At 66.5% G+C, this 57,671-nt stretch carries 45 protein-coding genes and 1 tRNA gene (2 of these 46 only partly in view); 32 read left to right on the forward strand and 14 right to left on the reverse strand.

The annotated features are described in order from the left end of the window. The 5 genes from KY49_RS30960 to KY49_RS30970 form a co-directional block, all read left to right on the forward strand. Positions 1–1,558 carry the 3' end of a beta strand repeat-containing protein gene (locus KY49_RS30960; RefSeq protein WP_231636562.1) on the forward strand. The gene continues 3,200 nt to the left of window position 1, outside the view, so only the last 1,558 of its 4,758 coding nucleotides appear in the window; its start codon lies beyond the left edge, outside the window; it ends in the stop codon at positions 1,556–1,558. Positions 1,559–1,608: 50 nt separating this feature from the next. Then, positions 1,609–2,565, forward strand: coding sequence for an Ig-like domain-containing protein (locus tag KY49_RS38880; RefSeq protein ID WP_231636564.1), 957 nt, complete (start codon positions 1,609–1,611; stop codon positions 2,563–2,565). A 57-nt stretch (positions 2,566–2,622) separates the two neighbouring features. After that, a complete protein-coding gene (locus KY49_RS38885; protein ID WP_231636672.1) occupies positions 2,623–2,817 on the forward strand; it encodes an Ig-like domain-containing protein in 195 nt (64 codons plus the stop codon). A gap of 50 nt (positions 2,818–2,867) precedes the next feature. Further along, a complete protein-coding gene (locus KY49_RS30965; protein WP_231636567.1) occupies positions 2,868–12,791 on the forward strand; it encodes an Ig-like domain-containing protein in 9,924 nt (3,307 codons plus the stop codon). A gap of 264 nt (positions 12,792–13,055) precedes the next feature. Next, positions 13,056–14,429: a TolC family outer membrane protein gene (locus tag KY49_RS30970; RefSeq protein ID WP_042588123.1), complete on the forward strand. Its 1,374-nt coding sequence runs from the start codon at positions 13,056–13,058 to the stop codon at positions 14,427–14,429. 84 nt (positions 14,430–14,513) lie between these two features. Here KY49_RS30970 and KY49_RS30975 read toward each other — a convergent pair whose 3' ends face one another. Continuing rightward, entirely contained in the window at positions 14,514–15,842 is a 1,329-nt protein-coding gene (locus tag KY49_RS30975) for an NAD(P)/FAD-dependent oxidoreductase (RefSeq protein ID WP_042588124.1), read from the reverse strand. A gap of 289 nt (positions 15,843–16,131) precedes the next feature. Next, positions 16,132–16,638, reverse strand: coding sequence for a hypothetical protein (locus KY49_RS38890; protein ID WP_231636569.1), 507 nt, complete (start codon positions 16,636–16,638; stop codon positions 16,132–16,134). Between the two features lie 236 nt (positions 16,639–16,874). Here KY49_RS38890 and KY49_RS30985 point away from each other — a divergent pair, with 236 nt between their 5' ends. Continuing rightward, complete coding sequence (locus KY49_RS30985) at positions 16,875–17,729, forward strand: helix-turn-helix domain-containing protein (protein WP_042588126.1); 855 nt, start codon at positions 16,875–16,877, stop codon at positions 17,727–17,729. 125 nt (positions 17,730–17,854) lie between these two features. Next, positions 17,855–19,522: an ATP-binding domain-containing protein gene (locus KY49_RS30990; protein ID WP_042588127.1), complete on the forward strand. Its 1,668-nt coding sequence runs from the start codon at positions 17,855–17,857 to the stop codon at positions 19,520–19,522. 40 nt (positions 19,523–19,562) lie between these two features. Here KY49_RS30990 and KY49_RS30995 read toward each other — a convergent pair whose 3' ends face one another. Further along, positions 19,563–21,122, reverse strand: a complete 1,560-nt coding sequence (locus tag KY49_RS30995) for a methyl-accepting chemotaxis protein (protein WP_042588128.1) — start codon at positions 21,120–21,122, stop codon at positions 19,563–19,565. Positions 21,123–21,360: 238 nt separating this feature from the next. Between KY49_RS30995 and KY49_RS31000 the strand changes: the two genes are divergently transcribed. Then, positions 21,361–22,875, forward strand: a complete 1,515-nt coding sequence (locus KY49_RS31000) for an MDR family MFS transporter (RefSeq protein WP_042588129.1) — start codon at positions 21,361–21,363, stop codon at positions 22,873–22,875. 36 nt (positions 22,876–22,911) lie between these two features. Here the strand turns inward: KY49_RS31000 and KY49_RS31005 are convergent, their stop codons facing one another. Continuing rightward, positions 22,912–23,913, reverse strand: coding sequence for a quinone oxidoreductase family protein (locus tag KY49_RS31005; RefSeq protein ID WP_042588130.1), 1,002 nt, complete (start codon positions 23,911–23,913; stop codon positions 22,912–22,914). 125 nt (positions 23,914–24,038) lie between these two features. Here KY49_RS31005 and KY49_RS31010 point away from each other — a divergent pair, with 125 nt between their 5' ends. From KY49_RS31010 to KY49_RS31025, 4 genes are all read left to right on the forward strand, one after another. Then, the gene (locus KY49_RS31010; RefSeq protein ID WP_042588131.1) at positions 24,039–24,923 is read left to right on the forward strand and encodes a LysR family transcriptional regulator; all 885 of its coding nucleotides are present in this window, start codon (positions 24,039–24,041) and stop codon (positions 24,921–24,923) included. A 70-nt stretch (positions 24,924–24,993) separates the two neighbouring features. Beyond that, entirely contained in the window at positions 24,994–25,548 is a 555-nt protein-coding gene (locus KY49_RS31015; RefSeq protein ID WP_042588132.1) for a GNAT family N-acetyltransferase, read from the forward strand. Positions 25,549–25,606: 58 nt separating this feature from the next. Next, positions 25,607–26,446 (forward strand): MerR family transcriptional regulator, encoded by an 840-nt coding sequence (locus KY49_RS31020; protein WP_010089620.1) that lies wholly within the window; start codon positions 25,607–25,609, stop codon positions 26,444–26,446. 126 nt (positions 26,447–26,572) lie between these two features. Continuing rightward, positions 26,573–27,553 (forward strand): sulfonate ABC transporter substrate-binding protein, encoded by a 981-nt coding sequence (locus tag KY49_RS31025; RefSeq protein WP_042588133.1) that lies wholly within the window; start codon positions 26,573–26,575, stop codon positions 27,551–27,553. Between the two features lie 209 nt (positions 27,554–27,762). On the opposite strand, the gene KY49_RS31030 is transcribed toward KY49_RS31025, so the two are convergent. Next, a complete protein-coding gene (locus KY49_RS31030) occupies positions 27,763–28,608 on the reverse strand; it encodes a GNAT family N-acetyltransferase (RefSeq protein ID WP_042588134.1) in 846 nt (281 codons plus the stop codon). Between the two features lie 283 nt (positions 28,609–28,891). Between KY49_RS31030 and KY49_RS31035 the strand changes: the two genes are divergently transcribed. From KY49_RS31035 to KY49_RS31055, 5 genes are all read left to right on the forward strand, one after another. Beyond that, entirely contained in the window at positions 28,892–29,563 is a 672-nt protein-coding gene (locus KY49_RS31035) for a lysoplasmalogenase (protein ID WP_042588135.1), read from the forward strand. 246 nt (positions 29,564–29,809) lie between these two features. Further along, positions 29,810–31,393 (forward strand): flavin-containing monooxygenase, encoded by a 1,584-nt coding sequence (locus tag KY49_RS31040; RefSeq protein ID WP_042588136.1) that lies wholly within the window; start codon positions 29,810–29,812, stop codon positions 31,391–31,393. A 23-nt stretch (positions 31,394–31,416) separates the two neighbouring features. Next, positions 31,417–32,343: an SDR family NAD(P)-dependent oxidoreductase gene (locus KY49_RS31045; protein ID WP_042588137.1), complete on the forward strand. Its 927-nt coding sequence runs from the start codon at positions 31,417–31,419 to the stop codon at positions 32,341–32,343. Beyond that, the gene (locus tag KY49_RS31050; protein ID WP_042588138.1) at positions 32,340–33,245 is read left to right on the forward strand and encodes a metal-dependent hydrolase; all 906 of its coding nucleotides are present in this window, start codon (positions 32,340–32,342) and stop codon (positions 33,243–33,245) included. The genes KY49_RS31045 and KY49_RS31050 overlap by 4 nt, the downstream gene beginning before the upstream one ends. A 4-nt stretch (positions 33,246–33,249) precedes the next feature. After that, positions 33,250–34,149 carry an alpha/beta fold hydrolase gene (locus KY49_RS31055; protein WP_042588139.1) on the forward strand — a complete coding sequence of 300 codons (900 nt, stop codon included), beginning with the start codon at positions 33,250–33,252 and terminating at the stop codon, positions 34,147–34,149. On the opposite strand, the gene KY49_RS31060 is transcribed toward KY49_RS31055, so the two are convergent. Next, positions 34,110–34,664 carry a putative glycolipid-binding domain-containing protein gene (locus KY49_RS31060; protein WP_042588140.1) on the reverse strand — a complete coding sequence of 185 codons (555 nt, stop codon included), beginning with the start codon at positions 34,662–34,664 and terminating at the stop codon, positions 34,110–34,112. The two genes, KY49_RS31055 and KY49_RS31060, sit on opposite strands and share 40 nt — an antisense overlap. 127 nt (positions 34,665–34,791) lie before the next feature. On the opposite strand from KY49_RS31060, the gene KY49_RS31065 reads away from it, so the two are divergent. The 8 genes from KY49_RS31065 (at position 34,792) to KY49_RS31095 (ending at position 47,520) form a co-directional block, all read left to right on the forward strand. Continuing rightward, positions 34,792–35,685, forward strand: a complete 894-nt coding sequence (locus KY49_RS31065) for an urea transporter (RefSeq protein WP_042588141.1) — start codon at positions 34,792–34,794, stop codon at positions 35,683–35,685. Next, the gene (locus tag KY49_RS31070) at positions 35,660–36,436 is read left to right on the forward strand and encodes a class II aldolase/adducin family protein (protein WP_042588142.1); all 777 of its coding nucleotides are present in this window, start codon (positions 35,660–35,662) and stop codon (positions 36,434–36,436) included. Before KY49_RS31065 ends, KY49_RS31070 begins: the two co-directional genes overlap by 26 nt. A gap of 45 nt (positions 36,437–36,481) precedes the next feature. Next, positions 36,482–36,670, forward strand: coding sequence for a 4-oxalocrotonate tautomerase (locus KY49_RS31075; RefSeq protein ID WP_010097369.1), 189 nt, complete (start codon positions 36,482–36,484; stop codon positions 36,668–36,670). 168 nt (positions 36,671–36,838) lie between these two features. After that, on the forward strand, positions 36,839–41,680 hold the full coding sequence (locus KY49_RS31080) for an NAD-glutamate dehydrogenase (RefSeq protein WP_042588143.1): 4,842 nt from the start codon (positions 36,839–36,841) through the stop codon (positions 41,678–41,680). A gap of 481 nt (positions 41,681–42,161) precedes the next feature. After that, positions 42,162–43,544 (forward strand): hypothetical protein, encoded by a 1,383-nt coding sequence (locus KY49_RS37900; protein WP_156162647.1) that lies wholly within the window; start codon positions 42,162–42,164, stop codon positions 43,542–43,544. Positions 43,545–43,637: 93 nt separating this feature from the next. Then, entirely contained in the window at positions 43,638–45,389 is a 1,752-nt protein-coding gene (locus KY49_RS37905; RefSeq protein ID WP_156162648.1) for a hypothetical protein, read from the forward strand. A 74-nt stretch (positions 45,390–45,463) separates the two neighbouring features. Then, positions 45,464–45,898: a hypothetical protein gene (locus tag KY49_RS31090; RefSeq protein ID WP_042588145.1), complete on the forward strand. Its 435-nt coding sequence runs from the start codon at positions 45,464–45,466 to the stop codon at positions 45,896–45,898. Between the two features lie 359 nt (positions 45,899–46,257). Next, positions 46,258–47,520, forward strand: coding sequence for a multidrug effflux MFS transporter (locus tag KY49_RS31095; protein WP_042588146.1), 1,263 nt, complete (start codon positions 46,258–46,260; stop codon positions 47,518–47,520). 141 nt (positions 47,521–47,661) lie between these two features. Here the strand turns inward: KY49_RS31095 and KY49_RS31100 are convergent, their stop codons facing one another. The 3 genes from KY49_RS31100 to KY49_RS31110 all read right to left on the reverse strand — a co-directional run bounded on the left by KY49_RS31100 (position 47,662) and on the right by KY49_RS31110 (position 51,044). Then, positions 47,662–48,543, reverse strand: a complete 882-nt coding sequence (locus KY49_RS31100) for an arylamine N-acetyltransferase family protein (RefSeq protein WP_042588147.1) — start codon at positions 48,541–48,543, stop codon at positions 47,662–47,664. 106 nt (positions 48,544–48,649) lie between these two features. Next, a complete protein-coding gene (locus KY49_RS31105) occupies positions 48,650–49,339 on the reverse strand; it encodes a hypothetical protein (RefSeq protein WP_042588148.1) in 690 nt (229 codons plus the stop codon). A 220-nt stretch (positions 49,340–49,559) separates the two neighbouring features. Beyond that, a complete protein-coding gene (locus KY49_RS31110) occupies positions 49,560–51,044 on the reverse strand; it encodes an amidase (RefSeq protein ID WP_042588149.1) in 1,485 nt (494 codons plus the stop codon). A gap of 360 nt (positions 51,045–51,404) precedes the next feature. Here KY49_RS31110 and KY49_RS31115 point away from each other — a divergent pair, with 360 nt between their 5' ends. Next, the gene (locus KY49_RS31115; protein ID WP_010089634.1) at positions 51,405–51,839 is read left to right on the forward strand and encodes a universal stress protein; all 435 of its coding nucleotides are present in this window, start codon (positions 51,405–51,407) and stop codon (positions 51,837–51,839) included. 17 nt (positions 51,840–51,856) lie between these two features. Here the strand turns inward: KY49_RS31115 and KY49_RS31120 are convergent, their stop codons facing one another. Next, positions 51,857–52,159, reverse strand: a complete 303-nt coding sequence (locus KY49_RS31120) for an acylphosphatase (RefSeq protein ID WP_042588150.1) — start codon at positions 52,157–52,159, stop codon at positions 51,857–51,859. A gap of 119 nt (positions 52,160–52,278) precedes the next feature. Between KY49_RS31120 and KY49_RS36560 the strand changes: the two genes are divergently transcribed. The 4 genes from KY49_RS36560 to KY49_RS31140 all read left to right on the forward strand — a co-directional run bounded on the left by KY49_RS36560 (position 52,279) and on the right by KY49_RS31140 (position 54,378). Continuing rightward, entirely contained in the window at positions 52,279–52,443 is a 165-nt protein-coding gene (locus KY49_RS36560; RefSeq protein ID WP_042588151.1) for an FmdB family zinc ribbon protein, read from the forward strand. A 66-nt stretch (positions 52,444–52,509) separates the two neighbouring features. Then, on the forward strand, positions 52,510–52,797 hold the full coding sequence (locus KY49_RS31130; protein ID WP_042588152.1) for a hypothetical protein: 288 nt from the start codon (positions 52,510–52,512) through the stop codon (positions 52,795–52,797). A 99-nt stretch (positions 52,798–52,896) separates the two neighbouring features. Further along, positions 52,897–52,981 (forward strand) — tRNA-Leu (locus tag KY49_RS31135). A 173-nt stretch (positions 52,982–53,154) separates the two neighbouring features. Then, positions 53,155–54,378, forward strand: a complete 1,224-nt coding sequence (locus KY49_RS31140) for a tyrosine-type recombinase/integrase (RefSeq protein ID WP_042588153.1) — start codon at positions 53,155–53,157, stop codon at positions 54,376–54,378. 331 nt (positions 54,379–54,709) lie between these two features. On the opposite strand, the gene KY49_RS31150 is transcribed toward KY49_RS31140, so the two are convergent. Together KY49_RS31150 and KY49_RS31155 are read right to left on the reverse strand one after the other, a co-directional pair. Further along, entirely contained in the window at positions 54,710–54,967 is a 258-nt protein-coding gene (locus KY49_RS31150; RefSeq protein ID WP_042588155.1) for a hypothetical protein, read from the reverse strand. 49 nt (positions 54,968–55,016) lie between these two features. After that, a complete protein-coding gene (locus KY49_RS31155) occupies positions 55,017–55,268 on the reverse strand; it encodes a hypothetical protein (RefSeq protein WP_042588156.1) in 252 nt (83 codons plus the stop codon). A 174-nt stretch (positions 55,269–55,442) separates the two neighbouring features. On the opposite strand from KY49_RS31155, the gene KY49_RS38895 reads away from it, so the two are divergent. Next, the gene (locus KY49_RS38895; protein ID WP_231636571.1) at positions 55,443–55,778 is read left to right on the forward strand and encodes a helix-turn-helix domain-containing protein; all 336 of its coding nucleotides are present in this window, start codon (positions 55,443–55,445) and stop codon (positions 55,776–55,778) included. Between the two features lie 16 nt (positions 55,779–55,794). Here KY49_RS38895 and KY49_RS38335 read toward each other — a convergent pair whose 3' ends face one another. Continuing rightward, on the reverse strand, positions 55,795–56,274 hold the full coding sequence (locus KY49_RS38335; RefSeq protein WP_197083624.1) for a hypothetical protein: 480 nt from the start codon (positions 56,272–56,274) through the stop codon (positions 55,795–55,797). A gap of 77 nt (positions 56,275–56,351) precedes the next feature. Next, positions 56,352–57,104 carry a hypothetical protein gene (locus tag KY49_RS31170; RefSeq protein ID WP_156162649.1) on the reverse strand — a complete coding sequence of 251 codons (753 nt, stop codon included), beginning with the start codon at positions 57,102–57,104 and terminating at the stop codon, positions 56,352–56,354. Positions 57,105–57,244: 140 nt separating this feature from the next. Here KY49_RS31170 and KY49_RS31180 point away from each other — a divergent pair, with 140 nt between their 5' ends. Continuing rightward, positions 57,245–57,671, forward strand: the beginning of a protein-coding gene (locus tag KY49_RS31180; RefSeq protein WP_042585031.1) for an IS110 family transposase. It continues 593 nt past the right edge of the window; 427 of the gene's 1,020 nt are visible here — the first part of the coding sequence; the start codon lies at positions 57,245–57,247; the stop codon falls past the right edge of the window.

Below are 57,671 nucleotides of genomic sequence, written 5' to 3' on the forward strand. Positions count from 1 at the left end.
CAGCTTCACGCTCGATACCTCGGCCGCCGCGCCCGGCGTCGCCCTGACCACCGACTCCGGCAGCAGCGCATCCGACCACGTCACCAACGTCGGCACGTTGAACCTGACCGGTGTCGAAACCGGCGCCACCGTCGAATACTCGACCGACGGCGGCCATACCTGGAGCACCAGCTTCAATGCCACCGAAGGTCTGAACGACGTGCAGGTCCGTCAGACCGACATCGCCGGCAACACGTCGTCGGCGACCTCGTTCAGCTTCACGCTCGACACGTCGGCCGCCGCCCCTGGCGTCGCCCTGACCACCGATTCGGGCAGCAGCGCCTCCGACCACATCACCAACGTCGGTACGCTGAACCTGACCGGCGTCGAGAATGGCGCGACCGTGCAGTACAGCGTCGATAACGGTGCGCACTGGAGCACCAGCTTCAGCGCCGTCGAAGGCCTGAACGACGTGCAGGTCCGTCAGACCGACATCGCCGGCAACACGTCGTCGGCGACCTCGTTCAGTTTCACGCTCGATACGTCGGCTGCCGCCCCCGGTGTCGCGCTGACCACCGACTCCGGCAGCAGTGCATCCGATCACATCACCAACGTCGGCACGTTGAACCTGACCGGTGTCGAAACCGGCGCCACCGTCGAATACTCGACCGACGGCGGCCATACCTGGAGCACCAGCTTCAATGCCACCGAAGGTCTGAACGACGTGCAGGTCCGTCAGACCGACATCGCCGGCAACACGTCGTCGGCGACCTCGTTCAGCTTCACGCTCGACACGTCGGCCGCCGCGCCCGGTGTCGCGCTGACCACCGACTCCGGCAGCAGTGCTGTTGACCACATCACCAACGTCGGCACGTTGAACCTGACCGGCGTCGAAACCGGCGCCACCGTCGAATATTCGATCGATGGTGGTCACACCTGGAGCACCAGCTTCAGCGCGGTCGAAGGCCTGAACGACATCCAGGTCCGGCAGATCGACGTCGCCGGCAACACGTCGTCGGCGACCTCGTTCAGCTTCACGCTCGACACGTCGGCCGCCGCCCCCGGCGTCGCGCTGACCACCGATTCCGGCAGCAGCGCGTCCGACCACGTCACCAATGTCGGCACGTTGAACCTGACCGGCGTCGAAACCGGCGCCACCGTCGAATATTCGATCGATGGTGGTCACACCTGGAGCACCAGCTTCAGCGCGGTCGAAGGCCTGAACGACATCCAGGTCCGGCAGATCGACGTCGCCGGCAACACGTCGTCGGCGACCTCGTTCAGTTTCACGCTCGACACGTCGGCCGCCGCCCCCGGCGTCGCACTGACCACCGATTCCGGCAGCAGCGCGTCCGACCACGTCACCAATGTCGGCACGCTGAACCTGTCCGGCGTCGAAACCGGCGCCACCGTCGAATATTCGACCGACGGCGGCCATACGTGGAGCACCAGCTTCAATGCCACCGAAGGCCTGAACGACGTGCAGGTCCGGCAGACCGACATCGCCGGCAATACGTCCGACCCGACCTCGTTCAGCTTCACGCTCGACACGTCGGCCGCCGCCCCGGCGTCGCGCTGACCACCGACTCCGGCAGCAGCGCTGTTGACCACATCACCAACGTCGGCACGTTGAACCTGACCGGCGTCGAAACCGGCGCCACCGTCGAATATTCGATCGATGGTGGTCACACCTGGAGCACCAGCTTCAGCGCCGTCGAAGGCCTGAACGACGCGCAGGTCCGGCAGATCGACGTCGCCGGCAACACGTCGTCGGCGACCTCGTTCAGCTTCACGCTCGACACGTCGGCCGCCGCCCCCGGCGTCGCGCTGACCACCGATTCCGGCAGCAGCGCTGTTGACCACATCACCAACGTCGGCACGTTGAACCTGACCGGCGTCGAAACCGGCGCCACCGTCGAATATTCGATCGATGGTGGTCACACCTGGAGCACCAGCTTCAGCGCCGTCGAAGGCCTGAACGACGCGCAGGTCCGGCAGATCGACGTCGCCGGTAACACGTCGTCGGCGACCTCGTTCAGCTTCACGCTCGACACGTCGGCCGCCGCCCCCGGCGTCGCGCTGACCACCGATTCCGGCAGCAGCGCTGTTGACCACATCACCAACGTCGGCACGTTGAACCTGACCGGCGTCGAAACCGGCGCCACCGTCGAATACTCGACCGACGGCGGCCATACGTGGAGCACCAGCTTCAATGCCACCGAAGGCCTGAACGACGTGCAGGTCCGGCAGACCGACATCGCCGGCAATACGTCCGACCCGACCTCGTTCAGCTTCACGCTCGACACGTCGGCTGCCGCCCCCGGTGTCGCGCTGACCACCGACTCCGGCAGCAGTGCATCCGATCACATCACCAACGTCGGTACGCTGAACCTGTCCGGTGTCGAAACCGGCGCCACCGTCGAATACTCGACCGACGGCGGCCATACCTGGAGCACCAGCTTCAGCGCCGTCGAAGGCCTGAACGACATCCAGGTCCGCCAGATCGATGTCGCGGCAACACGTCGTCGGCGACCTCGTTCAGCTTCATGCTCGATACGTCGGCCGCCGCCCCCGGCGTCGCGCTGACCACCGATTCCGGGCAGCAGCGCGTCCGACCACGTCACCAACGTCGGCACGCTGAACCTGTCCGGTGTCGAAAGCGGCGCCACTGTCGAATATTCGATCGATGGTGGTCACACCTGGAGCACCAGCTTCAGCGCCGTCGAAGGCCTGAACGACGTGCAGGTCCGGCAGACCGACATCGCCGGCAATACGTCCGACCCGACCTCGTTCAGCTTCACGCTCGACACGTCGGCCGCCGCCCCGGCGTCGCGCTGACCACCGACTCCGGCAGCAGCGCTGTTGACCACATCACCAACGTCGGCACGTTGAACCTGACCGGCGTCGAAACCGGCGCCACCGTCGAATATTCGATCGATGGTGGTCACACCTGGAGCACCAGCTTCAGCGCCGTCGAAGGCCTGAACGACGCGCAGGTCCGGCAGATCGACGTCGCCGGCAACACGTCGTCGGCGACCTCGTTCAGCTTCACGCTCGACACGTCGGCCGCCGCCCCCGGCGTCGCGCTGACCACCGATTCCGGCAGCAGCGCTGTTGACCACATCACCAACGTCGGCACGTTGAACCTGACCGGCGTCGAAACCGGCGCCACCGTCGAATATTCGATCGATGGTGGTCACACCTGGAGCACCAGCTTCAGCGCCGTCGAAGGCCTGAACGACGCGCAGGTCCGGCAGATCGACGTCGCCGGTAACACGTCGTCGGCGACCTCGTTCAGCTTCACGCTCGACACGTCGGCCGCCGCCCCCGGCGTCGCGCTGACCACCGATTCCGGCAGCAGCGCTGTTGACCACATCACCAACGTCGGCACGTTGAACCTGACCGGCGTCGAAACCGGCGCCACCGTCGAATACTCGACCGACGGCGGCCATACGTGGAGCACCAGCTTCAATGCCACCGAAGGCCTGAACGACGTGCAGGTCCGGCAGACCGACATCGCCGGCAATACGTCCGACCCGACCTCGTTCAGCTTCACGCTCGACACGTCGGCTGCCGCCCCCGGTGTCGCGCTGACCACCGACTCCGGCAGCAGTGCATCCGATCACATCACCAACGTCGGTACGCTGAACCTGTCCGGTGTCGAAACCGGCGCCACCGTCGAATACTCGACCGACGGCGGCCATACCTGGAGCACCAGCTTCAGCGCCGTCGAAGGCCTGAACGACATCCAGGTCCGCCAGATCGATGTCGCGGGCAACACGTCGTCGGCGACCTCGTTCAGCTTCATGCTCGATACGTCGGCCGCCGCCCCCGGCGTCGCGCTGACCACCGATTCCGGCAGCAGCGCGTCCGACCACGTCACCAACGTCGGCACGCTGAACCTGTCCGGTGTCGAAAGCGGCGCCACTGTCGAATATTCGATCGATGGTGGTCACACCTGGAGCACCAGCTTCAGCGCCGTCGAAGGCCTGAACAACGTGCAGGTCCGCCAGACCGACATCGCCGGCAATACGTCCGACCCGACCTCGTTCAGCTTCACGCTCGATACCTCGGCCGCCGCGCCCGGTGTCGCGCTGACCACCGACTCCGGCAGCAGCGCTGTTGACCACATCACCAACGTCGGCACGTTGAACCTGACCGGCGTCGAAACCGGCGCCACCGTCGAATACTCGACCGACGGCGGCCATACGTGGAGCACCAGCTTCAATGCCACCGAAGGCCTGAACGACGTGCAGGTCCGGCAGACCGACATCGCCGGCAATACGTCCGACCCGACCTCGTTCAGCTTCACGCTCGACACGTCGGCCGCCGCCCCCGGCGTCGCACTGACCACCGACTCCGGCAGCAGCGCTGTTGACCACATCACCAACGTCGGCACGTTGAACCTGACCGGCGTCGAAACCGGCGCCACCGTCGAATATTCGATCGATGGTGGTCACACCTGGAGCACCAGCTTCAGCGCCGTCGAAGGCCTGAACGACGCGCAGGTCCGCCAGATCGACGTCGCCGGTAACACGTCGTCGGCGACCTCGTTCAGCTTCACGCTCGACACGTCGGCCGCCGCCCCCGGCGTCGCGCTGACCACCGATTCCGGCAGCAGCGCTGTTGACCACATCACCAACGTCGGCACGTTGAACCTGACCGGCGTCGAAACCGGCGCCACCGTCGAATATTCGATCGATGGTGGTCACACCTGGAGCACCAGCTTCAGCGCCGTCGAAGGCCTGAACGACGCGCAGGTCCGGCAGATCGACGTCGCCGGTAACACGTCGTCGGCGACCTCGTTCAGCTTCACGCTCGACACGTCGGCCGCCGCCCCCGGCGTCGCGCTGACCACCGATTCCGGCAGCAGCGCTGTTGACCACATCACCAACGTCGGCACGTTGAACCTGACCGGCGTCGAAACCGGCGCCACCGTCGAATATTCGATCGATGGTGGTCACACCTGGAGCACCAGCTTCAGCGCCGTCGAAGGCCTGAACGACGCGCAGGTCCGGCAGATCGACGTCGCCGGTAACACGTCGTCGGCGACCTCGTTCAGCTTCACGCTCGACACGTCGGCCGCCGCCCCCGGCGTCGCGCTGACCACCGATTCCGGCAGCAGCGCTGTTGACCACATCACCAACGTCGGCACGTTGAACCTGACCGGCGTCGAAACCGGCGCCACCGTCGAATACTCGACCGACGGCGGCCATACGTGGAGCACCAGCTTCAATGCCACCGAAGGCCTGAACGACGTGCAGGTCCGGCAGACCGACATCGCCGGCAATACGTCCGACCCGACCTCGTTCAGCTTCACGCTCGACACGTCGGCTGCCGCCCCCGGTGTCGCGCTGACCACCGACTCCGGCAGCAGTGCATCCGATCACATCACCAACGTCGGTACGCTGAACCTGTCCGGTGTCGAAACCGGCGCCACCGTCGAATACTCGACCGACGGCGGCCATACCTGGAGCACCAGCTTCAGCGCCGTCGAAGGCCTGAACGACATCCAGGTCCGTCAGACCGACATCGCCGGCAACACGTCGTCGGCGACCTCGTTCAGCTTCACGCTCGACACGTCGGCCGCCGCGCCCGGTGTCGCGCTGACCACCGACTCCGGCAGCAGTGCTGTTGACCACATCACCAACGTCGGCACGCTGAACCTGTCCGGTGTCGAAAGCGGCGCCACTGTCGAATATTCGATCGATGGTGGTCACACCTGGAGCACCAGCTTCAGCGCGGTCGAAGGCCTGAACGACATCCAGGTCCGGCAGATCGACGTCGCCGGCAACACGTCGTCGGCGACCTCGTTCAGCTTCACGCTCGATACGTCGGCTGCCGCGCCCAGTGTCGCGCTCGCCGTCGATTCGGGCAGCAGCGCGTCCGACCACGTCACCAATGTCGGCACGCTGAACCTCACCGGCATCGAAACCGGCGCCACCGTGCAGTACAGCGTCGACAACGGTGCGCACTGGAGCACCAGCTTCAATGCGGTCGAAGGCGTGAACAATGTGCAGGTCCGGCAGATCGATGTCGCGGGCAACACGTCGTCGGCGACCTCGTTCAGCTTCACGCTCGATACGTCGGCTGCCGCGCCCGGCGTCGCCCTGACCACCGACTCCGGCAGCAGTGCTTCCGACCACGTCACCAATGTCGGTACGTTGAACCTGTCCGGCATCGAAACCGGCGCCACCGTGCAGTACAGCGTCGACAACGGCGTCCATTGGAACACCAGCTTCAGCGCGGTCGAAGGCGTGAACAACGTACAGGTGCGCCAGATCGACGTCGCCGGCAACACGTCGTCGGCGACCTCGTTCAGCTTCACGCTCGACACGTCGGCCGCCGCCCCCGGCGTCGCGCTGACCACCGACTCCGGCAGCAGCGCGTCCGATCACATCACCAACGTCGGTACGTTGAACCTGTCCGGCATCGAAACCGGCGCCACCGTGCAGTACAGCGTCGACAACGGCGTCCATTGGAACACCAGCTTCAGCGCGGTCGAAGGCGTGAACAACGTACAGGTGCGCCAGATCGACGTCGCCGGCAACACGTCGTCGGCGACCTCGTTCAGCTTCACGCTCGACACGTCGGCCGCCGCCCCCGGCGTCGCGCTGACCACCGACTCCGGCAGCAGCGCGTCCGATCACATCACCAACGTCGGTACGTTGAACCTGTCCGGCATCGAAACCGGCGCCACCGTGCAGTACAGCGTCGACAACGGCGTCCATTGGAACACCAGCTTCAGCGCGGTCGAAGGCGTGAACAACGTACAGGTGCGCCAGATCGACGTCGCCGGCAACACGTCGTCGGCGACCTCGTTCAGCTTCACGCTCGATACGTCGGCTGCCGCGCCCAGTGTCGCGCTCGCCGTCGATTCGGGCAGCAGCGCGTCCGACCACGTCACCAATGTCGGCACGCTGAACCTCACCGGCATCGAAACCGGCGCCACCGTGCAGTACAGCGTCGACAACGGTGCGCACTGGAGCACCAGCTTCAGTGCGGTCGAAGGCGTGAACAACGTGCAGGTCCGGCAGATCGATGTCGCGGGCAACACGTCGTCGGCGACCTCGTTCAGCTTCACGCTCGATACGTCAGCCGCCGCCCCCGGCGTCGCGCTGACCACCGACTCCGGCAGCAGTGCATCCGACCACATCACCAACGTCGGCACGCTAAGCTTGACCGGCATCGAAACCGGCGCCACCGTGCAGTACAGCATCGACAACGGCGCCCATTGGAACACCAGCTTCAGCGCCGTCGAAGGCGTGAACAACGTACAGGTGCGCCAGATCGACGTCGCCGGCAACACGTCGTCGGCGACCTCGTTCAGCTTCACGCTCGATACCTCGGCCGCCGCCCCCGGCGTCGCCCTGACCACCGACTCCGGCAGCAGCGCATCCGACCACGTCACCAATGTCGGCACGTTGAACCTGACGGGCGTCGAGAATGGCGCGACCGTGCAGTACAGCGTCGACAACGGTGCCCATTGGAACACCAGCTTCAGCGCGGTCGAAGGCGTGAACAACGTGCAGGTCCGCCAGATCGACGTCGCCGGCAACACGTCGTCCGCAACGTCGTTCAGCTTCACGCTCGATACGTCGGCTGCCGCACCCGGTGTCGCGCTGACCACCGATTCCGGCAGCAGCGCGTCCGACCACGTCACCAATGTCGGCACGTTGAACCTGTCCGGTGTCGAAACCGGCGCCACTGTCGAATATTCGATCGATGGCGGCCATACGTGGAGCGCCAGTTTCAATGCCACCGAAGGTCTGAACGACATCCAGGTCCGGCAGACCGATATCGCCGGCAACACGTCGTCGGCAACCTCGTTCAGCTTCACGCTCGATACGTCGGCCGCCGCCCCCGGTGTCGCGCTGACCACCGATTCCGGCAGCAGTGCTGTTGATCATGTCACCAACGTCGGCACGCTGAACCTGTCCGGTGTCGAAACCGGCGCGACCGTCGAATATTCGACCGACGGCGGCCACACGTGGAGCACCAGCTTCAGTGCCGTCGAAGGCCTGAACGATGTGCAGGTCCGGCAGATCGATGTCGCCGGCAACACGTCGTCGGCGACCTCGTTCAGCTTCACGCTCGACACGTCGGCTGCCGCCCCCGGCGTCGTGCTGACCACCGATTCCGGCAGCAGCGCGTCCGACCACGTTACCAACGTCGGCACGTTGAACCTCACCGGCATCGAAACCGGCGCCACCGTGCAGTACAGCGTCGACAACGGTGCGCACTGGAGCACCACCTTCAGTGCGGTCGAAGGCACGAACAATGTGCAGGTCCGGCAGATCGATGTCGCCGGCAATGCGTCGTCGGCGACCTCGTTCAGCTTCACGCTCGATACGTCAGCCGCCGCCCCCGGCGTCGCGCTGACCACCGATTCGGGCAGCAGCGCGTCCGACCACATCACCAACGTCGGCACGCTGAACCTCACCGGAGTCGAGAATGGCGCGACCGTGCAGTACAGCATCGACAACGGCGCCCATTGGAACACCAGCTTCAGCGCCGTCGAAGGCGTGAACAACGTACAGGTGCGCCAGATCGACGTCGCCGGCAACACGTCGTCGGCAACCTCGTTCAGCTTCACGCTCGATACGTCGGCCGCCGCGCCCGGTGTCGCGCTGACCACCGATTCGGGCAGCAGCACCTCCGACCACATCACCAACGTCGGCACGCTGAACCTCACCGGCATCGAAACCGGCGCCACCGTGCAGTACAGCGTCGACAGCGGTGCGCACTGGAGCACCAGCTTCAGCGCCGTCGAAGGCCTGAACAACGTGCAGGTCCGCCAGATCGACGTCGCCGGCAACACGTCGTCGGCGACCTCGTTCAGCTTCACGCTCGATACGTCGGCCGCCGCACCCGGTGTCGCGCTGACCACCGATTCGGGCAGCAGCGCGTCCGACCACATCACCAACGTCGGCACGCTGAACCTCACCGGCATCGAAACCGGCGCCACCGTGCAGTACAGCACCGACAACGGCGCCCATTGGAACACCAGCTTCAGCGCCGTCGAAGGCGTGAACAATGTGCAGGTCCGCCAGATCGACGTCGCCGGCAACACGTCATCGGCAACTTCGTTCAGCTTCACGCTCGATACGTCGGCCGCCGCCCCCGGTGTCGCGCTGACCACCGATTCCGGCAGCAGCGCGTCCGACCACGTCACCAACGTCGGTACGTTGAACCTGTCCGGCATCGAAACCGGCGCCACCGTGCAGTACAGCGTCGACAACGGTGCCCATTGGAGCACCAGCTTCGGTGCCCTAGAAGGCGTGAACAACGTGCAGGTCCGCCAGATCGACGTCGCGGGCAACACGTCATCGGCGACCTCGTTCAGCTTCACGCTCGATACGTCGGCCGCCGCCCCCAGTGTCGCGCTGACCACCGATTCGGGCAGCAGCGCGTCTGATCACATCACCAACGTCGGTACGTTGAATGTGACCGGCGTCGAGAGTGGCGCGACCGTGCAGTACAGCGTCGACAGCGGTGCGCACTGGAGCACCAGCTTCAGCGCGGTCGAAGGCACGAACAACGTCCAGGTCCGCCAGATCGACGTCGCCGGCAACACGTCGTCGGCAACCTCGTTCAGCTTCACGCTCGATACGTCGGCTGCCGCCCCCGGTGTCGCGCTGACCACCGATTCCGGCAGCAGTGCTGTTGATCACATCACCAACGTCGGCACGCTGAATGTGACCGGAGTCGAGAGTGGCGCCACCGTGCAGTACAGCGTCGACAATGGCGCCCATTGGAACACCAGCTTCAGCGCGGTCGAAGGCGTGAACAACGTGCAGGTCCGGCAGATCGACGTCGCCGGCAACACGTCGTCGGCGACCTCGTTCAGCTTCACGCTCGACACGTCGGCTGCCGCCCCCGGCGTCGCGCTGACCACCGACTCCGGCAGCAGCGCGTCCGATCACATCACCAACGTCGGTACGTTGAACCTGTCCGGCATCGAAACCGGCGCCACCGTGCAGTACAGCGTCGACAACGGTGCGCACTGGAGCACCAGCTTCGGTGCCCTAGAAGGCGTGAACAACGTGCAGGTCCGCCAGATCGACGTCGCGGGCAACACGTCATCGGCGACCTCGTTCAGCTTCACGCTCGATACGTCGGCCGCCGCCCCCGGCGTCGCGCTGACCACCGACTCCGGCAGCAGCGCGTCCGACCACGTCACCAACGTCGGCACGCTGAACCTCACCGGCATCGAAACCGGCGCCACCGTGCAGTACAGCGTCGACAACGGTGTGCACTGGAGCACCAGCTTCAATGCGGTCGAAGGCGTGAACAACGTGCAGGTCCGCCAGATCGACGTCGCGGGCAACACGTCGTCGGCGACCTCGTTCAGCTTCACGCTCGATACGTCGGCCGCCGCCCCCGGCGTCGCGCTGACCACCGATTCGGGCAGCAGCGCATCCGACCACATCACCAACGTCGGTACGTTGAACCTCACCGGCATCGAAACCGGCGCCACCGTGCAGTACAGCGTCGACAACGGCGCCCATTGGAACACCAGCTTCAGCGCCGTCGAAGGCGTGAACAACGTGCAGGTCCGCCAGATCGACGTCGCGGGCAACACGTCGTCGGCGACCTCGTTCAGCTTCACGCTCGATACATCGGCCGCCGCCCCCGGCGTCGCCCTGACCACCGATTCGGGCAGCAGCGCTTCCGACCACATCACCAACGTCGGTACGTTGAACCTCACCGGCATCGAAACCGGCGCCACCGTGCAGTACAGCGTCGACAGCGGTGCGCACTGGAGCACCAGCTTCAGCGCGGTCGAAGGCGTGAACAACGTGCAGGTCCGGCAGATCGATGTCGCCGGCAATGCGTCGTCGGCGACCTCGTTCAGCTTCACGCTCGATACGTCGGCCGCCGCCCCCGGCGTCGCCCTGACCACCGATTCCGGCAGCAGTGCATCCGACCACATCACCAACGTCGGCACGCTAAGCTTGACCGGCATCGAAACCGGCGCCACCGTGCAGTACAGCATCGACAACGGCGCCCATTGGAACACCAGCTTCAGCGCCGTCGAAGGCGTGAACAACGTACAGGTGCGCCAGATCGACGTGGCAGGCAACATCTCGAACGCGACCAGTTTCAATTTCACGCTCGATACCACCGCCCCATCGACGCTGTCGTGGCAATACAGCGGACACACGCTGACCGCCACCACCGACACGTCGAACGTCTGGAAAGTGACGGTCCACGACAACATCACCAACGCCGACTACAACGCAACGCAACAAGCCGCCGGAACCTGGACCTTCTCGCAACAGAACCTCAATCTCAAGAGTGACTCCCTCACCGTGACCGAGTGGGACACGGCTGGCAACTCGCGAACCTCGACGCACGTGGCGCCCGCCGGGTTCGCCGGATCCGAGATCAATCTGGCGCTGGCCGATCCGTCTGGCCATGCGTCCGACCTCGCGGTAACGATCGCCGGCATCCCGTCCGGCTGGTCGCTGAACGCCGGCACCGATCTCGGCAACGGCGCATGGCTCGTCCCGACGAACGATCTCGGCGCGCTCACCATCACGCCGCCCGCGTCCTTCACGGGCGCCACGGTGCTCACCGTGAACGAAACCTGGACCGGCGCGGACGGCAGTCACCAAGCCGTCACGGTCGCCGACAATGTCGAAGCGTTTGCGGCCAATGCGCCGATCTTCGCGTGGTCGGGCGACGACCAGCTGACAGGATCCGCCGGTCACGACCTGTTCGTGTTCGCGCAGCCGATCGGCAACGACACGCTGCACAATCTCGACCTCGCCGCCGACAAGATCGACCTCGTCGGCTTCACCGGCATCACGAGCTTCAGCGACGTCCAGGCACACATGACGGACGACGCCAACGGCAACGCGGTGATCGCACTGGGCGACGGCGCGACGATCACGGTGACGGGCGTTCACTCCACCGATCTCACCAGCGACAATTTCGTGTTCGACCAGGAGCCGGTCACGACCAACGCCGGCGTCATGACGGTCAACGACGGCGCAATGCTTCCCGTCGGCGGCACGATCGACAACACCGGCACGATCGCGCTCGGATCGACGGGCGACTTGACCCGGCTCGAGGTCCTGGTCAAGAGCGCGACGCTGGAAGGCGGCGGATACGTGACACTGTCCGACGACAGCCACAACGTCGTCTTCGGCAGCACGCCGGACACGACGCTCGTCAACGTCGACAATACGATCACCGGGGCCGGCCAGATCGGCGCCGGCCAGCTGACGCTCGTCAACGAAGGGACGATCGTCGCCAGCGGCGCCAACGCACTCGTGATCGACACAGGTACCCACGCTGTCGTCAATACGGGCACGCTCGAGGCGACGGGCAGCGGCGGCCTCGTGATCGACAGCGCCGTGGCAAACACGGGCAACCTGTGGGCGAACAACGGCAACCTGACGATCCAAGGCGACGTGACGGGCGCCGGCAGCGCGACGATCAGCGGCGCCGCGACGCTGGAATTCGGCGGCGCGTCCGCGGAAAACACGACGTTCGCCGACGGCGCCGCCGGTACGCTCAAGCTGGATCAGTCCGCCGGCTTCACCGGCACGGTCAGCGGCTTCGGCGCGGGCGATACGCTCGATCTCGCGGATGTCCTGTACAACGACCACACGACGCTCAGCTTCACGGCCAACGACACCGGAACGGGCGGCACGCTGACCGTCAGCGACGGCGCCCACACGGCGCAGGTTGCGCTGCAGGGCAATCTGTCGGCCGGCAGCTTCCAGCTCTCGCACGATCAAGGCAGCGGCACCGTCGTCACTTACGCCCCGCCGCCGCTGCCCCACGTCCAGGAGGTCTAGCCGACCGGAACGCCCCACGAGCGACGCGTGCACGCACGGTGGAATGCAGCATGCCGTCGCTCGCGGTGGATTGTCGACGCATCCTGCGCGGCGCCCCGACGCGAATCTCCTCACGGGAAATTCGCCGAATGGACTAAGCTGCCTGAAGGCGCAGCGTGTTTCCGGCGAGCTGCGCCGGCCGCATGATTCCGAGCATCGCGAAGTATCCGATCGTGCCTGAGCCGTGCTGCACGCTGGCAGCCGTCAGGCGACAGGAAAAAGTCGATGAACAGAAACTGCCCTCTGCTAGCCGTGCTCGCACTCGCGTCGGCGCTTGCCGCCGCCTCGCCGCTCGCCGCCGCGCAAAGCCTCCAGGAAGCGGTCGAGCAAGCGATCAGAACCAATCCCGAAGTCCTTGCCACGACGCATAACCGCGAAGCGGCGGATCAGGGCCTGAAGCAGGCGCGGGCAGGCTACTGGCCGCGCGTGGACGTCGACGCGGCGATCGGCAAGGAGCGGCGCGACGACGTGGAGACACGTCTGCTCGGCCAGAACCGGGCCACGTTCACGCAGCGCAACGCCAACGTGACGTTGTCGCAGATGCTGTTCGACGGGTTCGCGGTCAGGAGCGAAGTGGCGCGTCAGCAGGCGCGCATCGACTCGTCCGCCAATCGCGTCGCCTCCACGTCGGAGGACGTGGCGCTACGCGTGGTGGGCGCCTATCTCGAAGTGCTGCGCCGCCGGGAGACGACGGCCGCCGCCGAGGACAACCTCGATTCCCATCGCCGGATCCACGACCTGATCAAGCTGCGCAGCGACCGCGGCGTCGGCCGCCGCGCCGACCTTTACCAGGCGGAAAGCCGACTGGCGCTGGCCCAGGACAACCTGCGCTCCGAGCAAAGCAGCCTGAAGGATGCCGAGGTGGCTTACGTCCGTCTCGTAGGCACGGCGCCGGATGCGCTCGTCAAGCCGGTGGCGCCGGAAGGCGCGCTGCCGCCGACCGAACGCCTGGCGCTGGACACGGCGCTGGCAAACCACCCGTCGCTCGCCGGCGCCGAGGCGGACGTGGCCCAGGCACGCGCCCGGTACGACGGCGCCAAGGCCGCGCTGTGGCCGCGCCTCGACCTGGAACTCAGCGCGAGCCACGACCGCGACGGCGTGCTCGGCCCGACCAACGACCGCCGCGTGATGCTGCGTCTTCGCTACAACCTGTTCCAGGGCGGCGCCGACAAGGCGCGCATCGGCGAAGCGCACGCGCAGATCCGCGAAGCCGAGGAGGAACGCAACCGTACGCGCCTCGAGATCCAGGAAAGCGTTTCGCATGCGTACAACGCGTACCTCACCGCGCGCGACCGAATGATCGTGCTCAAGCAGTACGTCGATTCCAGTGCAGCGACGCGCGAAGCGTACATGCTGCAGTTCGGCATCGGGCAACGCTCGCTGCTCGATCTGCTCAATGCCGAGAACGAGTATTACAGCGCGCGCATCGATTACATCAGCGGCCAGTATGCGGAAGTCGCGAGCGCCTACCGGGTGTTCGCCGGCATGGGGCAGTTGCTCGACACGCTGCACGTCGGGCGGCCGGCCGAGGCGTGGGGAGCAGGTAGCGCGCGGCCGGCGGTCGCCTTCAATCGCGGCGCCCCGGACACCGGGAAATGACACTCGCTCGGGCGGCGCGGCCGACCGGCCCCGGCGCGTTCATCGGATCAAGGCCTCGGGCATTCGGCCCGCGCGCGCCGCCCGTCAAAGCACGCTGCGCGGCCGCACCATCGTGCCGTCGGCGAAACGCCGCGCGCGGAACGCGGCGAGATCGAGCGACGGCGCTCCGGTGTCGACCCATTCGGCGAGCAGCCGGCCGACGATCGGCCCCATCGCGAACCCGTGGCCGCAGAAGCCGGTCGCGATCGCAAGCCCCGCCGGCGTGCCGGGCGCGTCGATCACCGGAATGCCGTCGGGCAGCACGTCGATCAGGCCGGCCCACGCCTCGACGACCTGCGCGTCCTTCAGCGCCGGAAAGATCGCCTTCAGCTTCGCGAGCGCGCGCGGCGCGTGCGCGGGATTCGGCTGCGGCTGCGGATCGCGCGGCTCGATCGGCCCGGGCCCGCCGTTGACCCGCGCGGCCAGGTCGCGCCACGCGGCGCCGTTCAGGTGGAGCCGGAATTTCTCGCGCTGCGACCAGAACTCCGGCCAGAACAGGCTCAGCCCGCGCAGGTGGCCGAGCGTCAGGTCGACGTCCGCCTGCATATCGTCGGCGAGATTGATCGCGCCGTTGCTGCGCTGGCGGATGCCGAGGCCGTGCCCCCAGAGCGTCGACGCGGACACCGGCGGCAGCACGTTGGTGCGCATGCAGGTGCCGCGCACGGCCTGCTGCGGCAGCCGGATGCCGACGCCGTCGAGCAGCCGGAAGCTCGTCGCGCCGGCCGCGCAGATCACGCGCGACGCGCGGATCGTGCCGCGCTCGGTCGCGACGCCGACGACCGCGCCGCCCGCCGTTTCGATGGCCGTCACGCCGCAGCCTTCGAAGAAGCGCGCACCGGCCTCGGTCGCGCGCGCGGCAAACGCGGCGGCCACGCGCCGCGGCTCGGCCTGGCCATCGCTCGCGGTGTAGAGGCCGCCGAGCGCGGGTGCGGCGAGGCCGCTGACATGCTCGTCGATCTGCCCGCGCGTCAGCGTGCGCGTGTCGAGCCCGTGGTCGCGGGCGACGCTCAGCCACGCCTGGAACGACGCCCAGGCCGTTTCGTTGTCCGCAATATAGAGACAGCCGCCCTGCCGCCACTCGAGATCGAAACCGAGCGCGGCCTCCAGTCCTTCCCAGATCCGCATGCCGGCCATCATCAGCGGCACTTCGGGGGCTTCGCGCCCCTGCTGGCGCACGAAGCCCCATGCGCGCGCGGATTGCTGCCCGGCGAGCCGGGACTTGTCGAGCACGACGGCCTTCAGGCCGCGCAAGCCCAGGTAGTACGCGGCCGCGCAGCCCATGATGCCGGCGCCCGCGATCACCACGTCGGCATCGGTCGGAAATGCCGCGTCGGCGCGGGTCAAGTTGGCGTGCAGCGGGTAAGTCGTCGTCATGGTTTCCCGATCGTCGGTAACGCGCCGGGCGTGCGATGGCGCCCCATAAGGTTACGTCATTCTTCAACGCGACGACGGGCGCGTCATCCGCATTGGTCGACGCTGACTAACCCTCGGCCAATGGCAGGAGCACGAATTGCCGTTGTCGGTGACGTATCACGGCGACGAAGCTCAACAGAAATTTGAAAGTGCAGCAGGCAGATTGAACACGCAATAACGCCGATATTGCAATCCGACCCGACAGCACGGGTTGCTCCGGGTAGCGACGCCAGACCCTGGTTTCTACAGGCTACAGGCCCGTCTCGTCTTGAGACGCCTTGTACCTGGCATACGCTTTCGCAGCACCCATCGCTTCATGATGAGTCGCGAACGTCTCGTCGATTTTGTGCGTCATGCCAGGGATGTGCGTCTGCATCGCGGCGTGGTCACGCTTTCGTTCGAATCGCACCAGTGCACGCCACACGCCCGGAGGCTCCTCGTAAGCCTCACAGAAACACCGATAGCCGTTTTCGTCGACAACCGCATGCTCCGACATCTCAACCTCCGCATCGAATGACAAGCAACCCGCGCATGGCGCGTGGTTCGCACATCCGGCATTCCGATCGGCCCCGCCGGTGCCGGCTGCGTCGCAGACGCCGAGCTCGGCGTTTGCCCCCTTGCGGTTGAGACTAGGCCGTCGCAGCCGATCAAGCAACGAATCGATGTGGCCGGCACGCAAGCACGTCCTGTGCGCGACGGCTGCCAGATTATGTGCCAATTCGAGCGTAATCGAGCCGATACGAGTCAGGATCGGCACCTGACGTTTTGAATGGATTTAAACCGCCGTTGCCCGGCAGGGCCAGGCGCACATCCTGTGTAACGTTGGGAAACACCTTTCACACAATCGCGTGTTTTACTACGGGGAACCGATGCCATTTTGCGGTAAAGTTATCTTTTCCGCGCGTGGCCGGTCGGCTCGCTACTGAACCTCTCCGAGATTGTCCGACGAGTTCCGCCGCAAGGCGTCGTCTTGAACCGATCCGCTCCCGTAGCATGACCACTGAAGCAATAACCACGGATTCCCTCGCGGTCGCCGAGCGCGTGCGCGAGCTGATGACCCGCAACGGCATCGGCAAGCGGCAGCAGACCACCGAGCTGTGCCGTATCCTCGACCTCAGCTTTTCCCAGGGCCACCGCAAACTGCGCGGCAGCAGCCCGTGGACGCTCGCGCAAATCAAGAAAGTCGCCGAAGCCTACGGCGAGCCCGCCGCGCAGTTGTTCGGCGCGCAGACGCTCGACCCCGGCATGGTCGGCGCATATTCGCAGGAAGCCGTGCTGTACGCGGGCGTGGCCGAGATTCCATGCACCGCGTGGATCGGCGCGCCGCTCGAAGCCGGCGCGCGGCCCGAGTTCGTCGCGTACGAACAGAACGGCCACTGGCGCGTGCTGCGTCATAGCGGCGTGCTCTATCAGAACGCGTACGACGTGCACAAGATCGAAATCTATCCGCGCCGCGCAGAGAGCGACAAGCTGCTCGTCGCCGTGATCGACCCCGATCGCGTCAGCGCGACCGAACTGTGCCGCTATCTCGAACGGCAAGGCTTCGCGACGGCCACGTTCGACGGCCTCACCGCATTCGTCGATGCGCTGCAGGGCCAGGCGTTCGACGCGGTCGTCACCGAATGGCTGTTCGACGACTGCACGGCGGCGACCGGGATCAAGGCGGTGCGCACGTCCGACAACCCCGGCGCGCCGATTTTCGTGCTGACGGGCGACCTGCTCACCGGCCGCGCGAGCGAGGCGGACATCAGCGAAGTGATCCGCGCATTCGACGTGGTCTGCTACGAAAAACCCGCGCGCATGGCGATCCTCAGCGCGGATCTCGCGAAACGGCTCGTGCGGAGCTGAGCGCCCCGCCCGCCCCCATCGGCCGGATGGCCAGCGCACGCGCCGCACCGCGGCCGCGAGCGGGTTCCTCAGTACAATAGCCGCACCCGTTCACGCCCACGCCGGCAAGCGCCGCGTCCGACCTCATGGCCCGCCTCATCCCCGACGACTGGAAAAGCCTCGCCGCGACCGGCGCGGCGGAACGCGAGCGCGAGACGCTCGCCGCGCTCGAACACACGCTGCCGGACAGCTACACCGTGTACCACGGCGTGCACTGGACCCGCGCCGAACAGGGCTTCTCGGTGTTCGGCGAAGCGGCGTTCGTCGTCGTCAGCCCGGCCGGGCGTGTCCTGCTGATCGAGCAGAAGGCGGGCTTCTTGCGCGAGACGCCGAAGGGGCTCGTCAAGGTCTACCTGCAAACCGAGCGCAACGTGCCGATCCAGCTCGCGCGCACGCAGGAGACGCTGCACCGCCGCCTGACCGCCGCGCTCGGCGCGGGCGTCTACGGCGTGGAGGCGTTGCTCTACTGCCCCGACTACACGATCCGGCAGGCCGCGATCGCGGGCGTCCCGTCCGAGCGCATCGTCGACGCGACGCGCAAGGCGCAGCTCGCGCAGGTCATTCAGCAGATCCTGCCCGCCGACGAGCCGCGCGTCGCGAACGCGCCGAAGATCCATCACTTCCTTGCCGACGAGCTGGCGCTCACGCCCGATACGAGCGCGCTCGTCGGGCAGGCCGGCACGCTCGTCACGCGGCTGTCCGGCGGCCTCGCCTCGTGGGCGCGCCAGCTCGAGTTCACGCCGTTCCGGCTGCGCGTCATCGGCACCGCGGGCTCGGGCAAGACGCAGCTCGCGGTGCAGGCGATGCGCGACGCGATCGCCGCGGGCCGGCGCGTGCTCTACGTCTGCTTCAACCGGCCGCTCGCCGACTACATCGCGCGCATCGCGCCGCCCGGCGCGAAGATCGCGAACTACCACCAGCTGTGCGACTGGGTCGCGCGCGACGGCGGCTACACGCCGGATTTCGGCGCGCCCGACGCGTTCGGGCGGCTCGAGGCCCGCTTCGCGCAAACGCCGGTGCCCGAGCGCTGGCGCTTCGACGTGCTGATCGTCGACGAGGGGCAGGATTTCCATCCGTCATGGGCGAGCGCGCTGGAGCGGCTGCTCGCGCCGGACGGCGCGTGGTGGTGGCTCGAGGATCCATTGCAGAACCTCTACATGCGCGAGCCGGTCGCGCTGCCGGGCTGGGTCTCGCTGAAGGCGCTCACCAACTACCGCAGCCCGCGCGACCTGCTCGATTTCGTGCGCGACGTCGTCGGCCGCGTCGAGCCGCTGGCGGCCGAGCTGCGCTCGGGCAGCCCGTTCGACGGCTCCGATCTCGTCGTGTCCGCCTACGGCGATGCGAACGCGTCGCCCGCCGCGCTGGCCGACGCGTGCATCGACGCGACCAAGCGCGCGATCACGCAGGCGCTGTCGCTCGGGTTCCGCAAGCAGGACATCGCGGTACTGTCATACCGCGGGCGCGAAGGCTCGGCGCTCGCGGCGCTCGACCAGCTCGGGCCGCACCAGGTCAAGCGCTTCACCGGCAAGTACGACCTGTTCGGCAACCCCGAATACCATGACGGCGACGTGCTGCTCGATTCGATCTATCGCTTCAAGGGACAGTCGGCGCCGTGCGTGATCCTCACCGAGATCGACTTCGACACGCTCGACGCGCGCGCGGCCCGCAAGCTGTTCGTCGGCGCAACCCGCGCGACGATGAAGCTGCTGCTCGTCGCATCGGCGCGCGCGGCTGCGCAGCTCACGGGGGTGTAAGGGGGTCGGGTGGTTGCCCGGACCGGGCCGGCGAACCCGCTTACGCGACCCGGAACGCGCCGACCGCACGGCGCAGGCCATCGGCCTGCTCTTCAAGCGACGCGGCCGCCGCCGCCGCCTCTTCGACGAGCGCGGCGTTCTGCTGCGACACCTGATCCATCTGCGACACCGCGAGGTTCACCTGCTCGATCCCGTCGCGCTGCTCGTTCGACGCCGCCGCGATCTCGGACATGATGCTGGTCACGCGCGCGATCGCCTGCTGGATGTCCTGCATCGTCGCGCCGGCCACGCCGACGAGCCGCGAGCCGTTCGCGACGCGCTCGACCGATTCGCCGATCAGCGTGCGGATTTCCTTCGCCGCGGTGGCCGAGCGCTGCGCGAGCGTGCGCACCTCGCCCGCGACCACCGCGAAGCCGCGGCCCTGCTCGCCCGCGCGCGCCGCTTCCACGGCGGCATTCAGCGCGAGGATGTTGGTCTGGAACGCAATCCCTTCGATCGTGCCGATGATGTCGGCGACCTTCTGCGAGCTCTGGTCGATCTCGTTCATCGTGCCGATCACCTCGCCGACGACCGTCGCCCCCTTCGCCGCGATCTCGGACGCGCTGTCCGCGCACGCCTGCGCCTCGGCCGCGTTGTCGGCGTTCTGCTTCACCGTCGCCGTCAGCTGCTCCATGCTCGCGGCCGTCTCCTCGAGCGCGGCGGCCTGCTCCTCGGTGCGCTGCGACAGGTCGGTGTTGCCGGCGGCAATCTGGTGCGTCGCGGTGACGATCGCCTCGGAACCCCGCGTGACCTGGCGCACGGTGTCGGCCAGGCTGGACTGCATGCCCTGCACGCCCTTGACCAGTTCGGCCATCTCGTCACGCGACGCCCAGCGCACCTCCGAGGTCAGGTCGCCGTCCGACAGGCGGCGGAAGTGCGCCAGCAGCCGCGCGAGCGGCTGCGAGATCGCGAAATGCAGGCCGATCGCGCAGCCGAGGCATGCGGCGAGGCCGAACGCGATGCCGGCGACCGCGCCCATGCGCAGCCATTCGTAGTACGTCTGCGCGGTGTCGAACACCTCCTTGCCGCGCGCCACCTGGAATGCGTCGAGCGCATCGGTCGCCTGCGTGAGCGCGACCGACAGCGGCGGCGCGACCGTCATCAGCAGCCGGTCGGCCTCGTCGCGGCGGCCGGCCCGGATCGCGTCGGACATCGGCTTGAGCGCCTGCCCGATCAGCGCCTGGCGCGCGGCGTCCATGCGGCCGGCAAGCGCGCTCTCGTCGCCGTCGTGCGGCATCGCCGCGTAGGTGCGCCACGCGGCGTCGGCCTTCGCCAGGTAGTTGTCCGCCTTCGTCAGCAGATCCGGCACTTCGGGCGCCTCGGGATGCAGCATCGCGCGGTCGAGCGTCGTGCGCACGATCGTCAGGTTCAGGGTCGCCGCGGACAGCGCCGTCTTCGAGGCCAGCTGGCCGGAATACGCCTCTTCGAGCGCGCGGTTCGAGCTTTGCATGCCGGCAAGGCCGATCAGCCCGGAAATGACGAGCAGGCCCGCAACCAGGCCAAGCGTGGAGAAGATCCGGGTCCGGATCGTGAATCGGGAAAACAGGGCGTTCAGGTTCATGACGGAACGTGGGCGGTAAAAAAAGTCTCGCGGCGATCGGTGCGCAGCATTTTGTATTACGGATTGCCTGCAGAAAACTTGAATCCGGCCCCCTTTCGTTCCGTGATTTACGTCAAATTCGGCGCCCCGCATCGTCTTCCTGTTACGCCTGAAACAATTAAGGGATGAGCAGAAATTGACCAGGCAATCTTTAGCTTCTATATTCCCGAACAATTCACTGCCATGGCAGATATCGCCCATGCAAACCGAAACCGTCCCGCACGCGGCGGCCGCCGACGCAGCCCGCCGCGACACGCCCGTCGGGCTGATCATCGCCGCGCTGCTGCTCGTGATGCTGCTGTCCGCGCTCGACCAGACCATCGTGTCCACCGCGCTGCCGACGATCGTCGGCGAGCTCGGCGGGCTCGACCAGCTGTCGTGGGTCGTGACCGCGTACCTGCTGTCGTCCACCGTCGTGCTGCCGCTGTACGGCAAGCTCGGCGACCTGTACGGCCGCAAGATCGTGCTCCAGGCGGCGATCGTGCTGTTCCTCGCCGGCTCGGTGCTCTGCGGCGTCGCGCAGGACATGACGCAGCTGATCCTGCTGCGCGCGCTGCAGGGGCTCGGCGGCGGCGGCCTGATGGTCGTCACGATGGCCGCGATCGGCGACCTGATCCCGCCCGACGAGCGCGGCCGCTACCAGGGGATGTTCGGCGGCGTGTACGGCCTCGCGACGATCATCGGGCCGCTGCTCGGCGGCTTCCTCGTCGAGCACCTGTCGTGGCGCTGGATCTTCTACATCAACCTGCCGCTCGGCTTCGTCGCGCTCGCGGTGATCGGCGTCGCGTTCAAGCCGCACGCCGCTCACGTGAAGCACCGGATCGACTACCTGGGCGCCGCGTTCCTCGCGACCGCCCTCACCTGCATCATCCTGTTCACGACCGAAGGCGGCTCGCTGCTGCCGTGGTCGTCGCCACAGCTGTGGATGACGCTCGTGCTCGGCATCGTCGCGATCGGCGGGTTCGTCTACGAGGAGCGGCTCGCCGCGGAGCCGATCATGCCGCTCGCGCTGTTCCGCCACCGCACTTTCGTGCTGTGCAGCCTGATCGGCTTCGTCGTCGGCATCGCGCTGTTTGGCTCGGTCACGTTCATTCCGCTGTACCTGCAGGTCGTGAAAGGCTCGACGCCGTCGCAGGCCGGGATGCAACTGCTGCCGATGATGGGCGGGATGCTCGCGATGTCGGTGGCGAGCGGCCGCCTGATCTCGCGGTTCGGCCGGTACCGCGCGTTTCCGATCGCGGGGACGCTGGTCGGCGGCGTCGCGATGGCGCTGCTGTCCACGCTGTCGCTCGCCACGCCGCTGAGTACGATGTACGGCTACATGGCGCTGCTCGGCATCGGGCTCGGGATGGTGATGCCGGTGCTCGTGCTCGCGGTGCAGAACACGATCGATTTCCGCCACATGGGCGTCGCGACGTCGGGCGTCACGCTGTTCCGCTCGATCGGCGGCTCGCTCGGCGTCGCGGCATTCGGCGCGCTGTTCTCGAACGGGCTGCAGACGCGGCTCGCGACGACGCTGCCGGCCGGCGCCGAGCTGCCGCCGTCGCTTGGCCCGGCCGCCGTGCACCGGTTGCCGGACGCGGTGCGCGACGCGTACCTGCACGCGTTCGCGGGGTCGCTGCACGTCGTGTATCTCGCGGCGGCGGCCGTGATCGCGATCGCGTTCGTGCTCGCGTGGTTCGTCGAGGATGCGCCGCTGCGCAAGCGCGCGTGAACGGGCGGAGCAGACCGGCGGCCGGCCCATGCCCCGTCACGGCACCAGCACCACCGCGCCCGTCGTCGCCCGCGCTTCCAGCATCCGGTGCGCATCGGCCGCCTGCCCGAGCGGCAGCCGCGCGCCGATCTCGACGTGCATCCCGCCCGCCAGCCGCTCGAGCGTCACGCGCGCGGCTTCCCGGTAGCCGGCGACGTCGCGCGCGATGAATCCGAGCACGCTCGGCCGTGCCAGCGCGATCGAGCGCGCCGGCCCGAGTTCGTCGAGATCGATCGTCTGGCGCGCACCGACCGCGGCAACCTGCCCGATGCTCGCGACCATCCCGAACGGCCTGACCGCGCCGAGCGTACGGGTCAGCACGTCGCCGCCGATCCCGTCGATCGCGTAGTCGACGCCGGCGCCGCCGCCGAACGCGCGCGCCGCCGCGACGAAATCGTCGTCGCGATACGCCACCACCGCTTCCGCGCCACATGCACGCACGAGCGCGGCCTTGGCCGCCGATCCGACCGTGCCGATCACGCGCGCGCCGAGCGCGCTCGCCCACTGCGTGACCAGCAGCCCGACGCCGCCGGCCGCCGCGTGGACGAGCACGCTGTCGCCGGCGCCTACCGTCCGCACCTTGTGGAGCAGCATGTACGCGGTGATCCCTTTCAGCAGCCCGGCCGCGGCCGCATCGTCGCCCACGCCGTCCGGAATCGGCAACACGCGCGCGGCCGGCAGCGTCCGCGCCGTCGCGTAGCTGCCGGTCGGCAAGCCTGCGTACGCGACGCGCTGGCGGGGTTCGAGGCCGGTCACGCCGGGGCCGACCGCGTCGATCACGCCCGCCGCCTCGACACCCAGCACGCCCGGCAACGCCGGCAGCGGATGCGCGCCGCTGCGGAAATAGATATCGACGAAATTCACGCCGACCGCGGTCTGGCGAATCCGCACCTCGCCCGGGCCGGGCGGCGCAACGGGCGCCTCCACGCGACGCAGCACGCCGGCGTCGCCATGGCGGTCGATCCCGATCTGACAAGCGGTGATGACATTCACCTTCATGGTGTTCCTCGCAATCGAATGAAGTGACGCGATGATCCCATCGTGCATAATCGAGCGGAATTCACGAATCGCAAGCAGCTACTGTGCAAAATTCGACAGATGATGCGGCGGCTTCGCCGCCCGGGATGAGCTGGGACGACATCCGCTACTTCCTCGCGGTGATGCGCGGCGGCAGCCTGTCGGCCGCCGCGCGGGCGCTGCGGGTCCAGCATTCGACGGTCGCGCGGCGCATCGACGCGCTGGAGCACGCGCTCGGCATCCGGCTGTTCGATCGGCTGCCGCGCGGCTGGCCGCCGACCGACGAAGGCCTGCATCTGGCCGAGCACGCCGCGCGCCTCGAAGCGGACGCGCATGCGTTCGCGCGCGCGGCGCAGGGCGTGGCGGACCTGGACGGCATCGTGCGCGTGTCGGCGTCGCCGGTCTTCGCGAGCCACTTCCTCGCGCCGCGGCTCGCGCGGGCGCAGCGCGCGTGGCCCCGGCTGCGGATCGACCTGATCGGCGAGATGCACGCGGCCAACCTGTACGCGCGCGAAGCCGATCTCGCGGTGCGCCTGTCGCGTCCGCAGGAGCCGGGGCTCGCCGCGCGCAGGCTCGGCACGATGCGCTTCGCGCTGTGCGCGACGCCCGATTGGGCCGCCGCCCCGCCCGACACGTGGCAGTTTCTCGGCTACGACGACGCGCTCGCGCAGACGCCCCAGCAGCAATGGCTCGAACGATTCGCGGCCGGACGCCGCTTCGCGTTCGTGTCGAACGATCTGGCGACGCTGCACCGCGCGTGCCTGGCGAGCGCGGGCATTGCGCTGCTGCCGCGCTTTCTCGTCGATGGCTCGCTTGAGTCGACTGCCTCGCCCCCGCCCGCGTCGCTCGTCGAGCTGACGTCGGCGCCCCGCTGCGACATCGAGCGCGAGATCTGGCTCGTCGTGCACCCGGACGTGCGCCGCTCGTCGCGCGTGCAGACCGTCGCGGACGCGATCGCCGACGCGATCCGCGCGGCCGACGGCGGGCTGTAGCGCCCGGGCCCGCTTTACCCGGTTGGCCGACCGGCCGCATAGTAGAAACCTCACGCCCCACCACACCGCCATGCCCGCCACTCCCGACACCGCTTCATCCATCGTCCGCGACTCGACCGACGGCGACCTCGACGCGATTCACGCGATCTACGCGCACCACGTGCTCCACAGTGTCGCGTCGTTCGAAGAGACCCCGCCCGACGTCGCCGAGCTGCGCGCACGCCGCGACACGGTGCTGCGCCACGGCCTGCCATACCTCGTCGCCGAGCACGGCGGCCGGGTCGCCGGCTACGCGTACGCGACGCCGTACCGTGCGCGCAGCGCCTACCGCTACACGATCGAGGACTCGATCTACATCGACGACGCCCAGCGCGGGCGCGGCATCGGGCGGGCGTTGCTCGCGGCGTTGATCGCGCGCTGCGAAGCCGGCCCCTGGCGGCAGATGGTCGCGGTGATCGCCGATGGCGGCGCCGGCGGCTCGACGTCGCTGCATCGCGCGTTCGGCTTCGAGCCGATCGGCACGCTGAAGGCGGTCGGCTTCAAGCACGGCCGCTGGATCGACACCGCGCTGCTGCAGCGGCCGCTCGGCGAAGGCGCGCACGACGCGCCCCGCCCCCGCCCGTGAGCGGCCCCGCGCCGGCCCGTCATCGCCGGAGCACACCCCGTCGCGCTAGAATGGCCGCATGCCAAAACCGACTCACACCACACCTGACGAGGCCGCTGCGGAGACCCGCAACGAGTACACGGTCGACGAGCTCGCGCGCGTGTCCGACACCACCGTGCGCAACGTCCGCGCGTACCAGGATCGCGGCCTGCTCGCGCCGCCCGAGAAGCGCGGCCGCGTCGGCATCTACGACGACACGCACGTCGCCCGCCTGAAGGTCATCAATCATCTGCTGGCGCGCGGCTACACGCTGTCGAACATCCAGGACCTGATCATGGCGATCGACGAGGGCCACGACCTGCGCTCGATCCTCGGCCTGGAAAACGCGATCGGCGGCCGCTGGTCGCACGAGCGGCCGAAGACGTACTCGCTCGCCGCGCTCGCACAGATGTTCGGCCCGCAAACGCCCGCGCAGCTCGCGCGCGTGACCGAGCTCGGCCTGCTCGAGCGGCACGGCCTGTCGTTCGTCGCGAAGAGCCCCGCGCTGCTCGAAGCGGCGGCCGCGATGGCGAAGGAAGGCATTCCGCCGCGCGAGCTGCTCGACATGATCAGCGTCGCGCGCCCGCATTTCGACGCGATCGCGCGGCTGCTGGTGGACCTCGTCGTGAAGCGGCTCGACCGCTACGACGCCGGCGCGCTGCCGCCGCCGACCGACGTGCCCGCGCTCGTCGACGCGATCTGGCGCCTGCGCCCGCTCGCGGCCGTGTTCGTCGAAGGCGAGATGAACCGCGCGCTCGAAACCGCGGCGAGCGCGTACCTCGGCGGCCGCGTCGCGACCATCCTCGACAGGAAGCTCAGCGACGAGGCCGCGCGGCAGGCCGGCGCGCCCGATCTGCAAGGCGACGGCGACAAAGCATAGGCGCGCCGGCGTCATATTGATATCGGCAATGCTTCGTTGGTCGCCGATATCGCCCATGCGACGATTCTTCCAACCGAGCGGCGCGCCCGCCGCTCGCCCGAAGACGTTTCGCATGGAGTCCGCAAGATGATTCGTTTCACCCGCTGGATCACCCGCACCGCCGCCGCGACGCTCGTCGCGGTTTGCTCGGCATCGGCGTTCGCGCAAGGCGGCGCCGACCAGGTCGTGCGCATCGGCTACCAGAAGGCCGGGCTGCTGTCGGTCGTCAAGGCGCAAGGCGCGCTCGAGACGCGGCTCAAGCCGCTCGGCTACCGCGTCCAGTGGTTCGAATTCCCGGCGGGCCCGCAACTGCTCGAAGCACTCAACGCGAACAGCATCGACTTCGGCTATACCGGCGCGCCGCCGCCCGTGTTCGCGCAGGCGGCCGGCGTGCGCTTCGTGTACGTGGGCGCGGAACCGCCGGCGCCGCACAACGAGGCGGTGGTCGTGAAGCCCGATTCGCCGATCAAGTCGGTGGCCGACTTGCGCGGCAAGAAAGTCGCGCTGCAGAAGGGCTCCAGCGCGAACTACCTGCTGCTGAAGGCGCTGCAGAAGGCCGGCGTGCGCTACGACGAGATCCGCCCGGTCTACCTGCCGCCCGCCGACGCGCGCGCCGCGTTCGAAAGCGGCAACGTCGATGCGTGGGCGATCTGGGATCCTTATTACGCGGCCGCGCAGGACACGCTGAAGGTCCGCACGCTGTCCGATTACACGGGCCTCACGCCGACCAACAACTTCTACGAGGCGACGCGGGATTTCGCGCAGCGCAGTCCGGAGATCGTCGCCGCGATCCTGCAGCAGGCGCGCGCGACCGGCCTGTGGGTCAACGGGCATCCGGCCGAGACCGCCGCGCTGCTCGCGCCGAAGGTCGGCCTGCCCGAGCCGCTCGTCGAAGCGTGGATCAAGCGCGTGCCGTTCGGCGCGGTGCCGATCGACGAACGGATCGTCGCGACCCAGCAGGGCGTCGCGGATGCGTTTCATGACGCGAAGCTGATTCCGCAGAAGCTCGTCGTCGGCGACAACGCGTGGACGGACAAGCGCGTGGCGACCGCGCTCGCGGCGAAGTAACGCGCGGCGCGGCGCGCCCGCATTTCAAAAAAGGCCGACGGGCGCCCTGCCCGTCGGCCTTTTTTTCTTCAAACGGCTTTCACTGATACCGATAAGTGCGTTGCTGGCGGGCTGCCCACCCATGACCGCGCCAAATTGAGTGATTCACGGGGTATGTTCAGCAACTTGGGCTTTGGCAACCGAGCGGTAACGCTCAGCCCCGCCCCCCATCACCCCAGCTCAAACGACGTCACCCCAAACACGCGATCGATCGCGATCGCAGGCGCGTCTTTCGTGTACATCCGCGCGGTTTCGAAGACGCTCGTCATGCCGTGCCGTTCCGCCAGCGCGACGGCCGCAGGGTTCGTTTCGGGCACGTCGAGCACGATGACCTCGCCGGGCATGCTCGCCGCCAGCGCGCGAAACAGCCCGGTGGCAACGCCTGCGTCATCGGCGAAGAGCGGGCCGATCTTGCAGCCCGCGTTGCAGCGGCGCACGACGCCGTATCCCGCGACACGGCCGGCGTCGACCGTAGCGAGCGCAACGGCATCCGGCTGCGCAATCCAGGCGGACACGAAACGCTCGCGCGCCGCGGGAAAACACTGGCGATCGTAGGCAAGCAACTGCTCGAACGGCACATCGGCCGCTGCCGCTACCTGCGCGCACCCGATGCCTTCCACGCGCCCCTGATAGCGGATGTTGCGGTACGCGAGCCGGAACCCCGATTTCCGGTAGTTCGCCTGCTGGGCGACGACACCATCGAGGCCGACGTTGCGGTCTCCAAGATAGCGCATGCCGTGCTGCCAGATTCGCATGCCGAAGCCTTTGCCGCGAAACCCGGGTTTCACGATGTAGAGACCGATGAAGCCAAAGCGTTCGTCATAGGCGACGGCGGCGAGACACGCGACCGGTTCACCGCGCCAAACGCCGACGAAAAAACCGGCCGGGTCCGCTTCCCTGAAACATCGCGGGTCATGCCGGCCGGGGTTCCACCCTTCTGCAGCCGCCCATTCGACCGACATGGCCACCTCGCCGGCCGACATGGTGCGCACGATAAAGTCTTCGCTTTGATCCATGGTTCGTCCCAGTCGCGGCTCTCAGGACTGCCGCCTCGTACTACGGTAAGTGCATCGGGAAGCGCCGGCAAGCGGGTACCGGCCAACTGACAGAGCGGACCGTCCAACCGTGCCCTGAGCCAGGGCTGCCGCGCACGGCGAACCGGATGCGCGGCGGACGGCCCGCACCGCGACTAGAGGAGTTCGCCGGTTTTCGCGCGGCCTTTCTTCTCCATAATGACCGGCGGCCGCCCCCGCGCGCCCGACCATGACAACGACAACAAGACTCCCGGAGACGCCCGCCGTGACCGCCACGCTTCCCGCCGCCTATCGCCGCCTCTGGCCGCTCGCCGTCGCCGCCGCGCTCGCGTACGGCCTGTCGCTCGCCGCCGCACCCTATCCCGGCCAAGCCGCCGCGAAGGCCGCGATGGGCGTGCTGCTGCTCGCGACGGCCTGGGCGTGCGACGCGCCGCGCGAACGCGCGTGGCTGTGCGCGGCGCTCGCGGCCGCCGTGCTCGGCGACGTGCTGCTCGCGCTACCCGGCTGGCCGCCATCGTTCGTCGGCGGGCTCGGCGCGTTCCTGCTCACGCATCTGGGCTATTGCGCGATTTTTCTGCGCTGGCGCGCACGCCCACACGGCTGGCGCGTCGCCGCACTGGTCGGGCTGTGGCTTGCGGCCCCGGCCTTCTACGCCGCGTTCTTCCCGCATCTCGGCGAGCTGGCCGCGCCGGTCGCCGTCTACATGCTCGTGCTGTGCGCGATGGCGAGCTTCGCGCTCGCCGCGCGCACCCGCGGCCCGCTCGTCGCGCTCGGCAGCCTGATCTTCGTCGGCTCCGACACGCTGATCGGCGTCGGCCGCTTCCTCGGCGGATTCGCCGGCATCGACTACCTGATCTGGGCGCTGTACGCGCTCGCGCAGGTCACGATCGTCGCCGGGGTTTTCCATGAGACGGCCGGCCGTTCGATCCGCCCCTGATTCGATTTCAAACAGACCGTCGCGCGCCGGCGGTCTGAGCCGCCCCCGCCAACCCGCGTTCCACGGGCCTCGCTGCCCCGCCAACGGCCTCTCCGCCGTACCGTTCCAAACCCGCCTCCGCCTTTTCCCACAAGGCTTCCGGCCATTAGAGCCCACCGTCTAGCCCCTTGCGGTTTCCAGGTTCACCCACTATCGTTACATCAAGCAATGTAACATTCAAAAATGAGCCATAACGGAGACACCCGGATGAATGCTCGCACGTTGCCTTTCGGCGCCCCTGGTCACGACGGCCCCGACGAAACCGTCGACATCGCCATCATCGGCACCGGCTTTGCCGGTCTCGGGATGGCCATTCGCCTGCGGCAGACGGGCGTGACCGATTTCGTCGTGCTCGAGAAGGCGGCGTCGGTCGGCGGCACGTGGCGCGACAACCATTACCCCGGGTGTGCATGCGACGTGCAATCGCACGTCTACTCGTTCTCGTTCGCGCCGAACCCGCGCTGGACGCGCATGTTCGCGCCGCAGCCGGAAATCCGCGCGTATCTCGAAGACTGCGTGCAGCGCTTCGGGATCGGCGCGCACCTGCGCCTGAACCACGAACTGCAGCGCGCCGAGTACGACGAGACCGCGCAGCGCTGGCGCCTCGCGTTCGCGAGCGGCAAGCGGCTGTCTGCCCGCGTGCTGGTGTCGGGGATGGGCGGCCTGTCGCGCGCGGCGCTGCCGGCGATCCCCGGCATCGAGACCTTCAAGGGCCGCGCGTTCCACTCGCAGCAGTGGGACCACGACTACTCGCTCGACGGCAAGCGCGTCGCGGTGATCGGCACCGGCGCGAGCGCGATCCAGTTCGTCCCGCAGATCGCGCCGCGCGTGAAGGCGCTCGCGCTGTTCCAGCGCACGCCGCCGTGGATCATGCCGAAGCCGGACCGCAACGTGACGAAGCTCGAGCAGTGGCTGTTCCGCACGCTGCCGTTCACGCAGAAGGCCGTGAGGAGCGGCATCTACTGGATGCTCGAGTCGCGCGTGCTCGGCTTCGCGATCCATCCGTCGCTGATGAGGAACGTGCAGAAGCTCGCGCTGCGCCATATCAGGAAGCAGATTCCCGATCCGGACCTGCGCCGCGCCGTGACGCCGGACTACACGCTCGGCTGCAAGCGCGTGCTGATCTCGAACGACTACTATCCGGCGCTGTCGCGCAAGAACGTCGACGTGATCACGACCGGCATCGAGCGGATCGAAGAAAACGCGGTCGTCACGACCGACGGCAAGCGCCACGAAGTCGACTGCCTGATCTACGGCACCGGCTTCCAGGTTGCCGATCCGTTTCCGCGCGGCGCGATCGTCGGCCGCGGCGGCCTCGACATCGTCGATGCGTGGCGCGACGGCGCACATGCGTATCTCGGCACGACGCTGCCCGGCTATCCGAACTTCTTCATGCTCGTCGGCCCGAACACCGGCCTCGGCCACAGCTCGATGGTGTTCATGATCGAGTCGCAGATCGAGTACATCCTCGGCGCGCTGCAGGCGATGCGCCGCGAGCGCGCGGACGCGATCGAGGTGCGCCCGCTCGTCGAGGCGCGGTTCAACCACGACCTGCAGGGCCGGCTGAAGAAGGCGATCTGGTCGACGGGCGGCTGCAAGAGCTGGTATCTCGACCCGCGCACCGGCAAGAACACGACGCTGTGGCCGGGCTTCACGTGGCGCTTCCGGCAGGCGACCGCGCGCTTCTCGATGGCCGACTATCACGCGTACGGCGTCCCGCAACACGACACGGCCGCGCGGCCGACCGCCGCGCCCGCCTCCGCCGCTTCCGCTTCCGCCGAAGCGGCCTGAGCCTCGAACAGGAGCCAACAGACATGAGAGATTTCGCCAACAAGGTCGCCGCGATCACCGGCGCGGGCTCGGGCATGGGCCGCGCGCTCGCGGTGCAGCTCGCGCAGGCCGGCTGCCACGTGGCGCTCGCCGACAAGAACGCGGTCGGCCTCGCCGAAACCGAACGGATCGTCCGCACGGTCGCGCCGGGCGTGCGTGTGACGACGCGCGTGCTGGACGTCGGCGAGCGCGCCGCGATGTTCGCGTGGGCCGACGACACCGCGCAGGAACACGGCAAGGTCAACCTGATCTTCAACAACGCGGGCGTCGCGCTGTCGAGCACGATCGACGGGATGGAATACAGCGATCTCGAATGGATCGTGAACATCAACTTCTGGGGCGTCGTGCACGGCACGAAGGCGTTCCTGCCGCACCTGAAGGCGTCCGGCGACGGTCACGTGATCAACACGTCGAGCATCTTCGGGATCTTCGCGCAACCGGGCATGAGCGGGTACAACGCGACCAAGTACGCGGTGCGCGGCTTCACCGAATCGCTGCGCCAGGAGCTCGACATGATGAACTGCGGCGTGTCGGCGACCTGTGTGCACCCGGGCGGCATCCGCACCAACATCGCGCAGTCGAGCCGCGTCGCGAAGAACATGGTCGGCTTCATGGTCGAGAGCGAGCAACAGGGCAAGGACGCGTTCGAGAAATTCTTCATCACGACCGCCGACGACGCGGCGCGAGCGATCCTCGCCGGCGTGCGCCGCAACAAGCGCCGCGTGCTGATCGGGCGCGACGCGCGCGGCGCCGACTGGCTCGCGCGCATCCTGCCGGCCGCGTATCAGGCACTGGTTGTGTTCGCAACCAGGCACGAGGCCGCGAAAGCGCGCCGCCGCGCCGCGCGCGCGCCCGCACCGGCCCACGCAACGTACAACAACGCTGGCAATCAGGGAGGAGAACAATCATGACGACACCGCAGATGATGCCCGTGCGGCGCGACATCCGTTTCGCGCTGCCCCCGGCGCACGCGCGCGACTGGCATGTCCAGGGCGTGCCCGTCACCCACTTCATGAACGCGTTGTCGCTGCTGTTCCCGGCCGGCGAACGGTTCTTCATGGACTCGGTGCGCAACTACCGCGACCGGATCGACGACCCGGAACTGAAGAAGCAGGTGATGGGCTTCATCGGCCAGGAGGCGATGCACACGCGCGAGCACATCGAGTACAACGACCTGCTGCAGGCGTCGGGGCTGCCCGCGCACAAGCTCGACAAGCGCCTGTGGGCGATCCTCGGCTGGTTCAAGAAGGTGCTGCCGCATTCGATGCAGCTCGCGATCACGATCGCGCTCGAGCACTACACGGCGATTCTCGCGAACCAGCTGCTGTCGGGCCACGAGCACCGCATCGACGGCTCCGTCGAGGGCTACCAGCAGATGTGGATGTGGCACGCGATGGAAGAGACCGAGCACAAGGCGGTGTCGTACGACGTGTGGAACGCCGTGATGAAGCCGGGCCTCGGCAGCTACCTGCTGCGCACCGGCACGATGCTGACGACGACCTTGATGTTCTGGACGATCGTGTTCGACTTCCACGTGCGCCTGATGCTCGCGCATCGGCGCCGTCACGGGAAATTCGGCGGCATGTGGCGGCTCGTGAAGTACCTGTACAGCCCGAAGCATGGCGTGTTCCCGAGCATCGCGCGAGAATGGCTCGACTATTTCCGGCCGGGCTTCCATCCGTGGGACCACGACAACCACCAGTACCTGCAAGGGCTCGACACGCTGCTCGCGAACATCGACGCGACCAACGCGCGCTACGCCGCGCAGGCCGCGCCGCGCCGCGTGCCGCTGCATCCGGTCCCGCAGGCGTGACGCGATGGCGCGCGCAAGCGAGATGCTGACCGTCCAGTCCGGCGACGTGAAGCTCGCCGTCTACGCGAGCGGCTCGCGCCGCGCGCCGCCGGTGATCCTCGTGCACGGCTACCCCGATTCGGCGCGGGTGTGGGAGCCGATCCGCGCGCGGCTCGCGAAACGCTACCGCGTGATCGCGTACGACGTGCGCGGCGCGGGCGCCTCCGACGCGCCGCGCCGCCGCGCCGACTACACGCTCGCACGGCTCGCCGACGACCTGAAGGCCGTCGCCGACGCCACCTGCGGCGGCCGGCCGTTCCACCTCGTCGGCCACGACTGGGGGTCGATCCAGTGCTGGGAAGCCGTGACCGATCCGGCGTTGCGCGGGCGCATCGCGTCGTACACGTCGATCTCCGGGCCGTGCCTCGACCATGTGTTCCGCGCGAGGATGCGGCTCCGGCAGAGCCTGAGGTCGTGGTACATCGCGTTCTTCCACCTGCCGCTCGTGCCGTCGCTGGTGTGGCGGCTCGGCGGCGCGGCGCTGTGGCCGCGCTGGCTGCAGCTCACCGAACGGGTTCGCCCCGAGCGCGACCCCGCGCAACTGAAGAACGCGCTGAACGGCATGCAGATGTACCGCGCGAACTTCATCGCGCGGGCCCGGCGGCCGCGCGAGCGTCACGCACAGGCGCCGGTGCAGATCCTCGTGCCGGTGCGCGACCGCTACGTGACGCCGGAGATGTCGGCCGGCCTCGACCGCTGGCTCGGCGAGCACGTGCGCGAGGAAATCGACGGCGCGCACTGGATCGTGTTGCGCGACCCCGACCTGATCGCGGCGCGGATCGACCGCTTCGCGGCCGCCCACGAGACGAAGACGGCCGCGCCCGTTCAGCGGATTGCCGGCAAGCGCCTGAACAACGTCTCGTAGTCGATCACGAGGCCGTCGTCGTCGATGTCCATCTCGGCGGTGAAATCCCGGAAGATGCCTTCGTAGCGGTAGCGCCGGCCCGGCTCGATGCACGCGTATGCCTGCTGGACCCGGGTCGCCTTCAGGTCCGGCGTCGACACGTAGACGACGTCGATCGGCTGCCGCTCGCCGCGCGCAAGCCCGAGGCGGCCGATCGGCAGCGAGTTCGTGTACGGCGTCGCCGCGATGTCGATGTCGATGCAGCCGTCCAGTTCCGGCAGCGCCCGCCCGGAGCCGTCGCGCCAATGGCCGAGGCCGTCGCCGTGCAGCTCGAGCGTGCCGCCGCCCATCACCTTGAGCACCGCGTAGGTCGCCCGCCATCGCGCGTCGCAGACCACCCGGTACGCGAGCCCGTAGGACTTGCCGTACCGCTGGCCGACCACCACGCTTTCCACGACGATCCCGCCGTCGCTGCGGTCGAACGCCAGATGTTCGATCCCGTCGCCTTCGAGCGACGCCCAACGCACTTCACGCATCGTCCTGCCTCCTTGCTCGTTGTCGAATGCCGGGCATCGTCGCACAAATTCCCGGTATCCACGATTCCCTATTCCGGTGCATGCCGATCTGCCCTATCCTCGCGGCTCATCCTGCACTGCCGCCGTCATGTCCACTGCCCAGCCCGCCTCGCCGTCGATCGACCTGCGCATCCTGCTGCGCAGCCTCGGGCAGATCGTGCTGCAAGCGAACGCGCTGACGGGCGCACTGCTGCTCGCCGCGCTGGCGCTCACCGACGCGCGGCTCGCGTGCGCGGCGCTGCTCGGCGCGGCGGCGGCCAACATGGTCGCCGTGCTGACCGGCGCCGCGCGCGGCGACGTCGAAGCGGGGCTGCACGGCTTCAACGGCGCGCTCGCCGCGCTGGCCGCCGTCACGTTCGCGCCGCAGCCGCTCGCGGCCGTCGCGCTCGCGCCGCTCGCCGCGGCGGGTGCGGCGCTCGTGCAGCGCGCGCTGCGCCGGCCGCTCGAGACATGGCGCCAGTGCCCGTATTCGAGCCCGTGCCTCGCCGTCACCGCGCTGTGGCTGCCGTTTGTCGCGACGCAGCATGCGGGCGCGAGCGCAGCCGGCGTATCGTTGACGCTGCCGGCGTTCGCACCGGCGCTGCTCGCCGGCGTCGCGCAGGCCGCCTTCGCGCAAGGCGCATGGGCCGGCGCGCTGATCGTCGCCGGGCTCGCGGCCGCGTCGCGCCGCGCGGCCGCGTTCGCGCTCGGCGGCGCGGCCGTGTCGTCCGCGCTGCTGATCGCGCTCGGCGCCGGCGCCGCGACGCTCGCGGACGGTCTGCCAGGCTTCAATGGCGCGCTGGCCGCGCTTGCGCTGATGCCGCGCGGCGCGCGCGCCGCGTTGGCGGCCGCGGTGCTCGCCGCGCTGCTGCAGGCGCTCGCGATGCGCGCGGGCGTCACCGCCCTCACCGCGCCGTTCGTGCTGGCGTCGTGGCTCACCGTATGGGTCGTGCGCCGCTTCACCCTGGGAGAAGCCGATGTCGTCATTCGCTCACCGTCCTGACGCCGTCACGCCCGGCGGCCCGATCTCGGACGCCGAACGCCGGCTGCGCGTCGATCTCGCCGCCGCGTACCGGCTCGTCGCGCTGAACGGCTGGGACGACCTGATCTACACGCATCTTTCCGCGGCCGTGCCGGGCGAGCCCGGCCGCTTCCTGATCAATCCGTTCGGGCTGACGTTCGACGAGGTGCGCGCGTCGAACCTCGTGAAGATCGACCTCGCCGGCAACCGGATCGGCGACGGCGAGCACCCGGTCAACGTGACCGGCTTCGCGCTGCACGCGGCCGTGCATGCGGCGCGTCCCGACGCGGTGTGCGTGATGCACCTGCACAATACGGCCGGCATCGCGGTGTCGATCCAGCGCGACGGGCTGCTGCCCGCATCGCAGCATGCGCTGCGCTTTTACGGCGATCTCGCGTATCACGACTACGAGGCGCTGGCGTTCTCGCCGGCCGAGGGCGCGCGGCTGACCGCGAGCCTCGGCGCGAAATCCGCGATGCTGCTGCGCAACCACGGCACGCTGACGGTCGGCCGCACGGTCGCCGAGGCCTACGTGCGGATGGATACGCTGATCAAGGCGTGCGACATCCAGGTGCGCGCGCAGGCAGGCGGCGGGCCGCTCGTGCTGCCCGAGCCGGCCGTCGCCGCGCGCACCGCCGAGCAGTTGCGCGACGGCGGCGCGATCGAAGGCGAACTGGAGTGGCCCGCGCTGCTGCGCCGCGTCGACCGGATCGATCCGTCGTATCGCGATTGAATTGTTCCGAACTTTCCGACCTTCCCGACCTGACAGGAGAAACCCATGCCGACATTCAACATCCAGCTGTTCGAAGGCCGCACCGTCGAGCAGAAGCGCCGGTTCGTCGAGGCGATCACGCGCGTCACCTGCGAGACGCTCGGCTGCGAGCCGGGCTCGGTCGACATCATCCTGACCGACGTGAAGAAGGAGAACTGGGCGACGGGCGGCAAGCTGTGGAGCGACGAGGGTTGAGCGCTTCGCGGCGGCCTTTCCGCTGACGTAAGCACGTCTTACCGTTTCTCCGGCGCCGCCGTCCGTGTCTTCCCGGTGATGTGCACCCGCACATGGCGTTGTCGCGCATTCGGCGCATAATGGCCCACTGACGAAGCAGTCGATGGCCACCCGAGAGGAGAACGCGCCATGGAAGCGAAGAACGAAGAAGTCGTCGCACACCTGCTCTCCGACGTCGTCGAATTCGCGCGCGAGCGCCTGCCCGAGGCGACGTTCCGGATCGTCGAACCCTTCCTTCGCCATTACTACGACTTCGTCGACGCCGACGACCTGCAATGCCGCGGCATCGCCGACCTGTACGGCGCCGCGATGGCGCACTGGCAAACCGCCCAGAAATTCGTGCCCGGCAGCGAGCGGCTGCGCGTGTACAACCCGATCCTCGAACAGCACGGCTGGCACTCCGACCACACGGTGATCGAGATCGTCAACGACGACATGCCGTTCCTCGTCGATTCGGTGTCGATGGCCGTCAACCGCCTCGGCCTTGCGCTGCACTCGGCGATGCACCCCGTGTTCCGGATCTGGCGCGGCAAGAACGGCAATATCGAGCGCGCGGACGTGGGCGGCCTCGCGACCGACGACGGGCACTCGCAGCTCGCGTCGTTCATTCATTTCGAGGTCGACCGCTGCGGCGACGCGGCGAAGCTCGACTCGCTGCGCAACGACATCGCGCGCGTGCTCGGCGACGTGCGCGCGTCGGTCGAGGACTGGCCGAAGATCGTCGACATCGCGCGCAGCACGATCAAGGAGATGAAGGCGCGCGAGACGAGCGCCGAAGACATCGAGGCGCGCGCGTTCCTCGAATGGATGGTGGCCGACCATTTCACGTTCCTCGGGCAGCGCGACTACGCGCTCGTGTCCCACGGCGCCGGCTTCGCGCTGCGCGGCGTCGAAGGCTCGGGCTTCGGCATCCTGCGCGAAGCGCTGCGCACGCCCGGCACGCCGGACCTGACGCCGCTGCCGCCCGCCGCGGCGGAAATCATCCACGGCGCCTGGCCGATCTTCCTCACCAAGGCGAACTCGCGCGCGACCGTGCACCGCCCCGGCTATCTCGACTACGTCGGCGTCAAGCTGATCGGCCCCGACGGCAAGGTTTGCGGCGAGCGGCGCTTCATCGGGCTCTACACGTCGACCGCGTACATGGTGTCCAGCTCGGAAATCCCGATCGTGCGGCGCAAGTGCGCGAACATCGTGCGGCGCGCGGGCTTTTTGCCGAAAGGCCATCTCGGCAAGACGCTCGTGACGGTGCTCGAAACCTATCCGCGCGACGAGCTGTTCCAGGCCGACGAAGACCAGCTTTACGACATCGCGCTCGGCGTGCTGCGGCTGCAGGAGCATCAGCGCACGCGCCTGTTCGTGCGGCGCGACCGCTTCGACCGCTTCGTGTCGTGCCTCGTGTACGTGCCGCGCGACAAGTACACCACCGACCTGCGCCGGCGCATCGCGCGGCTGCTCGTCGACGCGTTCAAGGGCATCAACGTCGAATTCACGCCGCTGCTGTCGGAATCCGCGATCGCGCGGATCCACTTCGTCGTGCATGCGGAGCCGGGCACGATGCCCGACGTCGACACACGCGAGCTCGAGACGCGCCTCATCCAGGTCACGCGCCGCTGGCAGGACGACCTGTCGGACGCGCTGCTCGACGCGTTCGGCGAGGAGCAAGGCAACCGCCTGCTGCAGCGCTATGCCGATTCGTTCCCGGCCGGCTACCGCGACGACTATCCGGCGCGCACCGCGGTGCGCGACATCGAACTGATCGAGCGCGTGAACGGCACCGGGCGCCTCGCGATGAACCTTTACCGGCCGATCGAGGCCGAAGCGCGCGCGTTCCGCTTCAAGGTCTACCGCTCCGGCGAGCCGATCGCGCTGTCGCGCAGCCTGCCGATGCTCGAACACCTCGGCGTGCGCGTCGACGAGGAACGGCCGTACCGGATCCAGGCGCAGGACGGCGCGCCCGCATGGGTGCACGATTTCGGCCTCGAAATGGCGGACGACACCGAGTTCGACATCGAGCGCGTGAAGGGGCTGTTCGAGGACGCGTTCGACCGGATCTGGAGCGGCCGGATCGAGAACGACGATTTCAACCGGCTCGTGCTGCGCGCACACCTCAGCGCGCGCGAAGTCACGATCCTGCGCGCGTATGCGAAGTACCTGCGGCAGGTCGGCTCGACGTTCAGCGATGCGTACATCGAGCGCGCGCTGACCGGCAATCCGGCGATCGCGCGGCAGCTCGTCGAGCTGTTCGTCGTGCGTTTCGATCCGCGCATCGGCAGCCCGCGCGACGCACAGGCCGAGCGGCTGCTGAAGGCGATCGAGACCGCGCTCGACCAGGTGCCGAATCTCGACGAGGACCGGATCCTGCGCCAGTTCCTCGGCGTGATCAACGCGACCGAGCGCACCAACTACTTCCGGCACGACGCTGACGGCGAGCCCAAGCCGTACCTGTCGTTCAAGTTCGATCCCGCGAAAGTGCCCGGCCTGCCCGAGCCGAAGCCGATGTTCGAGATCTGGGTGTATTCGCCGCGCGTCGAGGGCGTGCACCTGCGCGGCGGGCGCGTCGCGCGCGGCGGCCTGCGCTGGTCCGACCGCCGCGAGGATTTCCGCACCGAGGTGCTCGGCCTGATGAAGGCGCAGATGGTGAAGAACGTCGTGATCGTGCCGGTCGGCTCGAAAGGCGGCTTCGTCGTGAAGAACCCGCCGCCGCCGAGCGACCGCGACGCGTGGATGCGCGAAGGCGTCGCGTGCTACCAGACGTTCCTGCGCGGCCTGCTCGACCTGACCGACAACCTCGCCGGCAATGCGGTCGAGCCGCCGCCCGACGTCGTGCGGCACGATCCCGACGATCCGTATCTCGTCGTCGCGGCCGACAAGGGCACGGCCACCTTCTCCGACTACGCGAACGCGATCTCGCACGAATACGGCTTCTGGCTCGACGACGCGTTCGCGTCGGGCGGCTCGGTCGGCTACGACCACAAGAAGATGGCGATCACCGCGCGCGGCGCGTGGGAGTCGGTCAAGCGGCATTTCCGCGAGATGGGCGTCGATACGCAGACGACCGACTTCACGGTGGTCGGCATCGGCGACATGTCGGGCGACGTGTTCGGCAACGGCATGCTGCTGTCGCCGCACATCCGGCTCGTCGCGGCGTTCGACCACCGGCACGTGTTCCTCGACCCGAACCCCGATCCGGCCGCGAGCTTCGCGGAGCGCGCGCGGCTGTTCGCGCTCGAGCGGTCGAGCTGGGCCGACTACGATTCGGCAGCGATCTCCACGGGCGGCGGCGTCTATCCGCGCACCGCGAAGACGATCCCGCTGTCTGCCGCGGTGCAGGCCGCGCTCGGCATCGACGCGGCCGCGCTCGCGCCGAACGAGCTGATCCGCGCGATCCTGCAGGCGCCGGTCGACCTGCTGTACAACGGCGGGATCGGCACCTACGTGAAAGCGGCCCGCGAGACCAACGCACAGGTCGGCGATCGCGCGAACGACGCGGTGCGCGTGAACGGCGCGGACCTGCGCTGCAAAGTCGTCGGCGAAGGCGGCAACCTCGGCTTCACGCAGTTCGGGCGCATCGAGTTCGCGCAGCGCGGCGGACGCGTCAACACCGACGCGATCGACAACTCGGCCGGCGTCGACTGTTCGGACCACGAAGTCAACATCAAGATCCTGCTCGGGCTGGTCGTCACCGACGGCGAGATGACCGAGAAGCAGCGCAACGCGCTGCTCGCCGAAATGACCGACGAGGTCGGGCTGCTCGTGCTGCGCGACAACTACTACCAGACCCAGGCGCTGTCGATCGCAGGCCGCTACACGGTCGAGCTGCTCGACGCCGAGGCGCGCCTGATGCACTGGCTCGAACGTGCGGGGCGGCTGAACCGCGTGATCGAGTTCCTGCCGACCGACGACGACGTCGCCGAGCGCCAGGCCGCGAAGCTCGGCCTCACGTCGCCGGAGCGCGCGGTGCTGCTCGCATACAGCAAGATGTGGCTGTACGACGCGCTGCTCGAATCCGACGTGCCGGAAGACCCGCTCGTGGCCGGCATGCTGGTCGACTATTTCCCGAAGCCGCTGCAGCAGCGCTTCAGCGAGCCGATGCGCCGCCATCCGCTGCGCCGCGAGATCCTCGCGACCCACCTGACGAACGCGCTCGTCAACCGGGTCGGCTGCGCGTTCGTGCACCGGCTGATGGAGGAAACCGACGCGCAACCCGGCGATATCGTGCGCGCGTGCATCATGGCGCGCGACGTGTTCGATCTCGACGCGGTCTGGCGCGACATCGATGCACTCGACAACCGCGTCGCCGACGACGTGCAGGCGCGCATGTTCGTCGACGTCGCGCGGCTGCTCGAACGCGCGGCGCTGTGGTTCCTGCGGCACCTGCAGGCCGGTGCGATCGGCGACGGCGGCGTCGGCGAACTGCTCGCGCGCTGCCGCGACGCCGCCGAGCGGCTCGCGCCGCAACTGCCGGCGCTGCTGCCGGCCGCCGATCTCGACGCGCTGTCCGAGCGGCAGCGCGTGCTGGTCGACGCGGGCGTCGACAGCGCGCTCGCGGTGCGCGTCGCGAGCGGCGACATCTCGGCCGCGCTGCTCGACATCGCCGAGGTGGCCGCGACCTGCAACCGCAGCCTGGAGCTCGTCGCGGGCGTGTACTTCGCGCTCGGCACGCAGCTCAATTACGGCTGGATCAGCGAGCGCGCGGCGGCGCTGCCGACGCCCACGCACTGGGACATGATGGCGCGCGCGGCGGCGCTCGCGGACGTCGCGCGCCTCAAGCGCGCGCTGACGACGAGCGCGCTCGGCGAAGCCGCCGAAACGGCGACGCCGGAGGCGATCGTCGACGCGTGGCGCGCACGGCGCGAGGCCGCGCTCGAGCGCTATGCACATCTGCTCGCCGACCTGCGCGCGACGGGCGGCGCGAGCCTCGCCGTGCTGCTCGTGATCGTGAGGGAGATGGCGGTGCTGGAGCGGGCGTGACCGCAGCCGGCGTTCACCGGTCCGCCCTGATCGACGGATGAGTGCCGTGCTTGGCCGATGAGATCTCGACGACGCGCCGGTCGGCCCGACACCGCGTGCCGGCGGCGGTCAATGCCTTGCCGTCCGGTCGTTCCAACCCACCATATGGGTTCCCTCGCATCATGCGGTTGCCTGCGCGACTGGCCGTAAGACGCTCGCATTTCGCTGACGGCCATATATAAACACTCCGGATTCCGACGCTTCACGAATCGCTGCCATCTCTCGATCAGCGGCCGACGCGCTTTCATCAAAAATGACAGTTGTAAAGGGCACATACGCGAACTAGTCTGTATGGGGCATACCTGAATTCTACGAAAATCGAGTTTTTCGTTTTGTGAAAATGTTCCGTCATTCGTTGACGCGATCACACGGGATATTGCAACTCCCGTCGATTCATTACGTTTGCCGTTAGAAGATCAAACAATACAGATCCGGAGTCCCTATGAACGTCAGCAATATCTCGAGTTCAGGTCGGCGTCTTTCCCGGTGGGCGGCAGCGGCGCTTTATGCGGGCGCTTTCATATCCGCGGCTGGTGCCGCCTTTCCCGCCAACGCAAAAGGCATTGGCAACGACTGCGATACGCCGACAACGCCATTCTGCGATGCATTGATGAACCCATTGCCCGGGTGGCCCGGTCACGTTTTCAAGCTATCGCAGGACTACCCCGACCACGCGCCGAAAGATTACCAACCGTGGCGCAAATACGATCCGATTAGCGATCCCAAACGCTACATCCTTTCGGCTCTCACGTATTTCTATGACGGGAACATCCGGGCGACCCCCGCAGACTACGAATACAATTTCGATCCAGCGCGCAATTCGAGGCGCAAGTGGTATCACGCCCCTTGGCAAGATTACGGCAAGGAAGGGCGTGAGTTCATCCATGGATTGACGCGGGAGCGCGTGTCGCAGCCCGGCGAGCTCGCCAAACAACAGACGTCGTATTGGAATAACTACGCGGTCGGTTTTTATAACGCGCCGGGCGGCGTCACGTTCGGGAAGGTCTGGAAAGATCATGGGAAACCGGATCCCACTGCGGGAATCTTTCCTGAAGGAACCGTTTCGGGAAAATTGCTTTTTACGACAGCGACTCCGAATGAGGTTCCCTTTCTCGCAGGCGCGCCCGAATGGAAGGCCTACGTTTATTGCGACGTGCACGACCAAAACCCGACGCTGAATAGCAAGCGTTGTGTAACGACGGTTCGCTTGCTGCAAATCGACATTGCGGTGAAGGACGAACGCGCCAAGGAAACGGGTTGGGTATTCGGCACATTCGTCTACGGCGGCGGCCCCGACTTCAAGCCACCGAAAAGAAGAGTGAACCCATTGAGGAACTGGGAGCAGGTTTATCCCGTCGGCGTCATGTGGGGCAATGATCCCGACAAGCTTACGCCGCCCGTCAAGCTGACTCAGACATGGCTCAACCCGGATGTGAAGATGCTCCATTACGGTTATCAGCCCCCTCGCCCTGCCAGCCGCCTTAATGGCCCCGTCGACAATCCCCGATCGGCCTGCATGTCATGTCACTCGACTTCGCAATGGCCGCTGAGTGCGGGAATGGTCCCGCCCAAGGACGCGCCCCCGGAAATCATTGGATGGTGGTTCCGCAACATTCCTTCAGGGACGCCGTTCGGACCGGGGACGCCGCTCCAGAACGACAATGTGAAACGTGTATCCCTCGATTATTCGCTTCAGCTTTCAGGCGGCATCAGAAACTTCTTTGAAGCCAATCCGCAGCTCATCAATAAAATGTTTCCCAACGCTTCTGCTGGCGATGTCAAGGCGTATCTTGGCAATCCGGTCAGCCGATCCGGCGACGAATAGTAGCTGGGACAGGCACGGGTAGATATTCCCCGTGCTTGCGGCCCCCGGAAAACTGCTACCAGGATCAGGAATCTTCGATCGGGAGAGGATAATATGTTGCAGCCTGGAAAATACCGTACCCGCATGCTGCTCGCTGCGACGCTGATTGCAGGGGGCGTATCGCTTGCACTTTACCCGACCATCGGAATGAGCAGCTCCCCTGATGGTGATGATACGAAAAATCCAATCAAGATCAGCTATTCGCTGCCTGACGATCTCAATAATTCCGATGCGCCGCATGCAACGCTGCAACAGGCTGCAGCTTTTGCCTGGAACCAGTTTATTGCACTGAACTGGCCTGCGCTCGCCAATAACACCAACAAGCAACCTCGAGACAAACCTGACCCGAATCAACCGTTCGGCGACCCTCAATACAAAGACCCTCTCGTCTGGCACACTTTTCGCGGAAAGGTTGAAATATTTCCAGAAGACAATCGCGCGGGGCTTGAAAAAGGAGCCGCCAGCGATTACGGCTATGACGACGCGCCGAGCTACAAGTATGCGGAGGCAGATGTTACCACCCCTTCCGGGCCGACCCCCTGGATCAACCTCGATGAAAACAGTCAAATTGGCCTGAATAAGATTTATGCCGGCGTCGTATCAAGTGAGTCGAGAGACAAATACTCGCAAATCCTCTTCATGGCAAAAGCCAATAGAAACGAGTACAAGTACATCACGGAAAACAGCTGGTGGGATCCGCGTAAACTTCAAATATTCAAGAGGACGGCCGATTTCGTCAACCTTACCAAACGCGATCCGATTGCCGGGTCCACCGATTGCGACGGCACGAGGGATCAAAAATATCCCGGAGTAAAATGCGTAAGCCTCCCCATCGACACCATTGAAATCAAGGCGGCATGGAGAAGATTGACTCCAGATGAAATGAAGTCAGGCCGGTTTTACACCACCCTGGCTCGCCACTACACGAGCCAGGACGACGGGACTCACATCAAGGCCGTAGATGAAGTCATGGGACTCGTCGGGTTGCACATCATCAGAAAAACCAAATCCGCCCCCTATTTCATTTATACGACATTCGAGCAGGCGGATAATATAACGGATGCCAACGGAAATGCGATCGAGGATGAGGACGGAAATTACAGGAGCGTGCTGAAGAACGTAACACCGATGACGCCGAACGTAATCTCCAACAATGCCGGACCCGGCACGACCCAGACTTTCGCGCCCCCCAAAAGCTATCCGGCCGGCCCGAACAAACAGCTTTACTATCAAAACATCCAATCCCAAAATGCCCCGGACAAAAATCACGGACTGCTTGACGGAGGGATAATTCTCGTCAACAAAAGAATAAACGACATACCAGATGAAATAATATACGCCAACAAGCAGGCTCACGATGCAATTCGGTCGTATGCGGCGCCCAGGAATTTCAAGTCACCGCCCGTCTGGCTGTACTACAAGCTCATCAACGTTCAGCACGTACCGCTTGGAGACAAAATTTCCGGAATCGACAGATTCCCGCGATCGACCTACTACCAGGCCAACAGCGTTATTGAAACCGACTACAATCTTCAGCGATTCAGCGGAGAGTTTGACGATTTTCGAGCTAAAAAATTCACCATTTCCGACTTTACCAAAAATGGAAACGACTTGAAAAATGTTTCGCACAGCGGGAAAAGTGTCAACATGGGTGGCTGCATGGGTTGTCATGGCAATGCCCAGGCCGCAGGATCCGGGTTTAGCTTTATCTTTCTTGATGCGCCTGTGAAGGCTCCGGAATGGGACACCAAGTCCTTGAACAGCAGCAAGTTCAGCCGATTCATCAACTACCCGGCACGCCCATAAAGACATTCTTTATCATCACCAGACCCAAACAATCAGCCCGACGACCAACCCATCTTCTTTTTTGAGAGACGACCATGGCGACCATTAACATACTCGTTGCAGTTAATGTGGCTAATGCAGTGACCGAATCGACGAACAACGGACAAAACGTCGCAAACTACGTATACATGATGGACGATGTCATCGTCGACGACATCAACAAACCCAACACCACCGAAGGCACCGACGAATTGCTCACGTACTGCAATAGTGGAGATACGCTCAGGTGGACTGTTTATTCCATTGACCCGGATCAGCACGTCAAAATTACGGGGATTACCGGCGAAATCTTGAAAAAGCTGAATTTCGAACCCAGCGCAGATAACAACGCTCAAACCGTTTGGTCCGGGACTGTTCAAGGGATAGGAGACAAGGTTCAATATTCATTGCAGCTGCTCCTGAATAATCACACCCCCGGATGCTTCGACCCGCACGTCACGTCGACATACGGTACGTCCGCCAAGCGCTAGTTTGGCAAGACGGGGCGACCGAGCTGGTCTACAGGTTTTTGCCGGCCCTTCGCCCCTAACCTTGCCCCGTCCCGGCACCTCGCACTGCAAGGCGAACTCGCACGCGATCGGCACGCCGACGACGCAGAACACCGCGCGGCCCGGCGCAAGGGCTCGGCTCCGAATTGGTCGTTACGTCTGACCGCCGCGGCTCCCGACACCGCGTGTCGGCGGCACTCAACCTTGCCCGCGCCATGGGAATCCCGTCGATCTGCGCGGCAGCAGGCACAATACGGGGCATTAGTGCCGACGACGCACCAGCGTTCGACATCCGAACCGCGTGACGGCGCGCTGCCGGAATCCGCTCCTTCCCTGCCGTCATGCCCCACTCAAGCCTCGACCGCGCCGCCGCGCCCGCGCGCGCAACGAATTCACCGCGTTTCCTGTTGCTGCTGATCTGCCTGTTCGCGTCCGCCGGACAGCTCGCGATCGACATCTACGTGCCCGCGCTGCCCGCGATGGCCCGCTATTTCGCGACGTCGCCGCAGGCGATCCAGTCGAGCGTGTCCGGCTACCTGGCCGCCTACGCGTTCAGCCAGCTCGTATTCGGGCCGGTCGCCGACGCCTTCGGGCGCAAGCGCGTGCTCGCGTTCGGGCTCGTCGTCTATACGATCGGCTGCCTGCTGTCGCTCGGCGCGACGAACCTGGAAACGTTCCTCCTCGCCCGCTGTCTGCAGGGCTTCGGCATCGCGACCACCAACCTGCTCGCGAAGGCGATCATCACCGATTCGTTCACCGGGCAGGCGCTGATGCATGCGTTCACCTACATGTCGATCGCGTGGGGGCTCGCGCCGATCGTCGCGCCGGTGATCGGCGCGCACCTGCAGACATGGTTCGGCTGGCAGGCCTGCCTGGTGTTCCTGCTCGCGTACTCGCTCGTGATGTGGGCGCTGCTGTGGGGCTATCGCGAGACGCTGCCGCGCCCCGTGCCCCTCGCGCCGCGCACGCTGATGGCGAACGCCGGCAAGGTGCTGTCGAGCCCGGTGTTCCATAGCTGCTTCCTCGCGCAGGGGCTGTGCTACAGCATCCTGCTCGTGTTCAACATCGTCGGGCCGTTCATGGTGCAGACCACGCTGCACGAGCCGCCGACCTTTTTCGGCTATCTCGCGCTCGGCATCGGGATGATGTACTTCCTCGGCGGGCTGTCGAACCGCGTGCACGGCCCGCGCCTGCCGAGCGCCGAGCGGCGGCTGCAGCTCGGCGCGCGCGTGATGGCCGGCGCCGCGATCGCGATGCTCGCGCTGGCGCTGACCGTCGGCCTGCGCGTGTGGACGCTCGCGACGCCCGCGCTCGTGATGGGGTTTTGCGCCGGCGCGATGTATCCGACGCTGATGGCGAAGGGCAATGCGCTGTTCCCGCACATCGCGGGCCTGACGAGCGCGATCCTCGGCTGCGCGCTGCTGCTCGTGTCGTCGGCGATGATGGGGCTCGCCGGCTTCGTGTCGGTGCAGGTGCTGACGCCGCTCGCGGTGTTCTTCGTGATCCTCGCGCTCACGGTGGTCGCGATGGTCGCGAAGCTGCTGCGTCATCTCGCGCAGATGCAGCCCGCGGCGGTCGTGCGCGGCGGCGGCGAGGTGGCCTGAGCGTTCGGTCCATGTCGATGCGTCCACCCGTTTCCGCATTTCGCCGCCGGGGCATGGCGCCGTTCCGGCGGCTGATCGGCCGTTCGTGACGGCCTTGTGATCCTCTCGGGGACGGCTGCCGTGCAATCGTCCCCGTTGCGGTCAGCGCTCGACAGCCCGCCCGTTCGTCACCGGACCGCGTGCGCCCGGCGACGCCGCGCTGCGCGCCGCCGCGTGCGCGAACAGCGCGTCGAGATCGAAGCCCGTCGTGTCGATCCCGATCGCATCGCGCAGGCACGCGCTCCACGCAGCCGCGTCGTCGAAGGTAGCGGTCGCCGTCACCGCGCCGGTCGCGTCGCGCTGCGTGAACACCGCGTTGAGCATCGACACGCGCCCCTCGGGCAGCACGCGGCACGCGATCAGGTCGTTGACGAACAGCGAATCGGGATACGTCGACGTGAACCAGCTCGCGCTCTCGTAATCGATCCATTCGGCCCGCTTCAGCGAGAACCTGTAGGTCGTCTGCCAGCCGTCCGGCGTCTCGCACTGCATGTCGAGCTCGCCCGCGACCGGCGCGTCGACGACGCGGAACGCGCCGTGCGGCGTCAACTGGCGCTCGCCCGGCAGATGACGCAGCGGCGCGGTCAGCGTCGCCGTGCCGAAGCCGATGTCCGCGAACCACGCGGCATCGTCGAGATCGACGCGCAGCAGCATGTGCGTCTGCGCGGTGACGTCTTCCGGCGCCTGCATCCAGCGCACGCGCGCAATCAGCGGCGTGACGCGAAAGCCGATGTGCGTGAGCGCGGCGTAGAACAGCTTGTTCAGCTCGAAGCAGTAGCCGCCGCGCCGCCGCTCGACCAGCTTGTCGACGATTGCGGGCAGGTCGAGCGCGACGCGCGCGCCGGTCAGCGGATTGAGGTTTTCGAACGGGATCGCCTGCGGATGCAGCAGGTGGACGCGGCGCAGCACGTCGAGGGTCGGCGCGACGGGGCCGTCGTAACCGATGCGGGCGAAATAGCGTGAGAGGTCGAACGAGTCAGTCATGAGCCGGCACCGTGAGCGAGGACGCCACACGATAGCACCGGCTGAAATCCCCATGCAGCGCAAGGTCATCGTAAGCGACGACCCTGCACCCGGGCGGGCGACGGCGTTACGGCAGCAGCTTCAGCGCCGACGTCGCGACCGACGGCACCGAGATGCCCTGGCTCGTCGCGAACTGGACGGCCTGGCTCAGCGTCGCCGCGAGCGACTGCAGCTGGCCGGGTGCGCTTTGCGCGATATACGACGCGGCCTGTGCGTTCTGCGGATTCAGGCCCGCCTGCAGCAGCTCGGCCGGGTTCGTCGAGCCGAGGCCGCCGAGCCCCGACTGCAGCTGCGAATACTGCGTGAGGCCCTGGCCGAGCGACGCGAGGCCGTTGCTGAACGCCTGCTTGTCGACCGGGCCGCGCGCGGCGCCGCCGGTCGCGAACGCCTGGCCCAGCGCCTGCGACACCGATTGCTGCGCGCCGCCCATCTGCGACAGCGTGGCCGGCGTGAGCACGTTGCCGCCGCTGCCCAGCAGGCTCGCCGCCTGCTGGGCCTGGCCGGCCGCGCCGGTGAGCCCCATCGCCGACGCGAGCGACGACTGTCCCGCCAGCACCTGCTGATTCGCACCGACATACGCCTGCAGCAGTTGCCCGATCGCGCCCTGCGCCGGCGCCGCCTGCTGCTGCCCGCCGCCGAGCAGCGATGCGCCCAGCGATTGAAGGTCGAGCTGCGCGTGCGCGGCGCCGCTCAGCAGCGCGCCGCAAACGGCGCCTGCCCACGCCAGACGCTTGCCCGTCGCGCGAATCCTGTTCATGTCCTGTTCTCCCGTGCCGGAATGATGAGGCGGATATTTTCGAAGCCCGCTACGCGACGCCGCAACGATTGATACACATCGATACGAAATCGCGGGTGACGGGTGTGCGCATTCGCGCGCATCCGCTGCGCGACATCACGGCCGCTGCGGCATTCGTTCCTTTTGCGCAGCAATATCCGGCCGGTCGGCGGCGGGGCCTGCCCTTGCGCCCGATCGCCGCCTACGCGGCCATCCAGCCCGGCTGCCGTCGGCCGACCCAGTCGGCCGCCTGCTCGTAGCCGCGCGCGAGCTGCAGCACCGCCAGGTCCGCGCGCGGCCGGCCGATCAGCTGCATCCCCATCGGCAGCCCGGCCGCGTTGAAGCCGACCGGCACGCTGATCGCCGGGCAGCCCGCGAGCGTCCACGGCATGACCGTTTCCATCCAGCGGTGATAGGTGTCCATCGCGCGGCCCGCGATCTGCTGCGGCCAGCGTGCGTCCACGTCGAACGGAAACACCTGCGCGGTCGGCGCGGCGATGAAGTCGTAGCGCTCGAAGAAGCCGAGCAGCGTCTGGTGCCACGCGGTGCGCTCGACGCTCGCGTCGAAGATCGCCTGCGCCGGCAGCGCGAGCAAGCCCTCGACCTCGTAGACCGCCTCCGGCTTCAGCAGCGCGCGGCGCGCCGGATCGCGGTAGTGCGCGAGCAGCCCGCCGCCGGACAGGAGGTGCCGGTGCGCGAGCCAGATCCGCCAGAGCCGTTCCGGCGCGAACGCCGGCAGCGCGGCGTCGACGTCGCAGCCGATCTCGCGCAGCGTCGCGAGCCCCGTTTCGCACTGCGCGAGCACGCCCGGCTCGGTCGCCAGATAGCCGTTCCAGTCGCCGACCCACGCGACGCGCTTGCCGCGCAGGTCCGTGTCGAGCGGCTGCGCGAACACGGCCGGGTCCTCGGCGAGCGACAGCGGATCGTGCGGGTCGTAGCCGGCCTGGATCGCGAGCAGGTTCGCGACGTCGCCGACCGTGCGCCCCATCGGCCCCTCGGTCCCGAGCTGCTGCACGAACACGTCGACGCCCGGCCAGCGCGGCACGCGGCCCTGCGACGGCCGGAAGCCGTAGACGTTGCAGAACGCCGCCGGATTGCGCAGCGAGCCGCCGAAATCGCTGCCGTCCGCGACCGGCAGCATCCGCGCCGCGAGCGCGGCCGCCGTGCCGCCGCTGCTGCCGCCGGCGCTCTTCGTCAGGTCATACGGATTGCGCGTCGCGCCGTAGACGTCGTTGAACGTATGCGAGCCGAGACCGAATTCCGGCGTATTGGTCTTGCCGATGAAGATCGCGCCGGCCGCGCGCATCCGCGCGACGCCGACGGAATCCGCCTGCGGAACGTGGTTGCGGAAGATCGGCGAACCGAACGTCGTCACGATGCCCTTCGTCATCGCGATATCCTTCGGCGCCTGCGGAATCCCGTGCAGCCAGCCGTGATGCTCGCCGCGCGCGAGCGCCGCATCCTTCTGCGCGGCCTCGGCGACAAGCGCGTCCCGGTCGCGCAGCGCGACGATCGCGTTGAGCGCGCCGTTCACGCGCGCGATGTGGTCGAGGTACGCGTTCATCGTCTCGACGCACGACACGTCCTTGCGGCGGATCGCCGACGCGAGCGCGCTCGCGGACAAGCGCACGATCGGATCGACGGGAATGGAGGCGGGAGCGAGAAGCGACGGGGCGCCGTGCGGCATGCGAGGTCTCCTGGAAAACGGACACGGATGGCAGGCGGCGCGGACGGCCGCCGCGCAAAGCCCGCGCGGGGCCGGATGCGTCGCGCCGCCGCCGACGCTCTACTCTACGCAACGCCGCGCCGGTAACTTCCGATATTTTCCGTGCGGATTCGTTGCGATTTCGACTGAATCGCCGCGGCACGGGCGCCGGGGCCGGTGAAAACGTTTATGCGCATAAACTTAAATTTCTTATATTTCTAATTAGCAGAACACGGTCGCCGGGCGTGTTAACAACATTTTTACGTCGCCGCCCGATCTCTTTAGATCGCTCCGGCCGGCCGCGCGCTACGCTGCAAGCATCTCATTCGTCGGACGTCACTCATGCTCAAGCTGCTGGTTCCGGTCGGCCACTCGTCCCGCTCGCTGCAGGCGGTGCGCCATGCGACCTTCCTCTACCGGGAACGGTGCGCATCGGAAATCGTGTTGCTCAACGTCCAGCCTCCGCTGGAATCGACCCGGCTCGAGGCCTACCATCCGCTGTCGCGGCTGCGCGAGATCGAGCAGCATTTCTCGGAAGGCGAGTTGGCGAAGGCCGAGCGGATCCTGAAGGATGCCGGCGTCGCATATCGGGTCGTCATGAAGGTCGGCCCGGTCGCCGATACGATCGCCGCCGTGGCCGCCGAGCACGGCTGCGATGAAATCGTCGTCGTCGCGCCGCGCCACGATCCGCTTCATAGCGTGATGTCGCTGTTCCGGCGCAGCGTGCTCGACCGGCTCGTGCGGATTTCGAATATTCCGGTGACGGCGGTTCAGTAGGCGGGGCGTTCGTCCCCTCACAGCGTAGGCAGCCGGTCGAAGCCTTCGAGGCGCGCAACCGGCGGTCGCACCTCGGCTACGTCGATTCCGTCGACGAGCGCGGCGGGCATCCCCTCGCTCATCCATGCGCACATCTCGTCGAGCTGCTTCGGCGAGCCTTGCAGCATCGCCTCCACCGATCCGTCCATGCGATTCCTCACCCAGCCGGTCACGCCGATCCCCGTCGCATGCCGCACGCACGCTTCGCGGTAGCCGATCCCCTGCACCACGCCGCGCACGCGCACCAGCCGGGTTTCGAGCCCAAGGTCGTCAGATTCCATGCGTGGTCCTCCCGGTCGAGCCCCTCAATCGAATCCATGCGGGTTCATTGCAATATCGAGTTGGCATTTCTACGAACCATACTAGTGGTTGCACGCCGTTCCGCTACCGGAGGATTGCCATGCCGACGTACCAATATCGTTGCGAAAAGTGCGGCAAAACGTTCGAGAGCGTCGAGCATCTCGCCGACCATCAAACGGCTCATCCGCGCTGCCCCGATTGTGGAAGCGAACAGATTCAGCACGTGCCTACGACATTCGTTCCGAAGACGTCGAGAAAGAGCTGATCGCGCGATGAACGTCGATCTGTCACCGACGGATGCGCAGGCCGTCGCACCAACCCGAGGCTGGATATGGGCCAAACGAAACTGACTGCTCACCTGCCGTCCGTCGACGTCGAGATCACGCGGCACGAATTCCCGGAACGGAACGCGGAAGCCATGACCATCCACATCACCGCGACGCCGTCGTTCGACGCCGCGGCGCAATGGCTGCTGCAGACGGGCCTGTTTCCGCTCGCACCGTCGTTTGCGCTGTGGGCCGACTTCATGCAGCGCTGGCAGCGTGCGTGGTATCCCGCCTGGCAGCCGTGGCTGTCGATCGATTCCCCGCCGGCCCGATCGCTCGAGGAGCCGGAATGACTTCCCTCGCCACGACGCAACCGCCGTTGGCGCTCAGTCAGCTTCCCGACACAAAGTATTCACAAAAGATCATTTACCCGTTACAATCCGTCCCCTCTTGCTCAGGTGGCGGAATTGGTAGACGCACTATCTTGAGGGGGTAGCGCCGCGAGGCGTGCGGGTTCGAGTCCCGCCCTGAGCACCAAGAATTATTCCGGACAGTTCCGGCGACGTTCAAAAACCCGCGACAGCTCAAGGCTTCGCGGGTTTTTTCATTCCACGGTGTTCCGGGTTAGTTCGTAGACAACCGGTGGTATGAGGTGGTATTTTGGGTGGCATCGGCTCGTTTCCAAGCCAGTCCGGCCCGGAGATACCACCATGCCGCTCACCGACGCGCAAGTCAGAAATGCCCGTTACAACCCCGACGGAACCGGCAACCGGCTATCCGACGGCGGCCGCATGTACCTCCAGCTCGACAAGTCCGGGGCAAAGTATTGGCGGATGAACTACCGGTTCGCCGGCAAGGACAAGACGCTGGCGCTCGGTGTCTATCCTGATGTATCGCTCGCGGCAGCGCGCAAAAAGCGCGACGCAGCTCGGGAGAAGCTGGCGGCCGGCATCGACCCCAATGAAGCGAAGCGCCTCGAGAAGCGCGCCGCCCGCCTTGCCGCGGCCAACTCGTTCGAAGCCGTCGCGCGCGGGTGGATGGATGAGCGGAAAGCGATCATTGAGCCCGCTCAGCAGGCAAAAACGCTCTCCCGCATGGAACATGACGTGTTTCCGTGGATGGGCAAGCGGCCGATCGCCGAGATCGATGCACCAGAGATTCTGGTCGTCCTCAAGCGCATTGATAGCCGCGGCGCCCGATTCACTGCTCACCGCATCCGCAGCGAAATCAGTCGAATATTCCGATATGGGATCAAGGAGGGGCATTGTAAGGCCGACCCGGCGCGGGATCTGATCAATGCCATCCCTCCTGCGCAGACGACCCACTTCGCCTCAATCACCGATCCCGCCAAGGTCGGCGAGATGCTGCGCTCATTCGATGGCTTTGCCGGCACCTTCCCTGTGCTCTGCGCACTCAAGCTGGCTCCCCTCACGTTTGTACGACCTGGCGAACTGCGAAAGGCGGAATGGGCGCAATTCGATCTCGACAAGGGCGAGTGGCGCTACCTCGTCTCGAAGACAAAGACTGAGCATCTGGTTCCGCTTTCCACGCAAGCGATTGCGATCCTACGTGAGTTGCATGCCCTTACCGGTGCCGGCCTCTATGTATTCCCAGGCGCGCGCGATCATAAGAAGCCAATGAGTGATGCTGCGGTAAATGGAGCACTGCGCCGGCTCGGCTACGATACGCGCACCGAGATTACCGGACACGGGTTCCGCGCGATGGCGCGGACGATCCTGCATGAGGAGCTTGAGCAAAAGCCAGAAGTGATCGAGCATCAGCTCGCCCACGCGGTGCCGGACAACCTCGGATCCGCCTATAACCGGACGAAGTTCATCAAGGAACGCCGAGCGATGATGCAAAAATGGGCCGACTATCTAGACCAGCTCAAGGAAGGCGTGCAAATGACGCCCATCATCGCGAACGCTGAATAAGGGGACTCGTAATGGCGATGACCGTATGCAAGGAGTGCGGGGGCGAAATCAGCACAACCGCCAAGGCATGCCCCAAATGTGGTGCAATCACGCCGCGGCCGAAGATGTGGCCATGGCTCATCGGCATACCGATCGCTTTGCTGGGAGCGTTTCTCCTGTTCGGGGCCAGCATTCCCGAATACGTGACAAGGGCACGACAAGTCCGGGAGGCTTGCGAACAGATCGCGGCTCTATCGCAGCGATACATCTGCGATCAGCAGTACGACGACGCGATCGCGAAGGGACGGGCCGAGGCTAATCATTAGTGCCGTCGGGTTCGCTCAGCGGTGAATCATTGGTCCGTCGGCTCTTGCGTAACCGACATGAACTGCTTGATGTCTGGCTGTCCGAGCGCGATGAGATTGAGCATGACCACACCGAGGCGTCGCGCGAATTCGTCGTCGAGCTTGTAGTCGAACTCGTCCAGCAAGATCGGTATCGCGAGCGAGTCGGCAATGGAGGCCGCAATCTTCTCCTTCTCAACGGCCCGCACGTCGAAACTGTCTCCCGTGAAGGAGAGTATGACGGAATACGGCGGATGGTTTGCCATCTATCGTCCTCTGGGTCAAGTTTTCGCGGCCCACTTTATCATCAGACCGTTACGGTCGGAAATCCGCAGGGAGATGTGACCACCGCGACTCAAGCGCCCGCATCTTCCGTACGATCTCGAGCTGCATCATCGCCAGGTTTCGCAGGAGGTCGGGGCAATCGTCCGCATTTGCGTTCACGATCCATTTGACCAACACACCATCCTGAACCTCGATGCAGATGGAGGAGGTGGCCACCTCGGCATCAGGCATGCCGGCCGGCCGCGCGCCGCTCCGCGACGTCTCATTGCCCTGATCATCCATGATCCGCCCGCCGGAAGTCCTTGGAATATCGGCATCCTGCTGCCAAAATCACTCGGCATCAATAAAAATTCATAACATTGACCGATTGGTCATAAAAGTTCGCCGTTTTCGTGATCGGCAGAGTGAATTTATGACTTATAGGTCATTTGAGCATGTTAATTGCCAGGGTGAGACGTGAAAACAGATCGGGATCTTGCAATCAATTTTGACGAATGGCTGCGCCTAAGACTAGCCGAGCTGAAGCTGACCAATCAAGGCCCACGGCCAAAAATTGGGGGCGAATACCAAGAAATTGACGAAGCTGATGCGCTACGAATCGCAATGCGCGCAGTTCGACTTTATGACGAATCGCACCCTAGGCCGCTGCAGGTGACACAAAAGCAAGCAGCCGAGATTCTTGGTCTGAGCCGGACCACCCTTGGCAAGATGGTGCGCACCGGGCAACTACGGCTAAACAAATGCGGGATGATCCCGATAAGTCAGATCGACCGCGCGCTCGCCGGCGATTGATAGCGCACCGCGGCCGCTATTTTTCGCGATTGCTGACGACGAGCCGCGGGGGCGCCGAAGGCGCGAACCTACTGGCCACCTTCTTTGCGGCATCGGCCTTTGCGTCCTTCTTTCCGCCTTCACCCATCTTGTGATGCGTGTACTGGACGGCCGCGATTGCAGCCCGAACCTGCAGCGCGGTGGCTTCGACGCGCCCGAGCGCGACGTCCTGTAGCAGCTCGAGCATGTCGCGACTTTCCAGCGGCACGGCCCTGCTCTTCGAGCGCTTCAGCGCACCGCCATGCGCCTGCGGTTCCAGAGTCGTCTTAACCGACTTCTGGTTTGCTGATTTCGGTTCGGCCTTTGATTTCCGTCCGGCACCTGGCCTAGCCCCGCCGGCATTGGCTCGCGGGCCGCCGCTGCATCCTTTTTTACCGGCCATTTGCTGATTTTCCTTTTTCAAAAAGGGGATATTTTCTGCGCCTGCGAGGATGCGCGGTGTCCCGCGCCGCAGCATGCAGAGATTCGACCGCCCCTACCCTTACGAATGCGAATCGCTCTCGTTTGAATGGTGGAGGCGGTCGCCGCGCGATGTCACAGTCCATACAGGCGGAATATGGTTCCAGAGCCGAACTGGTCCGATGATGCCAGTGAGAGGACCATTGACGTAATCGCGGACGTGCTGTTGTAGGCCACGCCGCCGCCGATGTTGGCCTTCGTGCCAGACGCCGAGTTGAAGGTGGAGAACGTGCAGCGTGTCGCGCCCTCCTTGCAGAACGTTGTCGAGGCGTACTCGTCCATCGTCAGTTCGATCATCGCAGCCAGCCCAGCTCCATTGCCGTTCTGAGTCAAGTCGCCGATGTATGCCGAACTGGCGTTCGAGGACGCGCCGAATGTATTCGATGAGGGACTACCGTTGATCTGCGTGGCCACGGAGTTGTGGTTCGCCGTGTCGCCGTTGAACTGGACGTTGCACGCCGTGGAGCTCGTCCCGGATGACGTCGTGCGGCCGTAGACCTTCAGCATGAGCCTATTGTACGTCTGCGGGATCGAGCTGAACGTGACGGTGCTCGCTGCCGAAGACAGTACCTGACTGCTGATCAGCGTCATGCCGCCGGAACTCGACGAACCCGCGCCACGCCGGGTGAACCAGTTCGTACCGTCGGTGAACGCGCGGACGCCGCCGAACTGGCTCAGCGCGATGGTGCCATTGGTCACGCCGTCGAGCTGCGCGCCGCTGGGCACGGCCACGGTGGTCGTACCCGTGCCGATGCTGGTCAGGTCGCAGAACCAGCCGTTCGGGAAGTTGCCGCTGCTGCCGGTGGCAGCCGGCAGCGTCTGCGTCACCGCGCTCGAGGAGAATTGAAATGAACGCGTCCCACCCGAGGCAGTGAAAGCAGAGGAAGTGGGTGGATCCTCACGGGCCGACGGCATCGAAGTGCCCAGGTGGAAAATGCAAGCATTTCCCGGCAACCGGAGGATCCACGATGAACAGTATGGCCGTAGGCGTAGATATCGCCAAGCAGGTTTTCCAGGTGCATTACGTCGATCAGGAAAGCGGAGAGATCGTGAACAAGCCGATCAAGCGGGCAAAGTTTCTGGAGCACTTCGCCAACCGTGCGCGGTGCCTGATCGGAATGGAGGCGTGTGGTGGCGCGCACCACTGGGCCCGTCAATTGACGAAGCTGGGTCACGAGGTGAGGCTGATGCCGGCGCAGTTCGTGAAAGCGTTCAACATTCGCAACAAGAACGATGCGGCGGACGCGCGGGCGATTTGGCTGGCGGTGCAGCAGCCGGGCAAGCCGGTGGCGGTGAAGAGCGAGATGCAGCAGGCGATGTTGGCGCTGCACCGCATGCGTGAGCAGTTGGTGAAGTTCCGCACGATGCAGAGCAACGGACTGCGCGGTTTGCTGA

Origin of the sequence: Burkholderia sp. MSHR3999, assembly GCF_000833595.1 — a bacterium.
Lineage (GTDB): Bacteria > Pseudomonadota > Gammaproteobacteria > Burkholderiales > Burkholderiaceae > Burkholderia > Burkholderia ubonensis.

What these genes read in the sequence shown, in the direction of transcription:
- KY49_RS30970 (WP_042588123.1), top strand. Translation starts at nt 13,056, where the DNA reads ATGAACAGAAACTGCCCTCTGCTAGCCGTGCTCGCACTCGCGTCGGCG.
- KY49_RS30975 (WP_042588124.1), bottom strand. Translation starts at nt 15,842, where the DNA reads ATGACGACGACTTACCCGCTGCACGCCAACTTGACCCGCGCCGACGCG.
- KY49_RS30985 (WP_042588126.1), top strand. Translation starts at nt 16,875, where the DNA reads ATGACCACTGAAGCAATAACCACGGATTCCCTCGCGGTCGCCGAGCGC.
- KY49_RS30990 (WP_042588127.1), top strand. Translation starts at nt 17,855, where the DNA reads ATGGCCCGCCTCATCCCCGACGACTGGAAAAGCCTCGCCGCGACCGGC.
- KY49_RS30995 (WP_042588128.1), bottom strand. Translation starts at nt 21,122, where the DNA reads ATGAACCTGAACGCCCTGTTTTCCCGATTCACGATCCGGACCCGGATC.
- KY49_RS31000 (WP_042588129.1), top strand. Translation starts at nt 21,361, where the DNA reads ATGCAAACCGAAACCGTCCCGCACGCGGCGGCCGCCGACGCAGCCCGC.
- KY49_RS31005 (WP_042588130.1), bottom strand. Translation starts at nt 23,913, where the DNA reads ATGAAGGTGAATGTCATCACCGCTTGTCAGATCGGGATCGACCGCCAT.
- KY49_RS31010 (WP_042588131.1), top strand. Translation starts at nt 24,039, where the DNA reads ATGAGCTGGGACGACATCCGCTACTTCCTCGCGGTGATGCGCGGCGGC.
- KY49_RS31015 (WP_042588132.1), top strand. Translation starts at nt 24,994, where the DNA reads ATGCCCGCCACTCCCGACACCGCTTCATCCATCGTCCGCGACTCGACC.
- KY49_RS31020 (WP_010089620.1), top strand. Translation starts at nt 25,607, where the DNA reads ATGCCAAAACCGACTCACACCACACCTGACGAGGCCGCTGCGGAGACC.
- KY49_RS31025 (WP_042588133.1), top strand. Translation starts at nt 26,573, where the DNA reads ATGATTCGTTTCACCCGCTGGATCACCCGCACCGCCGCCGCGACGCTC.
- KY49_RS31030 (WP_042588134.1), bottom strand. Translation starts at nt 28,608, where the DNA reads ATGGATCAAAGCGAAGACTTTATCGTGCGCACCATGTCGGCCGGCGAG.
- KY49_RS31040 (WP_042588136.1), top strand. Translation starts at nt 29,810, where the DNA reads ATGAATGCTCGCACGTTGCCTTTCGGCGCCCCTGGTCACGACGGCCCC.
- KY49_RS31045 (WP_042588137.1), top strand. Translation starts at nt 31,417, where the DNA reads ATGAGAGATTTCGCCAACAAGGTCGCCGCGATCACCGGCGCGGGCTCG.
- KY49_RS31050 (WP_042588138.1), top strand. Translation starts at nt 32,340, where the DNA reads ATGACGACACCGCAGATGATGCCCGTGCGGCGCGACATCCGTTTCGCG.
- KY49_RS31055 (WP_042588139.1), top strand. Translation starts at nt 33,250, where the DNA reads ATGGCGCGCGCAAGCGAGATGCTGACCGTCCAGTCCGGCGACGTGAAG.
- KY49_RS31060 (WP_042588140.1), bottom strand. Translation starts at nt 34,664, where the DNA reads ATGCGTGAAGTGCGTTGGGCGTCGCTCGAAGGCGACGGGATCGAACAT.
- KY49_RS31065 (WP_042588141.1), top strand. Translation starts at nt 34,792, where the DNA reads ATGTCCACTGCCCAGCCCGCCTCGCCGTCGATCGACCTGCGCATCCTG.
- KY49_RS31070 (WP_042588142.1), top strand. Translation starts at nt 35,660, where the DNA reads ATGTCGTCATTCGCTCACCGTCCTGACGCCGTCACGCCCGGCGGCCCG.
- KY49_RS31075 (WP_010097369.1), top strand. Translation starts at nt 36,482, where the DNA reads ATGCCGACATTCAACATCCAGCTGTTCGAAGGCCGCACCGTCGAGCAG.
- KY49_RS31080 (WP_042588143.1), top strand. Translation starts at nt 36,839, where the DNA reads ATGGAAGCGAAGAACGAAGAAGTCGTCGCACACCTGCTCTCCGACGTC.
- KY49_RS37900 (WP_156162647.1), top strand. Translation starts at nt 42,162, where the DNA reads ATGAACGTCAGCAATATCTCGAGTTCAGGTCGGCGTCTTTCCCGGTGG.
- KY49_RS37905 (WP_156162648.1), top strand. Translation starts at nt 43,638, where the DNA reads ATGTTGCAGCCTGGAAAATACCGTACCCGCATGCTGCTCGCTGCGACG.
- KY49_RS31090 (WP_042588145.1), top strand. Translation starts at nt 45,464, where the DNA reads ATGGCGACCATTAACATACTCGTTGCAGTTAATGTGGCTAATGCAGTG.
- KY49_RS31095 (WP_042588146.1), top strand. Translation starts at nt 46,258, where the DNA reads ATGCCCCACTCAAGCCTCGACCGCGCCGCCGCGCCCGCGCGCGCAACG.
- KY49_RS31100 (WP_042588147.1), bottom strand. Translation starts at nt 48,543, where the DNA reads ATGACTGACTCGTTCGACCTCTCACGCTATTTCGCCCGCATCGGTTAC.
- KY49_RS31105 (WP_042588148.1), bottom strand. Translation starts at nt 49,339, where the DNA reads ATGAACAGGATTCGCGCGACGGGCAAGCGTCTGGCGTGGGCAGGCGCC.
- KY49_RS31110 (WP_042588149.1), bottom strand. Translation starts at nt 51,044, where the DNA reads ATGCCGCACGGCGCCCCGTCGCTTCTCGCTCCCGCCTCCATTCCCGTC.
- KY49_RS31115 (WP_010089634.1), top strand. Translation starts at nt 51,405, where the DNA reads ATGCTCAAGCTGCTGGTTCCGGTCGGCCACTCGTCCCGCTCGCTGCAG.
- KY49_RS31120 (WP_042588150.1), bottom strand. Translation starts at nt 52,159, where the DNA reads ATGGAATCTGACGACCTTGGGCTCGAAACCCGGCTGGTGCGCGTGCGC.
- KY49_RS36560 (WP_042588151.1), top strand. Translation starts at nt 52,279, where the DNA reads ATGCCGACGTACCAATATCGTTGCGAAAAGTGCGGCAAAACGTTCGAG.
- KY49_RS31130 (WP_042588152.1), top strand. Translation starts at nt 52,510, where the DNA reads ATGGGCCAAACGAAACTGACTGCTCACCTGCCGTCCGTCGACGTCGAG.
- KY49_RS31140 (WP_042588153.1), top strand. Translation starts at nt 53,155, where the DNA reads ATGCCGCTCACCGACGCGCAAGTCAGAAATGCCCGTTACAACCCCGAC.
- KY49_RS31150 (WP_042588155.1), bottom strand. Translation starts at nt 54,967, where the DNA reads ATGGCAAACCATCCGCCGTATTCCGTCATACTCTCCTTCACGGGAGAC.
- KY49_RS31155 (WP_042588156.1), bottom strand. Translation starts at nt 55,268, where the DNA reads ATGGATGATCAGGGCAATGAGACGTCGCGGAGCGGCGCGCGGCCGGCC.
- KY49_RS38335 (WP_197083624.1), bottom strand. Translation starts at nt 56,274, where the DNA reads ATGCTGCGGCGCGGGACACCGCGCATCCTCGCAGGCGCAGAAAATATC.